Source organism: Vibrio sp. OPT41, from assembly GCF_015163595.1.
In the GTDB taxonomy this organism is placed as follows: domain Bacteria; phylum Pseudomonadota; class Gammaproteobacteria; order Enterobacterales; family Vibrionaceae; genus Vibrio; species Vibrio alginolyticus.
Genome location: NZ_JADDYH010000016.1, coordinates 1 through 57671, shown reverse-complemented (window position 1 = coordinate 57671; position 57671 = coordinate 1). Strand labels below are relative to the sequence as shown.

The following is a 57671-nucleotide window of genomic DNA, read 5'->3' as shown; positions in this document are numbered from 1 at the left end:
GTAGTTCAGAATGACGGTGAGTTTGACAGCCTCTAAATCAAAAGAGTTCGTCATTCTAGCGAGCCTTAGCGAGACTAAGGATCTGGTAACAGCAAACTCCTACTCTTTCACACTCAGCTTAGCCACTGCTCAACCGGATGATAGATTCTGAATCACCTCGTTCCTCGCTGTTCAGAATGACGGTGGCTTTAATAGCCTCTACATCAAAAGAGTTCGTCATGCTAGCGAGCCTCAGCGAGACTAAGAATCTAGTAACAGCAAGCTCCTATTCTTTTCCGCTCAGCTTAAACACTGCTCAAGCGGACGATAGATTCTGAATCACGCTCGTCCCTCGCAGTTCAGAATGACGGTGAGTTTAACAGCCTCTAAATCAAAAGAATTCGTCATTCTAGCGAGCCTCAGCGAGACCAAGAATCTACTTTCAGCACGCACGATACTTGAGGCGATTACTCCGGCTCAGGGCCATATTGGTTTGGTCCTGATGTTCCCTTTAAGAAACCACATTCAATTAGAATCCATAAACCACAAATCAGAGAAATGGAAGCAACGAACATCTGTGGGGTCGACGGCTCTTGCGCGGCAGGGCTGGTCATTGGCGTGGCAATTCGTCCGATAATCAACGGAATATTCAGTGCTAGCCAATAGATCGATTTGTTGCGGTCGTGCCAACGCTTGGTGGTGATCGCCAAATCAGGGATCAACAGAACCACCAAGAAAATAGGAAGAAGCACATAGGAGAGAGTAGGAAGCAGTTGGCTGATACCGGCACCAAAGCCTAGAATGGACACATAGTAAATGACGTTCCAAATCCAGTAGGTTTTACGGTTTATACGTCCTTGAAAAGAAAACAGTAACTCTTTAGTCGACATCAAATTTTACCCCAAAGTAGAAAGGTTATAGATTAGCCCAGTCGATATAGTTTGGAAAGGACACCGATAGCTTGGGTGCCCACAACGACCTTACAACAAGCAGAGCCAGGCTGAGAATTCGTAACAATAACCCCTCGCTATTCTCGGGCAATCCAGCGCAACCTAGTTCACTACCTTTTGGAAGCTATCTATATCCATGTCTCTGATATTGACCGTTAAACTGTGCACGTGACTGGCTTGCTCTTGAAGTGTCGCCATCAAGGATCGTGACAGTTCTCGCTTTTGTTCTTGGGAGCGACCAGATAACAAATCAAAGTTGATATGGATAAAGTCGAGGCTATCACCCTCCTCTCCTATTAACCAATTGTGGCACCGGAGCGTTCTAGATTTCACTGACGCGAGTTCAAAAAGGCCACTTTCTAACGCCGTTTTATGTAAATCCTCCAGCAACCCCTGAACATTGACGCGTTCCTCCACCGAGTTTGAATACTCTAAAACGAGATTTGGCATTTTGATTCCTTTCTACAACAATTAATTCCAGCGCGTAGTAATACCAATCTAAGCGGCAATTTCCGAGGAATGGACTATCATTCTGTCTACGCGATCACCAATCGATTGCTTTTGACAAAAATAACAGAACAAATGCAGCACCGACCAGATGAAGAAAGCCGAATAAGACATGACGCCAATCATGATCTGTTCACATTATTCTGTTATATTCCTACGTAGATTTTTTACATTAATAGACTATTTACATTAAAAATAAGGGAGATATTCCTATGCGTCGTCCTGTAGTGATGGGTAACTGGAAACTAAACGGTAGCAAAGCAATGGTAACTGAGCTACTAACAGGTATTAACGCTGAGCTTGAAGGCGTTGAAGGTGTAGACGTAGCAGTAGCTCCACCAGCTCTTTACATCGATCTAGCAGAGCGCGTAATCGCTGAAGGCGGTAACAAAGTTATCCTAGGTGCACAAAACACTGATCTAAACAACAGCGGTGCTTTCACTGGCGACATGTCTCCAGAAATGCTGAAAGACTTCGGTGCTTCTCACATCATCATCGGTCACTCAGAGCGTCGTGAATACCACAACGAATCTGACGAGTTTATCGCGAAGAAATTCAACTTCCTAAAAGAAAACGGCCTAACGCCTGTTTTCTGTATCGGTGAATCTGAAGCTCAAAACGAAGCTGGCGAAACTGAAGCAGTATGTGCACGTCAAATCAACGCAGTTATCGACACTTACGGTGTTGAAGCTCTAAACGGCGCAATCATCGCTTACGAACCAATCTGGGCTATCGGTACTGGTAAAGCAGCAACAGCTGAAGATGCACAACGCATCCACGCTTCTATCCGCGCACTAATCGCAGCGAAAGACGAAGCAGTTGCAGCACAAGTAATCATCCAATACGGCGGTTCTGTTAAACCAGAAAACGCAGAAGCTTACTTCTCACAACCTGACATCGACGGTGCTCTAGTTGGCGGCGCTTCTCTAGACGCTAAGAGCTTCGTAGCTATCGCTAAAGCAGCGGCAGCAGCTAAAGCTTAATTTCGCTTTTTACTAAGCAGAAACAAAAAGGGATGCATCACGCATCCCTTTTTGTTTGCTTACGATCTAGTCAGTCTATCATTCCGAGGAGCCCAAGCGACATCAGGAATCTAATTACCACATGTGTAAAACCGAAAGTTAAGTAACGAAAAACGCCTTACATCAAAACAAAGAACCCAATCGCACTTCCGATTATTCCTACTTAATTCCATCCAACCAACGAACTCTATTCACTTACCCTGCCCTCTGGATTTATAGTTACCTATGCTTGTTCAAGGAGGAGCAATCGACATGACAACCCCAATATCAGACATCGCAAGTGTGATTCACCATGGCGGGAAACATACCGTCACTGGCTCTTGTCATGAATTGCAACTGCCACACGGCAGCATCTTGATCGATTGCGGACTCTTCCAAGGCAAAGACATCCATTTTGGCAACCGTAGGGCATCATTGGATATTGAGTTTCCGGTTAAACACATCAAAGCATTAGTCCTCACCCATGCTCATATCGACCATATCGGACGCCTACCTTGGTTACTGGCTGCTGGATTTAAAGGCTCCATCTACTGCACCAAAGCAACAGCCGAACTGGTACCGCTCATGTTAGAAGACGGACTAAAGCTGCAACTGGGTTTGAACTTCCACCAGCGTCAACAAGTCCTCAATGTTATTAAAAAACAGCTAAGACCCCATGACTACCAACAATGGCTGCCACTTGGTAAACAATGTTACCTGCGCTTTCAGCCTGCGGGGCACATTCTTGGTTCCGCTTACGTGGAATTCAAACTCCCCAATCATGAAATCATCGTATTTTCCGGCGATCTAGGTCCGTCCAATACCCCGCTCTTACCCGATCCAAAGCCGCCAAAGCGTGCCGACTATTTGTTCATCGAGTCCACATACGGCAACAAAGAGCATGAAGACATTGCAACTCGAACTGAGCGCTTGAACGCCATTATCGATCACGCACTGCAAGACGGTGGTGTAATTCTGATCCCAGCTTTCAGCGTAGGACGTACGCAGGAACTGTTATTCGATATTGAACAGCTGATTCACCAACGCGACTTGTCGTCTTCTTTGCCAATTATCCTAGACTCACCGCTTGCGAAAAGAGTCACGAAGACCTACCGCCGTTTCAAAAAACTGTGGGGAAAAGAAGCAAAGCACAAGCTCAACAATCATCGTCATCCCCTCGCTTTTGAACAATGCATTACTGTAGAAAACCATCGAGAACATCAAGCATTAGTGAATCGACTAGCCTCCACCGATGAGCCTGCAATTGTCGTCGCGGCATCCGGTATGTGCGAAGGAGGAAGAATCGTCAATTACTTAAAAGCACTCTTGCCAGACGGAAGAAATGATGTGTTGTTTGCGGGCTATCAAGCGCAAGGAACCTTAGGTCAAGAAATCCAATCAGGCAGCCACACGGTGGATATCGATAACCAACCAATCGAAGCCAACGCGCAGATCCATACCATCTCTGGATATTCTGCACATGCAGACCAAAGCGATTTATTGAAGTTTGTTACTGGGATTCCAACACAACCAAAAGCCGTGCATTTGATACATGGAGAGAAAGAAGCAAAAAAAGAGTTAGGAGAGAAGTTGGAAGCAGAAGGAATTGAGGTGGTTTATTAAACTAATATCAGCCGACATTAGAACGATACAACCTAGTTCTTACTTATTGTTAATCAGTAAAAACAGCATAAGAATTTGAATATCAACGTGCTTTAACTAAGCTTTGTACGTCAGAAAGCCATGTTAAAGCACATTGGTAGCGAGCCTGAACAACTATACTGGTTCAGCAACCTTTACGGTTGGTGTTTTAGCAAGCTCAGCACTAGACGCTTTTTTGTATAGGTTCTCGTAGCAGTAGTTTGTCGCCTCGATGTAACCTTCTACACTGCCGCAGTCAAAACGCTGACCTTTAAATTTGTAAGCAATCACACAACCAGATTGCGCTTGTTGCATCAATGCGTCAGTGATTTGGATTTCTCCACCTTTGCCTGGTTCTGTATTTTCGATAAGCTCAAAAATATCTGGCGTTAAGATATAGCGACCAATAATTGCTAAATTACTTGGTGCTGTGCCTGGTTCTGGCTTTTCTACCATATTGTCGATTCGGAAGATGTCATCTTTGATCATCTCACCTGCGATCACACCGTATTTATGGGTTTCAATTTCTGGTACTTCTTGAACCGCAACAATTGAGCAACGGAACTGCTTGTACAGCTCAACCATCTGCGCTAATACGCCCTGCTCTTCATTCACACAGAGGTCATCTGCTAGTACAACAGCAAATGATTCATCACCCACCAACTCACGACCAGTCAAGATAGCATGCCCAAGACCTTTCATCTCACGTTGACGGATATATGTGTAACTCGCTGAATCAATCAAAGAACGGATATCGTCCAACAGTGCTTCTTTGCTTGTTCCTGAAATTTGATGTTCCAACTCATAGTTTTTATCGAAGTGGTCCATCAAAGAGTGTTTGCCACGACCAGTGACAATGCACATGCCATTCATGCCAGCTTCAATCGCTTCTTCAACACCATATTCAATCAATGGCTTGTTAACTACCGGCATCATTTCTTTCGGCATAGATTTTGTTGCAGGTAGAAAACGAGTACCGTAACCCGCTGCAGGGAAAAGACATTTTTTAATCATTGTGATTTATACCTAGCTAGACATAAAAACGAGGCTTTCGCCTCGTTTTGTATTACTTGTTATAGAATTCTTTATACCAAGAAACAAACTCTGCAACGCCTTCTTTAACTGTTACTCTTGGTTTGTAACCAGTAGCGGTAAATAGATCTTCTGTATCAGCATAAGTTTGATAAACATCCCCAGGCTGCATTTCGCGGAAGTTTTTCTTCGCTTCTATACCAAGCTCATCTTCAATCGCTTTAACGAAGTCCATCAAGTTGATAGGAGAGCCATGACCAATGTTATAAACCGAATATGGAGCAGAACTGCTTGCTGGAGTTCCAGATTCTACAGTCCAGCTTTCATTTCGAGTTGGTAAGACGTCTGCAATACGAACTACACCTTCAACAATATCATCTACATGGGTGAAGTCTCTCCACATATCACCATTATTATTGATATCGATAGTATCGCCATCAAGAATTTTCTTAGTGAAAATAAATGGGGCCATGTCCGGACGCCCCCAAGAACCATACACTGTGAAAAAGCGCAATCCTGTTGTTGGGATGTCATACAGATGAGAATAGCTATGAGCCATTAACTCGTTAGACTTTTTCGTTGCTGCATAAAGTGATACTGGATGGTCAACACTATCTGAAGTAGCAAAAGGAACTTTTGCATTAAGCCCATACACTGAGCTCGAAGACGCATATACCAGATGGCTTACTTTGTTTTGACGGCATCCCTCAAGAATATTGAGATGCCCAACTAAGTTTGAGTCCGCATAAGCATGTGGGTTTTCTAGTGAATAACGTACTCCAGCTTGGGCAGCCAAATGGATAACGCGATCAAACTTCTCAGTCGCAAACAGCCTCTCCATCGCGTCACGATCTGCAATATCCACACTTACAAATTTGAACAGTGGATTTTCAATACGAGCGAGTCGAGCATGTTTCAAATTCACATCGTAGTAATCATTTAGATTATCGATACCCACTACTTCATGCCCTGCAGCATTTAGCTTCTCTGCTGTTGCACTACCAATAAAACCAGCAGCACCAGTTACTAAGTATTTCATAATTAACCGATTCCTAAAGAAACAAAAGCCAGTCAAACAAGACTGGCTTAACTTAATCAAGTGTGAGGTTAGTCACTACCAAATAGATCGCGTGTATAAACTTTTTCAGCTACATCTGCTAACTCTTCGACCATACGGTTAGAGATAATCACATCCGAACATTTTTTGAATTCATTCAGATCTTTCACAACACGTGAATGGAAAAACTCAGCTTCTTGAAGCACAGGTTCATAAACGACAACTTCTATACCCTTTGCTTTAATACGCTTCATAATGCCTTGAATTGAAGATGCACGGAAGTTGTCTGAGCCAGCTTTCATGATCAAACGATACACGCCTACTACTTTTGGCTGACGTCTAATGATTGAATCTGCGATAAAGTCTTTTCGCGTACGGTTAGCATCAACGATAGCACCAATAATATTGTTCGGAACTTCTTGATAGTTTGCTAAAAGCTGTTTGGTATCTTTTGGTAAGCAGTAGCCGCCGTAACCGAAAGATGGGTTGTTGTAATGACTACCAATGCGAGGATCTAAACCGACACCTTCAATGATCTGACGAGCATCTAAACCGTGAGCTTCTGCGTAAGAATCCAGCTCATTAAAGTACGCAACACGCATTGCAAGGTAGGTGTTTGAAAACAGTTTTACTGCTTCAGCTTCTGTAGAGTCAGTAAAAAGAACTTGAATATCGTCTTTTACTGCCCCTTCCACTAGCAAGCTAGCAAATTCTTCCGCACGTTCACTGCGTTCACCCACAATGATACGGGATGGGTGAAGGTTATCATAAAGCGCTTTGCCTTCTCGAAGAAACTCTGGAGAAAAAATTACGTTCTCACACCCCAACTCTTCTTTGATTCGAGCTGTATAGCCAACAGGAACAGTTGACTTAATCACCATCACTGCTTCAGGGTTAATTGACATAACATCTTTAATCACCGCTTCAACAGAAGATGTATTAAAGTAATTAGTTTGCGGATCATAATCTGTAGGGGTTGCGATAACAACGTATTCTGCATTTTGGTAAGCTTTCTGCTTATCCGTTGTTGCAACAAAATTTAGCTCTTTATGCGCTAAAAAGTGTTCAATTTCGGTATCAACAATCGGTGACTTACGTTGGTTCAGTAAATCAACCTTCTTAGAAATGATATCTAAAGCGACCACCTCGTGATTTTGAGCTAACAACATGGCATTAGACAGCCCAACATAGCCGGTCCCAGCAACTGCAATTTTCATGGATTAATCCTTCATTTATTTTTGTGCCGGATAATATCAAACCCACAACCATTACGCTATTGTTCTAGCCCCCCCATAAGAGCGACGAGCCAATAACAATATTTAGTTTTTCTACATTACAACTTTTTCCAAGCTAGAAGTTGGGCTAAAATCACTCGATTATACACAATAAAGTTGGCTTTTTATGTTCTTAGAACTCAGTTTCGTTTTTTTCTCATCATTTGCGACGCTATTCCTTATGCGTAAAGTAGCAAAAAGAGTTGGATTAGTAGACAAACCCAACTCAAGAAAACTGCATAATGGTGCCGTTCCACTCGTTGGAGGCATATCAATATGCTTGGTTTTAGCACAATACCTAACTTTTAAGCCTGAAATTATCGAATACAGCTGGTTGTATTTGTTATCTATCTCTGCTTTAACTGTAGTAGGTGCAATTGATGACAAGTTCGATCTTAACTTTAAGATCCGTATGGGGGTTCAAGCAGTTTTATCTGTGGTTATGATGAAAGTTGCTGGACTAGAGCTACATAGTCTTGGCGACATGTTTGGACTAGGACCAATTTCACTTGGTTGGCTTGGCAGTTTCGTTACAATCGCAGCCGTAATTGGGGCGATTAATGCATTTAATATGGTCGATGGGATTGATGGGTTATTGGGTGGGCTATCTATAGTTACCTTAGGTGCTCTAGCTTATTTACTACAGGTTGATAGTCAGCACGGCGCAGCGTATTTATGCGTAGTTATTATTGTCGCTATGTTACCTTATATTTTCATGAATCTTGGTATTTTAGGACGAGAACGAAAGATATTTATGGGGGATGCTGGAAGCATGATGATTGGCTTTACAGTTATCTGGCTACTTCTTGGCGTCAGTCAGACTGACCAGTCAACCCCCTTGATGCGACCAGTAACAGCACTTTGGCTAATTGCTCTTCCGTTAATGGACATGACCGCAATAATGATTCGCAGAATCAGGCGAGGCGACTCCCCTTTCAAACCAGACAGAGAACACTTGCATCATATTTTTCAACGTCTTGGCTTAAGTTCTCGACAAACATTAGTTGCAATATGCACGATAGCAATTATATTTGCTGCTTTTGGTATTTATGGGGAAAGCGCCAATATTCCTGAGTCAACTATGTTTGGTTTATTTATAGGTTGCTTTGCTACTTATGCCCTGATTCTCTCTTACATATGGAGAATAACAAGGTTATTAAGAAATAAATTAGGAAAGACAGGTCAGAATAAAGAACATGAACTATTATGATGCTAGAGATAATATCCTTTATATAAATAAAGCAACAAATTTTTAAGTTGAGGCAAATTTAAATAGCCATCTCTTACGAAGGTGGCTATTTAAAAATAATCTTATGATAAAGTATATAAATTCGCTCACATTGACTGACAGGATAAAAAACAGTCTTCGACAGCTTTTAAGTACTGTTCAACCACAATCTTTTCATCAAATTCTTTAGACATTTTATCTCTACTAGCCCGCCCCATCAAAAGCCTTTCTTCATGGGTTTTATTAATTATTTTCTCCAGTGAATTTACTAAACTTTCAGTAGATCTAGGCATACAAATATACCCATTTATACCATTATCGACTGTTTCTCGACAACCAACATTATCAGTTGTGACTATAGGTTTTCCCATTGCGCCAGCTTCAAGTAATGACTTAGGTACACCTTCTCTGTAAAATGAAGGTAAAACCATACAATCTACTTTAGATATTTCGGTTTCAACATTATCAGATGTTCCAAGGTACTTAACAACTCCTTCATTAACCCATGAATCCATCTCCTCTTTGGAAACAGCAGAAGGATTACTCACGTCTAAAAAACCTAATAAGCAAAATTCCACGGAATCTCCATAAATAAGCTTTAACTGACGTGCTGCCTCCACATAATGCTCGATACCTTTATCATAAAGCATTCTAGCTATAAGCAGAAAACGTATAACTCCGTCATTTTCTGATGGGGAATATTTAAAACGAGACAAATCAACTCCAGAACCAGGAAGTCGCTCGGTGACAGAAGCCTTTGCGTAATTATTATCCAAGAATAACTTTCTATCTTCCTCATTTTGGAAAAATATTTTAGATGCTTTTCTTTGACTAATTTTATATAAAAGTCTTGCAATTTTAGATGGTAATGTTTCGTTAATAAACAACACTCCAAGTCCTGCAATATTATTTATACTTGGCACATTCAAAAAAGACGCAGAAAAAGTACTATAAATATTATTCTTCGGAGTAAAGTTAAGTACGCAATCAATACTATTTGCTTGATAGATATAATAAAACTGGAAGAGAGTTTTTAAATCCCTGAATGGATTAGTACCACCTTGATCTATATCTATATTAACAAATTTACACCCAAGCTCGGAAAGCTTTGAAGAATAAGAATCTTCTGGAGCAACAGCGACTACATTATACCCGTTTTCTAACAATGCCAGAATCGTGTTTTTCCGAAAATTATAAAGATACCAACTAGTATTAGCAGTAATTGCAACATTAAACATTTGATAACCATTAGAATGCAAACATAAAGAAAATAGAAAGATAAAACAATTAATACTCAAATGTGTTTTACGACATATTTAAATCCATTCAAAAATGCACTTTTTGAGAAGTTTGATTTTATATAATCAACCCTCAACCCTCTCTGTTCAATGAAATTATCCCTATTGTCTGCATATAAACAAATTGCATTTGAGAAATCTTTTTCACAATAACCATGAGTAATGGTACCAAGTTCTGAGTTTGTTATAATATCCTCAACACCATCGACTAAAGTACTGATAACATAACAACCATGAGATAACCCTTCAATTAAAGTTCTAGGTAAACCTTCGGAAAAGGATGTCATAGCGACAACGTCAAATTGTTTATAATAACTTCCTACATCATTTTGATGACCGACGAATTCAAATTGTTCTTCTAAAGAGTACTTCTTGACTAAGTCTTTAACACTTAATTCATACTCTTTTTCATCATTTTTCGATGCGCCTACTACAATTACTTTAACCTTATTTCGATAAATAACAGGTAAACAATTAATAGATGCAATTAACAACTCGATATTTTTTCTTTTTGAAAGAACACCAACAAAACCAATCAATATTTTTTTCTTTTTTTCAAAAAAAATATTCTTAGGAATAGAAAATCCAGTATGAACAATACTCGTTTTGTGTTTATACTTAGTCAACTCTTCATTCGTAAAGATATCATAACAAGATGATGATATTAAAATAATCTTTTTTGAAAGCCTTATCGCTAAAGGTGTTACAAAATTAACTCGGTCATTAATACGCACATACCAAACTAAACGATTCCGACTCAAAAGACTAATAGGAAGGAAAAATAAAAAACAACGAATATCGTTAAAACATACAATGTGATTTTTTATTTTAGGATAAATAATCAAACATTTAACCCAGGTCAACATCAATGACAATAAATAAAGAAATAAGAATTTTATGTTTTTCTTTTGATTACCTCTTCTTACTAAAAGGGGAGAAGGCACTCCGATACAATTGAAGTCAATATTATTTTTTTCTGACAAATCCGCTAAAGAACCTTTATTTGAAGATATTATGCCAACAGAGTCACCTTCATTCTTTAAAAGGGTCGCAAGATCTAACATGCTTCTAGGAGCACCTCCTGAAGCATCAGAATAAGAGTCAAAAAACAGTATTTTTTTACTACACATAACGATTAATCACTATAGAATTTCTTTTTTGAATATAAATACAATTTTCATCAATATCTTTAGTTACAATAGATCCGGCAGCTATAACAGAGTTATCACCGATAGAAACACCTTTAAGTATAATGACATTCGAACCCAGCCAAACATTTTTCCCAATATTAACAGGCTTAGTTTTGAAGCCTTGATTACGAATTAATAAAGATGGATCCGAAATTGAATGGTCATGGTCATATATTTTCACCCCTTCACCTAATAACGAATTGTCACCTATATTTATCATTTCACGACAATTAATGGAAACATCGTTATTAAAAAACACATTTTTACCTAAAGTTAGGCTTCCACCATCAATTGATATATTCACATTTCTTTTATTTCTAAACCCATTACTAACAAAAAAGCTACCACTTTTTATCGATATGAATCCATGAAGGTAAGATTTAAAAGGATTAACTTTTAATTTTCTAAAATAGACAATTTTATAAAAAATAGTTAATAATATTTTCATGAATTTTCGATAGGCAAGTAAAATCATTTAAAACCTCTTTTCATGCTCATTATCTTCCTTTTGAAATTCACTAAAGATTTTTTATTTACAGGAAAAGTCGAGATAAGAATCATAACAAAGCCTTTAAGTGAAACTTTCCTTGAAAAGGAGCGACAAGCGTACTTAAAGCAGTTAAGGCGATCATTACCTAAAAATCCTTTGGATAAGATAAAAAAAAGTGCCGAATCAAACTCATTTTCATATTTCTTTAATTTTGGACTTATAATTAGAGCTTTATTTTTAAATTCCGTAAATGAATGCTCAACTATCTTGGGGTCAAAATTATTTCGCCCACTATCTTCATGGACTCTCACACTAAAAAGACACTCTTTTTCGTAGTTAATTCGTAACCCAGAACTTAATAAGGCTAATATTAACAGATGATCTTCTTTATATCTTTGGGTTTCATCAAACCCTCCTACTTTAATAAAGGCATCTCTAGGAATTAACAATCCAGGTGTCAACATTGATATTTTCCCCAAGAAAATCGAGGGAAAAATCTCACTATAATCAAAATCATTAATATGACGGGAAATTAACTTACTATTGTCATCAATCAAAAAACAGTTTGATGTAGAAAAGGATTTTTCATCTATAGATTTAAATTGAGTCTCAAGTTTGTTCAGTTCCCACTCATCATCAGCATCTAAAAAAGCCACATATTTCGTAGTGGCGCTCTTAACTCCTAAGTTCCTTGCAGCAGCTGGTCCTTTATTTTTCTGAGCGATAAGTGTAGTCGTAATTTCACTTGTGTAGGATTCGATAATTTTTCTTGTTTCGTCGGTCGAACCATCATCAACGATGATAATAGAGGAGGGTTTCAAAATCTGATTTTCAATGCTAGCTAGTGCTTTTAATATCCACTTAGCAGCATTAAAGGCAGGTATAATGACGGTAACATCACAAACCAAATATGTGTTGGAATTACTGATATCTAACAAGCAATTTTCTCCTTCAACATCTTGAAATTAATCAAAAACAATAGAACAAATAAAACAAAAGATATTTCATGAATATTAAATATCAACGACATCGGGAAGAATACTACACATACATGAATAATAGGACTTTTTAAAAACTCGATACTTTCTAATTTGTTCCTTGTAATGTATCTCAACCTCAAGATAAATAATAAAAACAAACTGAATACTGTTGATACTATACAAGCCATTACACCATAGTATGGTATGAAAATAAAATTCAAAATAATATTAGATACAGCAGAGATAAGGGTGGTTAATAAAACATGAGAGGCTAATTTCTCTCGCATATATACCCCCCCCATCATAGAAGACAATACTGAATAATATGAGCCGATAAGTAAAATTTGAAGATATTCGGACGCTTTATCATACCTTGAATCGAAAACAATATCGAAACAAAAGTAAAAAACCAAAGATAACATTACCAACGCCGCATTTAACAACGCAACATTCGGCTTCCACCCCGAATTATTACTTCCTGATTGTTTACCAACAACGTAAACATGCCAAATTTGCATAAAAATTCTGTTAAGAGCGGTAATTAATGAGGGGAACTTTGTAGCAACAGCATAAATTGCGACCGATGCAGGTCCCATGAAGTAACCTAATATGAACTTATCTGAAGCATTTAATACCCACCATAAAATGGTGTTTGGCATCATCAATAAACAATAATTTATCTCCACTCTATTAAACTTAATAACATCTAACTTAAAAGTTATGTACTTCCAAACTTGGGAATACATAACTAAAAACAATAAACAAGTCAATGTAGATAATAGTTGATATAAGATTAAAATTTTAAAACCAAATTTATCCCCCCCCATGCTGTATAAAAAAACAAGCGCTAAGAAAGATAAATTCTTTATACACTCCGCCGTAGTAACAACAAAAGCTTTATAATTAGACTTTTCAAGTTGTTTGATTAATTCTATAAGAATGTTTGAAAAAACAAGTAATATTAAATATATTGATAAGCTCCCAAAATAAACTCTTAATACAAAATATGAAATTGGGGCTAGAACAAAAAAACACACCAGACCAAAGAGAGATAGCCTACTAAAAACTATCGACTTATCTTCTTTATCTATACAAAATCGAAATATGCCATCTATTGCACCTCCACATAATAAAGGAAAGAGTAAGTTGATTGAAGTCAATGCTATTTCATAGGTGCCGAATGAATCCAGTGATGTATTTCTTGAAATAATAACAACAGATATAATCAATAGAAATTTCGAAATCAAACCTGCAGCTATCGTTAAAATGTTTCTTGCTTTCATTTATAAAATAGGCCGTAAACTACGGCCTCCTTTACTAGAACTGCGTTAATATTTTATGTTCTAACGCTTGGATTTGACTTAACACACTAGTTTTATCATGGGTGCTTTCTAAGCTATCAATTTCCGATAAAATTGAATTGACAATTGGTGAAACTTTACCGTCTAAACGCCATAAATCATCCCCAACTGAGTCAATGATACGATCAATAATATTTAGCTCTCCAATAACTCCCTTAAACTTTACACTATATGAGAGAGGAATGGCAGGTACACCTACTTGTAAAGCAGAAACACAAGCGTGCATTCTACCTGATACTACACATTTTGATTTAGCGATCAGCGCTCTAGCTTCTACAGGTAATAGTGTTTCTTTAATAAACTTGACCTTAGGAGAGTGTTCAATTCTTTCTTGTATTTTTTCTATAATCTTATTATCGGAAGAAGTATCACTTAAAACATGTGATAAAATGAGAACATTTTCTCCTCGTTCGGTTAAATGATTAATTAAACTCAAATAAGAATTAACATATGAATCAAGATCGCTCGTATAAGACTTCCATAGCCCTGATGGAACGATAACAAAGTAATCTTTAAAACTACCTAGTTTATGTTCGGGAAAATTTTCAAAATACGAAGTGTCTTGTTTATACAATGGTAAATAAGCTAAGTCTGCCGCAATTTTAACATTTTCCAGTTGTAACTCTTCTATCAGATACTTAGCACTATTTTCATCTCTTGAATAAATTGAAACCTTATTCAAGAGCTTTTTAATCCACCATTTTCTCCACGAATAAAATGGTCCCATCGTTTGTCCAAGTAGTTGGACTTTGATGTTATTTTTTAAAAGGCTTTCTATTTTTAAAAGCTCAATACATAAGGCTTTTATTGAGTAATACTCAGAAAAATCATCTCCGCCAAGCTGGATAACGCGATCAACACCTATCTCTTTCATCATTCGACCAAAGCTAAGAGAGTATTTACTATACTTTATAAGTTTATTAAAACTATTTTCATTTGAGCAGTCAGGTCTCAATTGAATACCTAGTTCTAGAAAGCTCTCAATTTCTTCTACACCAGAAGATGCTTTAATTCTTTCAACTCCATCAATCTCAACATTATCAACAATAAAGGTGCTTTTCGGGTATTTATTTTTGAATACTCGGATATAATTAGCAACCATCATCAAAGAGCCGTAGTTTTTAGTATTACTTGCTCTCATTATAAGTATTTTCAAGGTGTCTCTCCAAAATGTAGATCAATAGATATGGAATAATTATCGCATTGGCATAGCGATAAGTGTTATGCGAAAGTACTAACGCTAAATTACAAAAAAGAAAATAGAATCCGATTACATTTACTTTATTTTTCCATTTTGAGAATATGAAAACAAATAATCCAGTAAAATTTATTAACACTAATAGCGTTGCTAAGCCTTTTGAATTATAGAATACACTAAAAGCTCTTTTGAAGTTAACAACTACTGTTTCGATATATATAGAAGAGAAAAAGAACTGTATAGCCGGCAAATTTGATACAGCTAGTGTTTCTTTATCATAACTTTTATAAACATCCTCCATTCGCCTTGATATAAAGCTCAGTTTTACAGGTTGACTTATATCTAACGAAAAAAAGTAAATCATTATAGCTGCAGCAATAACATTAATAATTATAAATTTAGCCTTTGAAGTGTTATATACTCGAGAACAAATAAAGGCATATATTATCAATGCTATAGCTTCAGGTCTGGCTAGTACCAATATAAAGCTTGAAATGAATAGTAAGAACTTCTTGTGTTTCTCAATTGAGAGAAGCATTAATGTGATACCTAATACAGTCAAACCTTCCTTCAATATAAAGAAGTTCCAATAGTTACCAAAAATCAATAAAGAGACAATAAACAAACTGACATAATCTATTTTTTTCACCCTATTTAGAACTATAATCATAGCTATATTATAAGATAAAAAATTCAAAGCCCTGAAAAAAGCAGGTCCAGTTACATCAAATAAACTCGAAACAAACTTAGCATATAAAAGAAGGCTAGTTCCATTTATATAAGTACTTTCATCAGGAAAAAGAGGAGTGAATTTTCCACCATTCTTACTCACATGAAAATAGAGTAAAATTACTCCACCATAAAAAAGAACGGCTCCAATACTATAGATTAAAGATATTTTTGTTCTAGAAAAGAAAAATAGGACTGCAAAAAACAGTATTAGTACAAGTATATCAATCACAAACAAACTCAACTAATTGGTCATTGCTTTTCTTTGGAGATGTACAAATTAAAGTGCTATCGTCGTAATAACCAAATGCTATGACAACAGTAACAACCTCTCCTTTTCCAAGTGATAGTAAGCTATTTATTTTTTTATCATTTTTTATATCAACACACCAGTTCAAGAAACAACTACCAATACCAAGTCCATGTAATGAGTTAACAAAATTCATTGAGAAAAGGCCGCTATCAAACCATACTTGCTTTCGTTCTTCTGGTGATATACAGGATGTTAGATCTGCTGTTATAACGGCTAGGTTTAAAATTTGCTCTCTAAAACCGTCGTTACCATTTTGTAACTTTAAAATCTCGTCTATTTTTTCTTTTCTATCTATGACTTTAACTCGCCACGATTGCCTATTACATGCGGATGGAGAATGTCTAGCTATATTAACAGCTTCATTCACATCTATTTGTGATACTTTTTCTTTCCTGAAGCTTCTAACTGTTCTTCTATTTAACACTACATTTTTATATATATTAAAGTCCGAATTAGAAGTGCATATCTCTTCTAATTTTATTTCTTGATATCCACCTTTATCACCCTGAGACCCAAGATTAAACTTTCTCACAAAGTCGATGTACTTTATTAATTTTTGGTCATTATTATGCTCTCTTATATAATGTTCAATCACATGGACAGCACTTATTACGTCTTGATGATTTCTATCATCAATTTTTTCAATAGTATCTATTATATTATCTAAAACTCTGAAGCCAAAGAAAGGTCTTCTTGGTATCATCGTCAGACCTTTTTCTATTTTGTGGAAATCTTTTCTAAGTTTATAAATATATGTCAACTTATCATTGTTAAGATACTTATTAGAAGAAGAAACATATAATATCAAATCATATGTATGAACCCTTATCGACTTTAAAGTATATTTAAAAGCCCTTAAAATCTCTCTCATAACATCTGCTCTTTTTATATTAAGTCAAACCAATTTGTTAAATTACATTTTCTAGTTGTTTATTTTATTAATGTCATCCTTTGCAATTAACAACCTCACAAATATAATACCAAGACCAAGTACAAATCCAATAATTGTTATTAGAATACAGATCAAAGCCCTTTGAGGTGAATCTTTAATTTCTGGCACTACTGCAGGGTCAATTGTTTTAAATATAAATTCTTCTTGTACTTCCGCTAACATTAGAGTTTTAGTCTGTTCTTCTATAAGTTTGTAGAACGTACTTCTCATATCAGCAATAGCAGTTTTTTCTAGCTGAGTATTTAGATATGATAGATTTTGTGTAGTTTCCTTAATCGTTCTCTCACGCATCACCTCATTAATATCTTCAATCAACCAATCTACCCATTGTTTAGCGAGAAAAGGAGAGTAGTATTTTACCGAAATATTAAATAGACCAGTATCTTTGTTTTGGTTTACCACTAATACATTTTTCAAGAACACGTCAAATGCTTCTTGAGAGCTAGGTTTCACTCCCCTTAATCCTTCCGGCTCACGTAACCACTGCTGGGTTTCAGAGTTATATACTCTCTCATCCAATATCAATTTGTTGCTTTTTAAGTTCCAGTCTTTTGCAGCCATTAAAGGTACAAGTAAATCGTGCTTTTTGATAAAAGCATCTACAAATCGACGAGATTGCAAAACTTGAACAGCTAAGTCTGTTTGTGAAGACTCGTTTGCACCTAGGTTTACACCAGCTAAAGCAGCTAACCCTCCAAGTTGCCCTGCCATCTTTGAAAGTCCGCCACTACCGGAACTTTCTGTAGGGGCAAGCAATGCATTAGCTCTATATATATTAGGCAAACTTAGTGAATATAAGACTGCTCCCAAAGCAAAGATAAGTGTCGATAGTAAAATAACCCACTTCCCACTCCAAATAGCCTTCAGTAGCTCATTCAGATTCAACTCACCATTAGTGTTTCCCACACCTTCTGGAGGTATAGTCAATTGAGAATATTCAGTAATTTTTTGGGGTTCCATTGATATTTAAGGTCCTAGAATTCTTGTAGCCAAACTCTAGGCTTTAGGTTTCATTAAAGCCTAGAGTTTGATACTGGATAAGTAACGACATGGTACAGTGGGTTAAGTTACACTTTTCGCAACTTAACTAGCTGCCATAATTTTGAGTTTTATTATCGCGTTGAAACATCCTCTCTACTTCAACGCATTGATCGCTACACCCGTTTGGTAAAGAATCTGTGTTGCAGCCGTCCAAGTACTTAACGCATCGCGGTAGTCTGTATCAATTGGAACAACAATAGTATCGCCCGCTTTTAGCTCTTCATGGTTGTTACCAAACCAGTAACCTGACGTTGGTTTGTAAACCGAGCCGTCTGCACGTACAACGAAGATACGGTCTTCGTCTGCTTGTTTTTTCGCGCCACCAGCTTTGTTCAGGTAATCATCCACATCTAGCTTGTTATCCAGTAGATATGTAATTGGAACTTGAACTTCACCCATGATCGAAACCGTATTGCGGAAGGTTGGTACAAATAAGAAGTCACCATCTTCTAACATAAAGTCCGCAGAACGCTCGTCTTTAAGAATGCGATTAAGCTGTACTACCATACGTCCAAGAGCTTTGCTGCGACTTGCCTCTTCAACAAACTTCAATGTTTTATCTGGGTCTGAGATTACCGACGCCATATTGCTGTCTGCACGGAAGGTTTTCTTCGCTGTTTCTGCTCGCATATCTGCGGCATATTGGTTTAATAGCTTTTGCTCTTTAAGGCGTAAAGCCTCACGAGTAAAGATAGCCCCTTGCGGATGTGCAAATTCGGTTAGACCACCAGCACGTTCAAGTAACTCGCCTAAGGTCTCTCCTTGACGGACAGTATAAGTACCAGGGAAGCGAACTTCGCCTTGCAACGTTACTGTGCTTTGCAGTTTGACATTTGGCTTCTCAAGAATGTTTAGGCGATCACGACCAGCAATAACGACATCGTCAGCAGAGCTACCCTTGATAGCTTGGCGTAAATCAATACGCTCAACATCAATAGAAGCGCGCTCATCTCTACTGTTTATTACTGTACGAGCTAACTCGGCGTTAATGGTGAATGCGTCATAAGTTAGACCACCAGCAGCTTCAATCAAGGTAGAAATCGTCATACGTGGGGTAATTGGGTAACGTCCTGGGTGTTTTACCTCACCGAAGACTTCTGCAATCTGCGGAGCTAAACCCAAACGCGATTGCTGTTGAAGCTGTAGCAGAACAGGAGCAAGTAACGTGCGGCGCGTATTTTGTTTTAATGCTTCAAAATCTTCTTTGGTAATTTCTTTGCCACGGAATATGATTTTCGGCTGTTCTGATTCTTCAGTTGAAGATTGCCCCTTCGACACATTGCCTGTCGCTGAAGATATTGCAACAGAAGAGCTCATAACTTCTTGCTCTTTTTGTTGATCCAGCTCGGCTTTAAATTGTGCTTGCTCAAGCGTTTTCGCTTTCGTGACCGTATCTTGATCTGCAAGGGTATCTAAATCTTCATTGTTGAAACGGTTAAATACCAGCACTCGGTCACGTGAGCTTAGCTTTAGGTTATCTTTGCTGCTCGGAGAAAGAATCGCGTTCGCAAGATTTACTTGATAAACCTCGATGTCACGTTGTGGGTTAACCTCACGAACAACAACGGCATAGTTTACATCTGCAGTAGAATTAAATGAGGTATCAACAGATTGGAATAAATCTGCGATTCGCAGACCGTTCTTCCACTCAATAAAGCCGGGATGGCGAACATCACCTTCAATTTGCACGTAACGAGTTAGTTCTTCACTCTTCTTCAGTACATTAACGGCGTCACCATCTTTGACTTTAGTTTGCTGGTCATGTGACTGGCTAAAGTTCAGTGTTAATACATCGCGAGCACCTTTAGTGGCGTAACGCTTCACTTCGATTTGATCGCTATAAGCGTTAGCCGTAAAACCGCCAGCCATTTGAATCGCTTGCTTATAGGTTTCACCTGGTTTGATTTCGTAGATTGCGGGACGGTTTACTTCACCATCAATCGAAATCGTGTTACCCAATGCACCGATGAAGACGACATCGCCAGGTAACAGTCGAACATCATTGCGCGCGTCGCCTTTCAACAATAGGTCATACATATCAAGCTTGCGAATCACCTGACCATTGCGCTTTAACTGCACGTTACGCAATGCGCCACTCTCACCAAAACCACCACTGTAATAAATGGCTTGAGAGATCGTTGTTAGTGCACTAACAGTGTAAGCTCCTGGCTTGAAGGCATCACCCATAACAAAAACTTGCATGGTGCGCATTTCACCTAGCGAAATGTCACTGCGCACACCAATCATTTGCTCTTTTACTCGCTGGTTTAGAGAATCACGCACATCAGAGAATGTCATGCCGGCCACTTGAACAGGACCAAGGGAAGGGAAGTTGATGATGCCTGCACGATTAACACGAAGACGATGCGTTGTGTTCTCTTTACCAAAAAGTTGGATAACGATTTCATCACCAGCTCCTACCGTGTAGTCAGCAGGCACAGGTACATCACTGATTGGTGCAAACGTCGTCGGTGAACCTGCAAATAAATCTAGACCAAAACGCTTTAAACCTTGTTCACCTTTTTCTGAGTCTTCTGAGTCGTTAGCTTTTGCCTCCATAGCACTACTAGCAGCCGGGCGTTGCTCAATCACTTGAGGGTTTTGATAACTACTTGGCTGAGAAGAAGCGCCGGAAGGAATAGAGATACCATACTTACTCGCTAATGCTTGTTGCTGGTCTGCTGGTAAGTTCTGAAACATCTGAATTTGTTCTGGGGTTGGAGTCTGCGCATTAGTAAGCGGCGCAAATAGGCTTGCTAGAATGCAAGCACCTATCGAGAAATATCCTTTGAGCATGATAATTCGCTATTTAAAGTCAGGAGTTAAAAATCCTAGCAACAAAACTAGGCGCTAGGTCTTTAATTAAAATCGGTGTTGAAAGCCAAGAGTAAGTGCGTTCAAGCGTGCCTGGTCCTCAGATGTGCTATCAACAAACTCAAAGACAACTGCATTCTGCTTGTCCAAAGCATAATGCATACCCAAGCCAAAGCTAAAACCTTGATCTTTATTAGAGCCTACATTTTGTTGGTCGATCTGGACACTAGAATAACCGGCAAGTCCATAAAGTGCTACACGCTCGGAGACAGGCATATTCAACTTAATAAAACCACTCGCAAGACTATCTAGTGCAAGTCCGCTATCTCGTTGTACAGAAGTTCCGTAACGTGCTTCAAAAGCGAGGTAATCATTGAAGAAGTAACCAGCTTGCGCTTGAAGAAGGAAAGGGTTTCCCTCGGTTACTGGAGAAGAGGAATGATGAAATTCAGCGTTAGAGTAACTTACTAACGCACCAGCATAAAAATCTGCTGAGGCAGAAAATGAGCACAAGCCTAAGCTGATTGCACTCAACGCCCCTAGCCATGGTCGTTTATTAATCACGTAAGTGTTCCTTGGGTGTCGACTGACCGCTGCACATTATGAACGACGCGCGCAGTGAATGTCTGTTAACTTTTGTCAATTTCGCTTGTGCGTTTACACGCTACCGCCCGGCGGCATTACGCGTTAGCCACTGTTCGCTGATTCCCGATCCATTCGGTTTATTGATATAAATATTCTTTTTAAGCCTCACTTTTGCGACTAACCGTTCAAAAAACAATCTTTTATAAACGCAACACAAAAGCTGGCAAATTATGCATGTATTAGCGCAAAACGGCAAGGGGGCAAAAACGTCTCAGATTTCCGTTTATGGTTCGTAAATTCTCACGAATGAGAAAAACACTGGCTGCCAGCCGCTTAAAACAGAACACCACTACGGATGCATTGAATAAAAAATGTGAACGTTTGCGTAAATTCAGAGGTGACCGGAAATAACGCAGTCGAAGGCGCATTTTGATTCAGTACAACTATCAAACCTAAGCAATTCTCTATTCTCAGTCTTGCAACAACTTTTCTTTAACGTTAGGCAAATTCACATAGGAAACTGTTTACATGCTGATTGTTTTTTAACTAAAATGAACGATGGTATGTTCTAAACAGACCAAACATCGATGTTTTAAAATCTGAAATACAAGGATTAATAATGAAGAACACAGCTCTAGCTATTCTTATGGCTCTAAGCGCATCAACTGCATTTGCAGCGACTGAAGCTGGTACTACTGGTACAGCAGCAGCATCTGCAACTGGTACAACTGCAGTAGCAGTAGGTGCAGCAGCAGCAGTAACTGTAGTAGCAGTTGCAGCGTCAGACAGCGATTCAACGTCTACTTCTACTTCTACTTCTACTTCTACTTCAGTAACTAAATAATTTTTTAGTGTTGTAGATATTGAAACAATCGCCCTGATCTATTCAGGGCGATTTTATTTGTAATGAGGGAATGATGAACACTCTTCTATCGCAAAAATGGATGCGCTTACTTATTGCCCTACCATTACTGAGCTCAATCTTTGGCTGTACACAAAAATTCAATGACGTATCCGCTACCGTCCAAGAAGCTTATGGTAACTACATCGATGTTGAACTAACGCCAGAAGAGATTGAAGCGGTACCTTATGCCAGTGCTTACTTAAAAATTGGTGACCAAAAACAGGTCTTCGTAGTGTTGGCCTTTGCTGAGCAAAACCCATTAACTGGTAATACCCAATTAAAGTGGGTAAGCGCAGACAAGGCAATGGTAGTAACAGAGAACGGTCATATCGTTAAAACTATTGGTTTGCAAACCACCAATTTAGCAGGTATTTATGGCAACGTTCCTGCCTACTCAGCGCCCTCTGTGCAATATTCTCTTTCTTACGATTGGGCTGACAAATACCGTTATGGGTTCCCGGCTAAAGTCCAACGTTCTCGTCAAGGTAAAGAAACCGTCATAACCCCTATTTCTTCTACCTCTACTGATGTTTATACCGAGGTTGTAACGTTTACCAGCTTAGAAAAAACTGTAGAGAACCAATACTGGGTAAACGGTAAAGGAGAAGTAGTGAAAACACGTCAACACTTAGGTCCAAACATGGTGCCTGTTGAATTGACGATTCTGAAAGGGTACAGAAAATCATGAATAAGCGACTGCTATCTTTATTAAGCCTAAGTTTAACGGCAACGATTCTGGCGACACCGACTACCGTTCAAGCTCAAAATCACACCTTACCACCGCTCAATATAGAACTTGTCGGAACGGACAAAACATTGCAGTTCCAACAAGCGGCACGTTTAGAGAGCGTACTTAAGCATGCACAAGAACAACAAATCGCCCTGCAATACCCTTTAGCTGTGACTCTATTTGATAATTCCGAATCAGCAGTGCAAAGAAGTACTGCCTTAAAGAATTCGGTGTTAAACCAAATGATTCAACATAATTTAGTTGCGCACCCATTTTACAAGTTTATCCAACGAAGCCAGTTTGCACCTCGCGTGCTGTCGGCCATTGATGTTGATCGCATCCGTCTAGATAAATTTGATAACCCTCTTTTACAAGGTCAACTTGCGTTAAGTGCACCAAAACGTGAAGAAAAAGTGTTGTATGTGGGTAACTTGGAAAAAGTCTACGCGGTAGAAAACCAAGCGGGTATCGCTCTGCATGAACAGGTCGATAATCTACGTTCAGGTGATATTGGTGAGCTCGCCTATCCGCCAATTCTAATTTACCCGGATGGCAAGGTTATTCATCCTCACCATGGCAGTTGGTTAACCACTCAATATTACTTGCCGCCACTTACCATTGTGTATATCCCATTTGATGAGTTCGAAAAATCACAAATGGATAAAGACATTGTCGCTCTGCTTGCACAACGTAAACCAACCTCATCGAAGAACTAAACATGAACCTGATCAGAACCAGTTTATCCCTTTCTTTAATGGGTCCAGCGTTGGTGTGGGCTCAAGACATACCTTTTGAAGTGCCGCCATTGCAACCATCACAAATGGACTTTGGTGGTGTCGGCTTAATGCAGATGCCTACAGGTCGTATGGCACCTGAAGGCGAGTTTAACTTTGCTATTACCGGTAGCGACGAGTACCTATTTTACAATGTGACTTTGCAAGTGATGCCATGGCTAGAAACGACCATTCGTTACACCATGGTGAACGATCTTTTCTACAGTAACGATCCGAGCTTTTCGGGTGATACCAAGTACACCGACAAGGGAATCGACTTTAAAGTTCGCTTGTTAGAAGAATCCGAGTACCTGCCAGAGCTTTCGATTGGTGTGCGTGACTTTGCAGGCACCGGTCTTTTTGATGGTGAGTTTGTTGCTGCGACAAAACGTTATTCTAACCCAAACCTTGGTACCTTTGATTTCACTTTAGGTATGGGCTGGGGCTACTTAGGTACGCGCGACAACATCAGCAACCCAGCTTGTAAGCTGTCCGATAGTTTCTGTGAGCGCCCTTCTGATTACAAAGGTAATGGTGGTAGTGTGGATTTTGAACGTTGGTTCAAAGGTTCTGCTGCACTCTTTGGTGGTGTCGAGTACCAAACTTTGCACGCGCCACTGCGATTTAAGCTTGAATACGACAGCAACGATTACAGCGAAGATTTCCCTGTGGTACGTGGTGGTGTAGACATGACACCTCATACGCCTTGGAACTTTGGTGTTCTATATCGTTTAGGACATATGGCAGATTTGCGCTTGAGCTACGAGCGCGGAGATACGTTAGTTGCTGGCGTGAGTCTTTACACTAACTTCAATGATATGCCATCTTTCTGGCGTGATACACCAACACCAGAAGTTGAAGACAAGCAACCAGAGCAACTGTCTGATGTAGATTGGGAACGTGTTACCGAGGAGCTGGATAAAATTGCTGGCTACCAAAATACCCAACTCTATGTTAAAGACAATACCATTTCGGTTGTCGGCGAGCAGAAAAAGTATCGTGATCGCAATGAAGCTCATGAAAAAGCGGCGGCAGTCCTTTATAACGAAATGCCAGACAACATTGATACCTTTACTATCAATGAACGCAGTCGTGGTCTGATCGGCGATCAAACGGTTATCTCCAAAGAGAAATACCGTGACTTTGCAGAAGTTAACTACATCAATCCAAATATCGAAGATGCAACATCAACCTCAAGTGATAAACCGCAAGGCAAACCTGCTTACGATGGTTTTGAGCGCTTTGATTGGGGCTTCTCACCAAAACTGGCTCAGACCTTGGGCAACCCAGAAGAGTTCTACCTGTTCAGTGTTGGTCTAAGTGGCAGCGCCTCTTACTGGCTGACAGATAACCTAGAAATTGGTGGCTCGCTATACTGGGATTGGTACAACAACTACGACAAGTTTAACTACGTAACCCCACCGGATGGCACTTCGATTCCTCGGGTACGTACCATGTTCCGTGCTTATCAAAATGAACATGCTGTAACCATGTCCAACCTGCAGTTAACTTGGTTCCAAGAGTATTCAGATACCATGGACCAGCAGTTCTACGCTGGTTATCTAGAAAGTATGTTCGCGGGTGTGGGTACCGAGTTTCTTTACCGACCACAAGGAGCTAACTGGGCGATTGGCGCTGACGTCAACTTAATTTCTCAACGTGATCCACAAAGTTACTTCGGTGTTTACGATGAGAAATGGCAAAATGTGCCAGAATATGGACGCCCGTTCCAAGTTGTAGATAAAGGCTTTACTGGTTTTGTGTCGGGTTATTACTACCCTCAATGGGATTTCCTACAAGATTTGATGATTCAAGTTGATGTTGGTCAGTTCCTAGCGGGTGATATCGGTACACAAGTGAATGTATCTAAACAGTTCAAGAGTGGTGTCATTGCAGGTGCATTCGCATCAATCAGTGATTTGTCGGCTGACGAATTCGGTGAAGGTAGCTTTACTAAAGGCTTCTACATTTCGATTCCATTCGACATCATGACCGTTAAGCCAAGCAACAACCGTGCGTTCTTTAACTGGCAACCATTGACTCGCGATGGCGGTCAGAAGCTAGGTCGTAAGTACAGCTTGATTGAGCTGACGGATGAGCGTAACCCTTGGTATCAACGCCCAAATACGTCAAATGCTAAATAACTGCCTACTTGAGGGAGCTAAGGCTCCCTTTTTCATATCTAGATACTAAGTCATAGAAGACTCAAACCTATCTTCCTGCTTCCAATAGCGCTACTTTTCGTTTCTTGCTAGAATTCCTGAGAAAATTTTAATCTATGGTGGAAGTTCTATGATCATCGTAACTGGTGGCGCTGGCATGATCGGCAGCAACATTGTTAAAGCACTAAACGAAGCTGGTATTAACGATATCCTGGTTGTCGACAACCTAAAAAATGGCAAAAAGTTTAAGAACTTAGTTGATCTGGACATCACAGATTACATGGATCGTGACGACTTTCTGACCCAAATTATGGCGGGCGATGATTTTGGTCCGATTGAGGCAATTTTCCACGAAGGTGCTTGCTCTGCAACGACTGAGTGGGATGGTAAGTACATGATGCTAAACAATTACGAGTACTCTAAAGAGCTGCTGCATTACTGTTTAGATCGCGAGATTCCATTCCTATACGCTTCTTCAGCAGCCACTTACGGCGATACAGAGACTTTCGTTGAAGAACGCGAATACGAAGGCGCACTGAATGTATACGGTTACTCGAAACAGCAGTTTGATAACTACGTTCGTCGCCTATGGCAAGATGCTGAAGAACATGGTGAGACCCTTTCTCAAATCACCGGCTTCCGCTACTTCAACGTATATGGCCCACGTGAAGACCACAAAGGTAGCATGGCATCAGTTGCATTCCACCTAAACAACCAACTTAACGCAGGTGAAAATCCTAAATTGTTCGCGGGCAGCGAATCATTCAAACGCGACTTCGTTTACGTTGGTGATGTATGTAAAGTAAACCTGTGGTTCTTAGAAAACGGCGTATCAGGCATTTTTAACTGTGGTACTGGCCGTGCTGAATCTTTTGAAGAGGTAGCAAAAGCAGTTATCAAGCATCATGGCAAAGGCCAAATTGAAACCATCCCATTCCCTGAGCACCTAAAAGGCGCTTACCAAGAATTCACACAAGCGGATCTGACCAAACTGCGCACCGCAGGTTGTGATGTTGAATTCAAGACAGTTGCAGAAGGCGTTGCCGAATACTTAACTATCCAAAACAGTTAAGCACCACAAGGTGGTAGAACCATAACCTGCCACCTTTACTCAAGTGCAATAGCCTGTATCATTCCTAACTATCTTTTTCTCATTTAAACCACTTCGCCCGTACACGAATAGGTAACTAGACACGCCATGACAATAAAACGTGATGACTTCGACCCCAAAGCATATAACCCTGAGTTTAAGCGCCACTTTCTGTCGCCTAAGTACTGGGGCACGTGGTTAGGTGTTATCTTATTTTTACCGTTATCATTAATGCCACTGGGTTTACAAAAGTGGTTGGCGAAAACCATAGCCAAAAAACTGTGTAAATCCCACAAAGGTCCAGCTCACCGAGCGAGGGTTAACTTTGAGCTGTGTTTTCCGGAAAAGTCGTTCCAAGAACGTGAAGCTTTGATAGAAAAAACACTCTACACAGCGGCCATGTTCTTTTTTCGCTTCGGGTTACTAAGTTTACGCTCACCAAAATGGCTTCAGAACCGTTGCCAAATTCGCGGCCTAGACATTTTACGACAGCACATTGATAGCAACGAAAATGTAATTTTAATGGTTCCCCACTCTTGGGCTATTGATGTGCCTGCTATCTTGCTCGCTTCAATGGGAATGCCAGTTTCTGCAATGGCGAAGAAGCAAAAGAATGATGTTGCTGACTGGCTGATGCACAAGCAAAGGGTCCAATACGGTGGTCGTGTTTATGAACGCTCAGGTGGCATTAAGCCTTTTCTGAAATCCATTCGAGATGGCTATGTAGGGTATTATCTACCTGATCAAGATCACGGCCCAGAGCATAGTGTGTTTGTGGATTTTTTTGCAACACGTAAAGCAACGCTACCTGGTTTAGGCAAAATTGCGAAACTATCACGCTCAAAAGTACTGCCTCTATTTGCGTCGATGAACACTGAAGATGGTACGTTTGATATTGAGATTTTACCAGCGTTTGAGCTGGATAAAGGCGAAGAGCAAGACGCTCGTACCTGTAATGAAGCCATTGAATATTTTGTCGGTGATAAACCCGAACAATATATGTGGGTACTACAGTTGCTGCACTCTCAAGAAGACGGCAATAACTATTACAATTTGTTTAAACCAAGATATAACAGCGACTGGAAAGTGCAGTGAAAGTATTTGTCGTAAGCTTGGCTCGATCGCTAGATCGCCGAGAACGTATTGAAGAAAAGTTAAAACAACAAGACATTACGTTTGAATTTTTTGATGCAGTAGATGGCTCTGTTGACCGTTTTCTTCATTCAGAAAAAAGTCGTCCTACCATTACTCTACGCCGCAAAGGGTATCAATTAAAAACCAGTGAAGTCGCCTGTTTTGCAAGCCATTACGAGTTGTGGGTTCGCTGTGTTGAGCTTGATGAACCGATCGTCATCTTAGAAGACAACGTCGACCCCGTAGAAGGGCTGAAGCAAGTACTCGAACATACCCTTCCATTGACTTCTAATTATGACTACATCAAGTTGTCTGCCACTCAGAAGCGTGTATTCACCCCAATCGTACCGATTGATGATAATCATATGCTAGGGGGATACTCAGCAGGCACTTGTGGTACCACCGCTTATATCGTTACACCTAAAGCAGCCTCAAAGTTTGTTATGCATGCTCAAGAGTTTATTGAACCAGTCGATGACTACATGGAAAAACCATGGAGACATGGTGTTCAAGTTTACAGCGTGTCTCCAGATCTCTTTACTAGAGCAGAGATTGCTTCGACGATTGGTGGTAAAAGAAAAGATAAATCCAAAATGACTCTTGCGAATAAAATATACGCTGAACTTTTTAGAACTTATGAGTCAATTTTGAAATTCCTATACTGGAAAAACAAAGCATGAAGATTTTAGTCATTGGCCCTGCGTGGGTCGGCGATATGGTAATGTCGCAATCGTTATATATCGTATTAAAGCAACGCCATCCAGATAGCCAAATTGACGTGATCGCTCCAGGATGGTGTAAACCGATTCTTGAGCGTATGCCAGAAATCCACCAAGCGATTGAAATGCCTATCGGTCATGGTGAGTTTAACTTATTAGGCCGCAGGGAAATTGGTAAATCATTACGTGAAAAGCAATATGACCACGCCTATATCTTGCCTAAATCAGCGAAATCAGCACTGATCCCATGGTTTGCCAACATTCCTCTTCGTACTGGCTGGAAAGGAGAAATGCGCTATGGCTTATTGAATGACTTACGCCCTAACATGAAGTCTTTTCAGTACATGGTAGAGCGCTATGTAGCGTTAGCTTATCCAAAAGCAGAAATGGTGGATTCTAACTCTCTTGGCGGGCTTGAAACCTTACCTCGCCCACGCCTCGCAATCAACGAAGTAGAGCAAAAAGCCACGATCCAAAAATTCAACTTAACGCAAGACCAACCAACCATTGGACTGTGCCCAGGAGCAGAGTTTGGTCCTGCCAAAAAATGGCCCGAAACACACTACGCTGAAGTTGCGACGCAAATGGCTCGATCTGGGCATCAAATCTGGTTGTTTGGTTCTCAAAAGGACTTAGAGACTTGTAACAATATCCGCGCACTTGTCCCGACGCAATTCCATAAGAACATTCATGTTCTAGCAGGACAAACCAGCTTAATTGAAGCGGTCGACCTACTTGCTGCATGCAAGACAGTTGTCGCGAATGACTCAGGCTTAATGCATGTGGCAGCTGCGGTTGGTTGTAATGTTGTTGCCGTGTATGGCTCAACTTCACCGAAGTACACCCCCCCACTCGCAGAAAAAGTGGAGATTGTTCATACCGATATTGATTGTCGCCCTTGTTTCCAGCGTGAATGTCAATACAAACACCTTAAGTGCTTGACAGAACTTTCGCCTAAGCAAGTGCTAGATAGCATCCAAAAACTTGACGCCATTACGATAAGCTCATGTTAGTTCGTATTGTTTATACCTTACTACTCGCCCTAGCGTCACCGCTGCTTTTATTTGGTTTGTACAAGAGCAAACCAAATAAGCCTAAGTTCGGCTCTCGCTGGAAAGAGCACTTTGGCATAACCCCCAAGCTAAAAAGCAACGACAAACCTATTTGGATACATGCCGTATCTGTTGGTGAAAGCATAGCAGCAACACCTTTAATCAAAGCCCTTAAGGAACAAAACCCCGAACAATCTATTCTAGTTACAACAACAACAAGTACCGGAGCTGAACAGATTGCTAAGTTGGGTGATTTAATTGAACACCGCTATATGCCAATTGACTTTGGGTTTGCTATCAAAGGTTTTCTTAAAGCAGTGCAACCAAAACAGATGTTGATCATTGAGACTGAGCTGTGGCCAAACACGCTTCACAATGTTCACAAAGCGGGTGTCCCTATAACTGTCGTAAATGCGCGCCTATCTGAAAAATCGTGTCAGAACTACGCCAAAATACAGCGGCTTTTTAACCAGCTTCATCCATGCCTAACTCAAGTACTCTGCCAAACGGATTCAGATGCAGAGCGCTTCGAACGCTTAGGCGTTGAGAAAAAGAAACTATCCGTTACTGGCTCGATTAAGTTCGATATTCAAATATCAGAGCAAGTGAAACAGCAAGGACAGCAGCTTCGAGCCCAACTTGGAAACGATCGTCCGATTTGGATTGCAGCTAGCACCCACAAAGGCGAGGACGAACAGGTATTAGATGCACATAGACAAGTTTTAAAATCTCATCCAAATGCATTACTTATTTTGGTTCCTCGCCATCCGGAACGATTTGATGATGTGTTTGCGCTTTGCCAAAATTCCGGCTTTAATAGCACCAGAAGAACCAATGCTGCAATAGTTAACGCCGATACACAGGTATACCTTGCTGATACTATGGGTGAAATGCTGATTCTCCTTGGTGCCAGTGATGTTTGCTTTATGGCTGGGAGTTTGCTTGGGGATAAAGTTGGTGGACATAATGTGCTTGAACCAGTCGCACTCAACGTTCCAGTGATATCAGGTCCTAGTTACTTCAACTTCAAAGCGATTGTAGAAGACATGATTGCTCTGAATATTATAGACATTACCGATAAAACTCAGCTAGCGAGTAAAGTACTAGAGCGCTTTCAACATAGTAACTCTCAGCAAATGAGTGATTTTATTCAAGGCTATTTAAACTCGACTCAAAAAACAATTGAAGCAATTAAATAATGTCACAGACCCATTCAGCCTACTTTGTCATTACCGTTTTTGTGATTGCAATAATTGCCCTTGTCACAAGGTATCAAAACAAACCTGAAAAGGTTTTTGGAGTAGTTTTGCTTGTTTTATATAGCAGCAGATCCGTATCGACAGAGCAACTCATTAGCAGTATTGCCAATCCTGGCGTACTTACGCTGGTACTACTTATCATCTGCTCGCTAGCTTTAGAAAAGACCTCACTACTTCGTAGAATCTCGCAATTAGTCATCAAACCTAGCTATAAATCTACCTGGGTTCGACTGTTCTCGATAACCACATTGTCTTCAGCATTTCTAAACAACACAGCGGTGGTCTCTACCATGATCGCCCCAATACGTGCCAATGCCCTTCACCCAGCCAGCAAACTGCTACTTCCCCTATCTTTTGCTGCCATCCTTGGCGGAACACTAACGCTGATCGGCACTTCGACGAATTTAATCGTCAATAGTATGGTGCTCGATGCTGGGCTACCTAGTCTCTCCTTTTTTGATTTTTCACTTGTTGGCAGCATTGTTGTACTTGGGTGCGGGCTCACCCTGTTTTTACTTAGCCATTGGCTACCTAGCAACATTGAACGAGCAGATACTCAAGCTCAATACTTCATTGACGCTGAGGTAGAACCAAACTCCCCACTTATCGGTAAAACTATTCAGCGCAACGGGCTGAGAAATCTAAACTCTCTGTTTTTAGTCGAGATTCATCGCCAAGGAAGAACTATTTCACCAGTATCACCACATGAGTTAATAGAGGAAAATGATCGCCTATTATTCTGTGGAGAGATTAGAAAAGTAACTCAACTGAATCACTTCCCGGGCTTATCACTCTTTGCTCATAAAGGCGAAAGACTAAGTCATGATCTCAAAGAGGTCGTATTACGCCCTGAAAGTGCTTTAGTAAATAAGACCTTAAAACAAATTGGCTTTCGCGCTATGTTCAACGCTGCAGTTGTCGCGATCCGACGCGATGGCCACACGGTTTCCGGAAAGCTCGGTGAAGTTACCTTAAAAGCTGGTGACTATCTGGTACTCGCTGTAGGTGATGACTATCACCAGAGAAATAACATCGCTAAAAACTTTATCCAGCTCCAAGCGCTAAAAGCCGATAGGCTGCTCAAAGGACCACAAGAAATTGTCGCTGTTCTTGGCTTTTTTAGTGCTATCGCCCTCGCAGCTATGGAGATAGCTCCACTGCTGCACAACCTGATCTTGTTGCTTGGTGTTCTACTATTAACTGGAGCACTGAAAACGAATGAAATTATACGAAGGCTACCAGTCCAGATATGGCTAGTAATTTCATCTGCACTTTTGCTGTCTCAGGCATTAGATAATAGTACAGCAGTCGACCTCCTGCGGAGCGCAATGACAGAACAAGCTGAATTTATGAGCCCATTGTCAGGGCTTATCATGGTTTACTTGGTCACTTTATTGCTAACGGAGTTGGTCACCAACAATGCGGCGGCGGCCTTAGTCTTCCCCGTTGCTTATGCCCTCGCGACGAGTCTAGATGCAAATCTTCACAGCTATATTTTAGCTGTCGCGTTCGGCGCAAGTGCAAGCTTTATTAGCCCATATGGATACCAAACCAACTTAATGGTTTACAATGCAGGTCAGTACTGTATCAAGGATTATATAAAGATTGGGGTGCCGATGAGTATTACGTATAGCGGTTTAGTATTAACGGCTATCACAACTATCTATGGCGTTTAACTCCCTCATCGAATCAAAGAGAGACCGGAATGAAACTTTCTCCACAACGAATGACTCACCTTAAGCAGCTTGAGGCAGAATCTATCCATATTATGCGTGAGGTAGCTGCCGAGTTTGATAACCCAGTGATGCTTTACTCTGTTGGTAAAGACTCTTCAGTGATGCTACACCTTGCGCAGAAAGCCTTTGCGCCTGGCATTCCCCCGTTTCCACTTATGCATGTTGATACCACATGGAAATTCAAAGAAATGATTGAGTTTCGTGACTACATGGCGAAAAAGCTTGGTATGAAGCTGATTGTGCACCAAAATCCAGAAGGGCTTGCGATGAACATCAGCCCATTTGTGCATGGCAGCTCAAAACATACTGATATCATGAAGACACAAGGCCTAAAACAAGCCTTAGATAATCATGGCTTTGATGCTGCTTTTGGTGGTGCTCGTCGTGACGAAGAAAAGTCTCGCGCGAAAGAGCGTGTTTACTCTTTCCGTGATGAACATCACCGCTGGGATCCTAAAAATCAACGCCCTGAGCTTTGGAATATCTACAACGGCAAAGTAAACCAAGGCGAGAGCATTCGCGTATTCCCTCTTTCTAACTGGACTGAGCTGGATATCTGGCAATATATCTACCTAGAGAGCATCGAGATTCCAAGCCTGTACTTTGCAAAAGAGCGTCCCGTCGTTGAGCGTGACGGTATGTTGATCATGAAAGATGATGATCGCATGGAGCTTCGTGAAGGGGAGACGGTAGAACAACGCATGGTTCGCTTCCGTACACTAGGCTGCTACCCATTAACGGGAGCGGTTGAATCTCAAGCAACAACGCTACCAGAGATCATTCAAGAGATGCTGCTTACAACCACTTCTGAGCGCCAAGGCCGTGCCATTGACCATGATAGCTCTGGCTCCATGGAGAAAAAGAAACGTGAGGGTTACTTCTAACTATGACCTCGCCGTATCAAAAGAAGCACAATGAGTCTGTGAGTGACGATGTGGTTTGGCATAACACCAGCGTAACTCATGAAGATCGTGTTGCGCTTAAGCAGCAAAAGCCTGTTGTACTTTGGTTTACCGGACTTAGTGGCTCAGGAAAATCGACCGTCGCTAACGCGGTAGAAAGCAAGCTATTAGCGTTAGGTAAACATAGTTACCTTCTTGATGGTGACAATGTGCGCCACGGTCTAAACAAAGATCTTGGCTTTAGTGATCTAGACCGTATTGAGAACATTCGCCGCATTGGCGAGGTGGCTAAACTATTTGTCGATGCCGGGAACATTGTTCTGACCGCGTTTATTTCGCCATTTATCTCAGATAGAGAGCAAGTGCGCCAGTTAATGCAGCAAGGCGAGTTTTTAGAGGTGTTTGTTGATACTCCACTCGCAATCTGCGAGCAAAGAGATCCTAAAGGCCTGTATAAAAAGGCACGCGCAGGTGAGATTAAACACTTCACTGGCATCGACTCTGAGTACCAAGCGCCTATATCTCCAGAAATTCACATCAAGACAGCTGAGCTGTCTGTCGAAGCGTGTGCCGACCAAGTGATTCAAGCGCTCACTGAAAAAGAATACATTTAAAAGGAAGTCATTATGTCTCATAGCTCTGAGCTTATCGCTAAAGACATTGAAGCGTACCTAAACGTACATGAAAACAAAGACCTACTTCGTTTCTTAACTTGTGGTAACGTTGATGACGGCAAATCTACACTGATTGGTCGCCTGCTATACGACAGCAAGCTGATTTATGAAGATCAAATGGCTGCGATCGAAAAAGATTCTCAAAAGTTCAATACGACAGATGAAGCGTTCGACTTAGCACTACTAGTCGACGGTCTACAGTCCGAGCGTGAACAAGGCATCACGATTGATGTTGCCTACCGCTACTTCTCAACCGACAAGCGTAAATTCATCATCGCCGACACTCCAGGACATGAACAGTACACTCGTAATATGGTTACGGGTGCTTCTACCTGTGATCTTGCGATTGTAATGGTTGATGCTCGCCACGGTATCCAGACGCAAACACGTCGTCATAGCTATATCTGTAGTCTACTTGGAATTCAGCACGTTATCGTTGCCGTTAACAAAATGGATCTGATGGACTACAGCCAAGAGGTGTATCAGAAAATCAAAGCCGATTACCGAGATATGGCAAAGAACTTCAACATCAAGGATATCCGCTTTGTGCCAATCTCTGCTCTAAAAGGCGACAATGTTGTCACTCCAAGTGAGAACATGGATTGGTACCCTGGCGCTACATTAATGAAGCTGCTTGAAACAGTTAAGATTAACCAAGACATCAACACTGAAGTCATGCGCTTCCCAGTGCAATATGTCAATCGCCCAAACCTAAACTTCCGTGGTTTTTGTGGCACCCTTGCTTCAGGCATTGTACAGGTTGGTGATGAGGTTACTGCTCTTCCATCGAACAAAGTTTCTCGCATCAAATCTATCTTTACCTTCGATGGTGAGCTAAAAGAAGCAATGCCGGGTCAAGCCATCACCCTAACGCTTGAAGATGAAATCGATGTGTCACGCGGCGATATGCTTGTCCATTCCAACAACATTCCGGAGGTTGTAGACGCTTACCAAGCTCATATCGTTTGGATGGATGAATCTCCGATGCAAACGCATAAAGAATACCTATTCAAATTTGCGACTAAAACCTGTACAGGTAAGGTTTCTCAAATTGAGCATAAGGTTGATGTCAATACACTTAAGCAGCATGATCATAAAAATACGCGCCTTGAGTTAAACGAGATTGCACTCGCCTCAATAAAGCTTACCGATAAAGTTGCAATGGATGTTTATCAGCAGCTACCTCAAACTGGCGCTTTTATCATTATTGACCGCATTAGTAACGTGACTGTCGGCGCGGGTATGGTGTCATCGATACAATTAAACCATACTGAAGAACCAGCTCGTGTTTACTCAGAAGCAGAGAAAGAGCTCAATGCTTATGTATGTAAGCACTTCCCAGAGTGGGGCTGTGTAAAAATAAACTAAATAAATAGGTGGGCCATAAACATATCGCTCACCTATTTTATTGGGAAGGGTTAGAGAATATTAGATTTCTGATCCTCTCCTTTATCGCCTTCCTTTGAGATTTTCGCGCTCTCTGTTTATATTTTCTTATTCGATTGTTAAATGACTTTAAGTTCACTCCATCCAAGTCTTGTTTTAGTGACTCCAAACTATTGGCCATTGCTAACAAAAAGTCTCTCTGATTTTCGTGAGAGGACGAGGATATCCTTGTTGAAAAAGAATCTTTTTGATTAATTCTATATACAGACATTGGTTCAGGTAAGTAGACTCCGCCTCCCTTTACAGAAGACATAATCTGCATAAAATAGTCCCCACATGGCATTAATTTAATAGTGCTTGATGAAGCTAGGGATAAAGCAGACTTACGGATAAATAAAGATGCTGTTGGGCAGTAATCACCATCTCCTAGTATAACTTCATCAGTAGAAACGTAATGGGTCCCCTCAAAATGATTTGAGACTAGCTCTCTATTGCCTTCTGGGTCCTCTGAGTATGCTGGGTGAAAGCAAAGGTCTATATTTGGGTTCCCCTCTAAAGCATCAAATTGTTTCTGTAGCTTTGTATTATCTATCCAATAGTCATCACCTTCGCAAAAAGCTAAGTACTCTCCTTTAGCCTTTGGTGATAAGTGTGACAATGCTAGAGTTCGGATGCCTTTAGAGTAAAGATTTTCATCAGTATACATTCGAACTATGTTCGAATGCTTTTCACATATCTCATCAATAATTTCTCTACTATTGTCCGTAGAGAGATCATCATAAACAATAACTTCAAATTCGAAATCACAGGACTGGTTGAGAAAGCTATTAATTGTTTTTTCAATATATTTAGAGTGATTATAACAAACACAAAGAATTGAAACTTTAACAGACATATTATTACCGACCTACAAGTAGTGTTCCAACTTACTCTCTTTAACAAAATCCTCTATACGACTTACAATATCTGCATCAAGGCTATTTTGCCAGCTTATGTCTTTATCCTTGTTTTTGAATACAGAGTAGGTAGTATCAACCTTCTTTTTTGATATAAGAAATGACTTAGTTTGTGAGGTAAGCTCTAGCCCTAGAAAAGCGAATATATCTTCAACTTGTTCTAGAGGGTCTTCTAGCAGCGCACTATAGTGCACAAGTTTAAAGTTATCTGGATACAGCTGAGAAAGTTTTTCAAATAACTTTGTAGTCTCCACCCACTTAGACAGACCAAAATATTCTTCTTTTTTCTCTAAGTTTTTCTTACCTGCATAGATCAACTCTTCTTCCAAAAGCCAGCCTAAATCGGATCTAAATTCTCGCTTTGCATTATACCAACTGCTAATTACAGCTCTCGGGTCTCTAACCAAGCCTAAAACCTTTACATCAGGGCACTTTTTGATCATATTCTCTATGATATGATGGTATCTAACTTCCTTATATACGATAGTACCCAAATGATTGTTCTTTTCGAATATAGGCTTACGACCTTCCTTTCGTTCAGCATCTTGACGAATAAAAGAAGAGTTGGTTTGTGCAATGTTATTAAAAAACGCATCGATATCATCTTTTTTAGAATTTTCATCTAGAAATGATTTAAACTCGTAGGAAAAAAGCGGCTGATATAGATAGTTAACATCAGGAGAGCTATTAATAATCTCACCTAACCAAGATGAACCGGATCTTGGCACAGAATGAATTGCAAATCTTTTCATATTAAATAATCCATCAACTGGGTCTTAGGTACATTAAAAATGATATCAAGTATTGAAAGTCCTGGCTCAAAATCACTTGTCTGAGTATGCGTATATGGTTTTAATGATACATTTAGGAATTCTAGAGTTAAGCCTTGAGATCGAAAGTTCGATTCACTGTATAAATCCCGCCCTCCAGGAGGATTGATATAAGTGTCACCAGCTAATTTAACACAAGTATCTATAACTCTATCTTGTCCTTTAAGATTTTTATTATTCAGACTCGATGAAATTATAATTTCAGTATCAATATCTAAATAAGATTTTATTTTTTCTATAGAGTTTAGAATGAAAAGAAATAGATTATCTTCTTCATCCAACAAAATATCACTAAAAATCTGATATCCTTCATCAAAATTTGGTGACTTTCGATAAGACTCTCTAATCTTATTTAATAGTTTAGTTCTTTCTTTCAAGAATGTTGGAGATATAAAACGCTCTCTAACATCAAGGTAATCAGAGTCTTTCTTAATAGGAATGGTAAAAGTCTCTACTTTCCCTGAAGCACTTAAGTAACGGTTACGATTTATCCACCCTTTCTTGGTGTACTGAATATCATCATAAACAACAAATTTATCTACAGAAGCCAAGAGCTGCCAGTAGCCAATATATGGTAAAAAATAAGGCTGCATAATAGCAATTTTCATACTATAAGAACTCTCACATGGTTAATTTAATATCAATTCTATAACTTTACATACTGCTTCAACATCATTTGAAGACATACTGGCATGTAGCGGTAGACAAATAATTCCTTTTGATATCTTCTGACTTATAGGGCATCCAAAGCTCAGATTATCAGGGTAAGCAACATCTAAAGATGGTGTAAAATATCGTCGATGTTCAATATCATGCTCAGACAAAGCATCAAGTAGTCTTTCCTGCTTGTCTTTATCTCTAACGAAAATTGGCATGTAAGCACCGTTATACGACGCTTCGGGTAGCCAAAGAGGTAATTCAACATAAGGTTCTAAAAGCGTCCGGTACAAACTAAACAGGTTGGATCGATGCTCAATTACCTCTTCAATCTGATCAAGTAGTGTTAATCCTACTGCGCATTGGTACTCATTCAACTTTGCATTAATACCTGGCTCGCCTAATTGTCCATTCGCTTGAAGACCAAAGTTAATGAACTCTTTCGCACGTAAATAATCTTCATGCCGCTTGAATACAATTGCACCACCTTCGACTGTATGGAATATCTTAGTGGCATGAAAACTCAATGTACTAGCATCGCCAAAGTTTAAGAGAGACTCCTGACCAACCTTAACTCCAAATGCATGAGCAGCGTCGTATAGAACTTTGACCTTATATTGCTCTGCAATTTCTTTGAAACTCTCAACTTCACAAGGATTTCCATATACATGTGTTGCAACAACACCATCTACTTGAGAATTTGCTTCAAGAGCTGCTTTCAAAGCATCTGGAGATAAGTTATAAGATTTTGAATCGATATCGCAATAGCTCACATCAATACCTTGCCACATCAACGCTGATGAAGTTGCAACAAAGCTAAATGGTGTAGAGATCGCGGATTCAATTCCTAAAACTTTACATGCCACCTGAAGTGCCAGCGTACCATTAGAAACTAACAATAAGTTTTTAACACCCAAAAACGTTTCAAGTCGTCTAGTAAGCTTTTCATGCAATGGCCCAAAGTTAGTATACCAACCACTCTCATTTACTTGAGATAAATAGTTAGAAAGCTTAGTTAAGTCTGGGGCTAATGGACTGTTAAGTTTAATTGTCATCTTCGCTCACAATGCTTGATAGGTAGATACCATAATTGTTCTTCTTAAGGGCATCAGCTGCCGCCATTAACTTCTGTTTGCTAATCCAACCATTGTTAAAGGCAATTTCTTCCAAACATGCAATCTTATAACCTTGTCGTTTCTCTATCGTCGAAACAAATTGAGCAGCTTCGAGCAAGCTTTCGTAAGTACCTGTGTCTAACCAGGCAAAACCACGCCCTAACATTTCAACATTGAGCTCGTTTGCTGTTAGGTACATTTGATTTAATGTGGTAATTTCCAGCTCACCTCGCTCTGATGGTTCGACTTGCTTAGCTCTACTCACGACTTGGTTGTCAAAGAAGTACAGCCCCGTCACAGCATAGTGGCTCTTTGGCTTAGCTGGTTTTTCTTCAATAGAGATAGCTTTTCTGTCGGCGTCAAACTCAACCACACCAAAGCGCTCAGGGTCTTTCACTTGGTAGCCAAACACCGTAGCCCCATTGCCACTCTCTGCCGTCTCAACCGCTTTCTTTAACTTTGGAGTGAACCCTTGCCCATAAAAGATGTTGTCACCCAGCACCAAACATACTGAGTCATCGCCAATGAATTCTTCACCAATGATGAAGGCTTGAGCTAAGCCGTCTGGACTTGGTTGAATCGCGTATTGCAACTCAATGCCAAACTCTGAGCCATCACCCAATAGGCGCTGAAATCCTTCCTGGTCTTCTGGCGTGGTGATGATCAAGATTTCACGAATGCCCGCAAGCATCAGTACTGACAACGGGTAGTAAATCATTGGTTTGTCATAAACCGGCAGTAACTGCTTAGAGACACCGCGTGTAATAGGGTAAAGGCGAGTGCCCGAGCCACCTGCTAAAATAATGCCTTTCATTATTCGCCCGCTCCTAATCGCTCTAAACTGTATGAACCATCAAGCACGCGTTGCCACCATTGCGGGTTGTTTAGGTACCATTCCACGGTTTTACGAATGCCGCTTTCAAAGGTTTCTTCCGGCGTCCAGTTAAGCTCTTGAGCAATCTTGGTCGCATCAATTGCGTAGCGCACATCATGACCGGGGCGATCTTTGACATAAGTGATCAAAGATTCATAAGACTCAACACCTGCCGGCTTGTCTGGTCGCAGCTCTTCAAGCAAAGCACAAATGGTTTTCACTACTTCGATGTTTGCTTTTTCGTTATGGCCACCGATGTTATAGGTTTCACCGACTTCACCTTCGTTGACTACTTTGTAAAGCGCGCGGGCATGGTCTTCCACAAACAGCCAATCTCGGATTTGCATACCATCACCGTACACAGGCAACGGCTTGCCATCGAGGGCATTTAAAATCATCAGAGGGATCAACTTCTCTGGGAAGTGGTACGGGCCATAGTTGTTGGAGCAATTGGTGACAAGTGTCGGTAAACCATAAGTACGCTGCCAAGCGCGAACTAGGTGATCGCTCGAAGCTTTAGATGCAGAATATGGGCTGCTCGGCGCGTATGAGGTGGTTTCGGTGAACAAATCATCCGTTCCCTCTAGATCGCCATACACTTCATCCGTAGAAATATGATGAAAACGGAATGCCGATTGGCGCGCTTCATCTAAGCCCGACCAATATTGACGGGCCGCTTCGAGCAGATGGTAAGTGCCCATCACGTTGGTCTCAATAAAAGCAGCAGGACCATCAATAGAGCGATCGACATGAGACTCAGCCGCTAAATGCATAACCATATCGGGTTGATGCTCTGAAAACACGCGATCTAGTTCAGCTCGGTCACAGATATCTACTTGCTCAAAGTAGTAACGTTCACTCTCTGAGACATCAACCAGTGATTCTAGATTCCCTGCGTAGGTCAGTTTATCTAAATTGATGACGGTATCTTGGGTGTCACGAATGATATGTCGGACAACAGCTGACCCAATGAAGCCTGCTCCACCGGTTACTAATATTTTCATTACAAATGTTACCTACGTTAATTTTTGTGCCATCAGATACACATGAATACTTTATGATTATTGTAGTTTATAGACTCACTCGAGCATCGTGAGACTCAAGAAGGCTTACTTAGAGCAATCAATATAAAATGATAAAAAACTCAATTAAGATTGAGAAGCATAACCGTCCTGAAAATGTTCAAAATCGGACTCTTGCCAAATAATCTGTCGCTTTAAACGCTCTTTATTAAATGAACGCAGAAGTCTATTTAGATTTTGATGCTTCCAGTCACCAGAAGTTTCAAAACGACACTTATCAAAATCGATAATCCATACCTTATCTTTGTCGTCGATCAAGATATTGTGGATATTCAAATCAGTATGGTTAACGCCAACCTGATGCATCTTGGCAATTTCTTGCCCTATTTTCTGATACATTTCTACCGATAAAGACTGTTCTTGCAAGATACTAACCAGATCTCTGGCGTTTGGGATTCGCTCACTTAATAAATCAGCTTGATAGAAGAGTCCTGACTTTACGGCTCTTGCTGCAATAGGACGAGGAACGTGCACCCCAGCCTCAATTAGCGCCAACAAAAGCTGAAACTCTTGCGCACAACGGGTGTTATCCCAGCCAGAGAACCAATAATGATCGTTAACTAACTTCCCAAACAAACCGCCACGACGGTAATGACGTAGTGCCGCTTGCATGTTCTCTAGTTGGATAAACCATGTCGTGCCTCGCCCCGTCGCACTGCCAACCACCTTGTCGGAGGACTGCCAGTATTCCGCATCAAATATCGGTTGGCTAGGGTCTGTAATGATCTCGTCATCAAACCAGATCACTTGGTTGTTGTTTTTATACTGTTGAGTCATACGCTCACCCTCTAGCCTAAATACCGGCTGGCTAATATATACAACCAAGTAAATGCAGCAAACGCCAAAGCAACCATAACGGCAGCAGAGCCTATATCTTTAGCTCGACCACTGAGTTCATGCCGTTCAATACCGATACGATCCACTACCGCCTCAATCGCTGAGTTTACAAGCTCTACAATCAAGACTAATACCACGACCCCGATCATTAAGATACGCTCAACCATGCCGACATCCACTAGCCAAGCCAAAATCACGGCGATACTCAACAGAGCCAACTCTTGTCGAATGGCAGCTTCATGCTTAAAAGCCGCTTTTAATCCTTGGATCGAATAACCCGTCGCTTTAACGATGCGCTTTAGTCCGGTATTACCCGGCTTGCCAGATTCTTGCGATTGATGTGGTGTTGTCTTTGACATTGCAGAACACTTATCAGTACTTAGCTATATTCGAGCCGTGTATTTTACATTTATTGGGGATGTCTGCATAATTTACCTGCCTCTATTCATCGAATCAGACAATAATTATGTTCACTTCTGCCCCATCGTCACTATGCGTCTTGCGTTTGTCCGCTATCGGAGACGTTTGCAATACTATCGCCAGCATTCAAGCTATTCAGAAACACTGGCCTTCGACCCAGATTACTTGGATAACGGGTAAACTTGAAGCCCAGTTATTAGCCGCCATCGATGGTGTAGAAGTGATTGTTTTTGATAAAAAAGCGGGACTTGATGGCTACAAATCACTTTGGCGACAGCTGAAAGGCAGAGAGTTTGATGCGCTATTGCATATGCAGTACGCGATTCGAGCGAGTGTCGCAACGTTGGGCATTAAAGCAAAATACAAACTTGGTTTCTCTTCTGATAGAAGCCAGGACTTTCAAACACTATTTACCAATGTCAAAGTGCCTTCCCCGCAATCTCTGCATGTCGCAGATGGCTTAATGGCCTTTGCCCATCAAATTGGGGTACCAAAGGCAGGACTAGACTGGGTACTTTCTTATTCAGACCACGACCAAGCTTGGGCAGAGTCTCATATTTCTCGTAGTAAACCTAACCTGCTGATTGTGCCTGGTGCGAGCAAAGCTTATAAAAACTGGAACGCGGAAGGTTATGTGGATGTGATTCATCACGCCAGAGCAAAAGGCTGGAACGTGATTCTGGCAGGCAGCCCTGCTCAGGTAGAATTGGATCTGGCAGAAGCCATTCAATCTGGCTTGGAAGAACCGTGTCTAAATTTAGTTGGACAAAGTTCAATTCTGCAAATGCTTGCGTTAATAGATAAGGTTGAAATGGTCATCGCCCCCGATACCGGACCAGCACACATGGCGAATGCCATGAAAACGCCAATCATCGGGCTCTATGCACACCATAATCCGCTGCGAGTGGGACCTTACCGTTATCTAAAATACGTTGTCTCAGTGTATGAAGAAACGATCTTTGCGGAAACAGGTAAAAACAGTCACGAGTTAAGCTGGCGAACTCGCGCTAAAGATGAAACGGCAATGAACCGCATTACCAGCACTCAAGTAATGAGCATGTTCGATCAAGTCTTAGAAGATTTGTATCCTCAATACCAGTAAACTTACTGTCTTGATTTGTTAAGAAGGAAATGACCTTGTCCAAACCAACCTTAGCCGTTGCCTTAATTGTAAAAAATGAAGAGAAGCACTTACAAGCTTGTCTAGACACAGTAAAAGATTGGGTCGATGAGATTGTCCTTCTAGACTCGGGCAGCACTGATCGCACTGAAGAAATCGCCCGACAATACACAGATAAGTTTTACACCAACCTAGATTGGCCAGGATTCGGTAAACAGCGCCAACTGGCGCAGCAATACGTTACGGCAGACTACGTTTTGTGGCTTGATGCGGACGAACAAGTCACTCCAGAGCTAAAAGAAAGTATCTTACACGCGGTATCAGCCAATAAGCCGAACGTTTTATACAAACTTAATCGACTAAGCTCAGCGTTTGGTAAGTTCATCTACCATTCTGGTTGGTCTCCAGACTGGATTGTGCGCTTATATCGCACCGAATATACACAATATAATGATTCGCTCGTTCATGAAAAAGTTGATGAGAAAAACTATCAAACTGAAAAACTGGATGGTCGACTGCATCACTACACTTACGAGCACCTTCATCATTACATCAATAAAACCACTGGCTACCTTAAGGCCTGGACGGATGAACGTGAAGGTAAAAAGAAAGCGGGTTTAACGACCGCTATCGTTCACGCTCTTGCTAGCTTTTTGAAGATGTATGTTCTCAAACGAGGCTTCCTTGATGGCAAGCATGGCTTCATTCTAGCTTGGCTAAGCATGCACTCTACTTTTGTAAAATATATCGATCTCTACTTACGTGAACAGGCAAAAAAATCATGAAAACGACTTTAATTATCACCACTTACAACTGGAAAGAAGCATTAAAAGCGGTGTTAGAAAGCGTGAAACGTCAAACCGTTTTGCCTGACGAAGTAATTGTTGCAGATGATGGCTCTCGAGAAGACACCAAAGCAATGGTTGACCAAATGCGTGAAGGTTTTCCGGTTCCACTGATTCATAGTTGGCACGAGGATAATGGCTTTCAGCTTTCAATGAGCCGCAACCGTGCGATCGCCAAAGCATCAGGTGACTACCTCATCATGATTGATGGCGACATGGTGCTGTCCCAAACGTTTATTGAATCACATAAGCAAGTCGCAAAGCCAAATTGGTTTGTGCAGGGTGGACGTGTGTTAACGGATGAAAACTGCAGCAAGGCCATCATGGAAAACGGCTTAGTACCTTCTATCTTCAGCAAAGGCATTCGCAATCGTAAAAACTGCATCACCAACGCTTTGCTATCGAAATGGTTCTCTTACGAGCGCAATAACGATAAAGCCACTCGCGGTTGCAACATGGCGTTTTGGCGACAAGATGTCATCGAGGTGAATGGCTTCAACCAAGATTTTGTTGGATGGGGACGCGAAGACAGCGAGTTTGTTCATCGCATGTTGAATGCGGGTAAGTCACGTCTTTACCTAAAATTCGCAGGTGTAGGCTACCACTTGTACCACGTAGAAAACTCGCGCGCGTCACTCGGACAAAATGACGAGATTTTAGAGAACACCATTAAAAACAAGCTTAAACGCTGTGAGAATGGTGTTGATCAATTTCTAGAAGCTTAAGATGATAAAAAAGGGGCGTTTCGCCCCTTTTTTATTGTTGCTGAGATAAAGCGAAGTACTTATCGGCAACCATCAATGAGATCAAACGCTCTTTACGCTTATCTTTGAACTGCTCAACCCACTGGTGCGCATTTTCAATGATCGCTAATGCTTCTTGCTCATTCGCTAGGTAATAATCCATCTTTTCGGGCAAATCCGAATAGTCATCCTTCACTTCAACATAGTGGACGCCTGCCTCTAACTTACCTTCCATAAACCAAGTCTCATATTTTGGCTTTGACATAATAACCAAGGAGTTAGACGACATAGCCCACTTAAGGTTGGTGGCCACATCATTGCCTTCTATACAGAGCAAAAACTTATACTGCAGTTGCTCTTCAATACTCATAAAGCCCTTTTCCCATGGTTTCCCTTCTACCGGGCGGGTCTGGCCAATATTGCATTGCGGATGGTTGTAAAACGCATGAATCACCTTTTTACGATGCGGCTGAAAACCCACGCCGCGCCACGCTACCATGTCCTTTTTATCTTGATAGCGAACAGGATCGTCAATAAATTTAAAATGACGAACTTGATTAAGTTTCAACACCACTGAATTTTGGTTGTTACCAAAAATAGGGCGGCTTTTTATAAAGCTCGGTACATTGGGGATGTGTGTAACATCGCCGTTGATGTAGTTAAACGCAAAACTGGAAGGGAAATAGCGTACAACTTGGCGAAGATCGAAAAAATACGTCCAGCCTTTCGTTTTTTTGAATGTATCGATGGTCGAGTAACTTTGTTCTCGGCTATCGACTGAAAACGGCGTTTCACACTTATTGTAATAGTTCACCCGCTCAAGACAGCGTTGCAGCTCTGCCTCGGTCAGATTCGAAAGTAAACGCTTGGCTTGTGCTCGATATACAAAGCGAGGGATAAGTATCGAGAGAGCGTTTGAGAAATAATAAGGGAACTTACTGTCTTTCATTCAGTTTTTCCCCAATCGCGATGGCTACTGGCTTGGGAACGAATTGTTCGATACTTCCGCCATGAATCGCTACTTCTCTCACGATAGTCGACGATAAAAACGCAAACTCTTCTTCAGGAGTTAAAAATACGCTCTCGATTCCTGGTAATAGCTTTCGGTACATGTTGGTCAGTCCAAACTCGTATTCAAAGTCTACCGTTGTTCGTAAACCACGAATAAGAACCTTAGCTTTCTCATTTCTCGCGAAATCCACTAATAACCCGGAGAACCCCTTTACCGTCACACCAGGTAAATGCGCTACAACGTCCTGCATCAGTGCAACGCGCTCTTCCAATGAAAACATAGTGTTCTTCGATGGGCTTGCGGCTACGCCAATCACAACCTCATCAAACATTTCGTGAGTACGTTCTATTAGATTGAGGTGACCATTAGTCACTGGATCAAAAGTGCCCGGATAAATGACTTTCATATAATTTACTAAGTTATTCGAAACTGATTGAATTATTGAGGCTCGAACGCAAGATTACAACAACTTAAGCTCGATAATAGCTCGACTTACTTCTGACACTCACTACAAAAGAAGGTATTACGTTGGCCAATCTTTAGCTCTTGAAGTCGTTCGCCGCACTCTGGGCATGGCTCTCCGGCTTTTCCGTAAACCAATAACTCTTGTGCAAAGTAACCCGGCTTTCCATCGGCTTGCGCAAAATCTTTCAGCGTAGTCCCACCTTGCGTAATGGCAATCTCAAGTGTCATTTTGATATTTTCAACAAGTAACCCCCACTCTTGAGAAGTCAACTTAACTGCGGGCCTTGAAGGGTGAATTCGAGATTTAAACAACGACTCATTCGCGTAGATGTTCCCAACACCAACCACGACTTTGTTGTCCATGATGAACTGCTTGACGGCGACACGCTTATTTTTAGCTTTCTCCGCTACATATTCCGCATTGAACTCTTCAGTTAAAGGCTCAGGCCCCATGTTTGCTAGCACAGCATGTGACTCGCCAGGAGCACACCACAGCCATGCCCCAAAACGACGCGGATCGTTATAACGCAGTATTTTTCCACTGCTTAGTTTGAGATCCACATGATCGTGCTTTGCTGGCGGAAAGTCGGCATCTAGGACACGTAAAGACCCAGACATGCCCAAGTGAACAATGGCTGTACCTGTGTTTGTCTCGATCAGTAAGTATTTCGCACGACGGCTAATCGCACGGATCACCTGCCCTTCCAATTTTTTAAGCTCTGTAGGAATATCCCAGCGCAATTTAGGCGTTCGAAAAGTAAACGACTGGATCGTTTGTCCAACCATGTGGGGGCTAATCCCCATACGGCTCACTTCAACTTCTGGCAACTCAGGCATTAGATTCTCCAATTCACCGGCTAATAGTTCTCGCTGCTAGCATAATCGAAAAGAAAAACGATAAATAGGGAAGCTTATTAGGGGTATAGGCGCAAAAAGGCTCTACTCTGGCATAAGGTAGTTTTCATCGACGGAGATAGCGACCCATTTGTCTTGCCAGGTTTTAAATAGCCAAAAATCAGGTAAACGAAAGAAAGTCACCCGCTGCGGCTCTTCGAGATCCTGATACCAAACTTCTACCGTTTCAGGTACCGTCAGGTTAGGTTTTAAATGATCGTACTGTTCTGAGGTGAGCTCGGTCCCTTCCAATGATTGCCAGCGTGATACAAGTTCACTGATCGGTGCATCAACTTTGATGTTGGATTGCCACCGTCCATCATGCAGCTCGAACTCCCAGCCACTATAGTACAAAGACTCCACCGTATAGTCGGAGCGAAGTACATTTGGGTAAGGGTCTGCTTGATCTGTTAATAGGTAAGTTTTGATCCACATCGGCGCATTTAAGATCACTATAAATGCGATAATGCCCAGAATAAGAATATTGTTCCATCGGCGGCGACGAGCCGGACTCACACGCATAACCATCTCTACTCTCTTATCGTTATGAGTAAATTACCAAAGAGTATTGAGCTTGACTAGAACAACGATGTGCAAGTGTGTAGGGAAGTTGTAACTAAGCGGCAGAGGCGATCAATCAAAAATTAGAGTATAGAGTCGGACCAGTAGAATAACTTCAGCAGTGCTTTATAACCCGATGACGTACTGAACCTTTTCTTCAGCACTTTTATTCACGTAATAAAAAACCCAACTCGAAAGTTGGGTTTTTCAATTCATCAAAGAGACTGAAACCAATTATTTGATTTTTGCTTCTTTGTACATAACGTGCTGGCGAACTACTGGATCAAACTTTTTGATCTCAAATTTGCCTGGCATGTTACGCTTGTTCTTATCAGTTGTGTAGAAGTGGCCTGTACCTGCAGAAGATACTAGACGGATTTTCTCACGAACGCCTTTCTTTGCCATTGCTTATTTCCTCTTAAACGTTTTCGCCACGTGCACGCATGTCTGCAAGAACAGTATCAATACCTTTCTTGTCGATGATGCGCATACCTTTAGCAGATAGACGTAGTTTAACAAAACGTTTTTCGCTCTCTACCCAGAAACGATGAGTTTGTAGGTTCGGCAGAAAACGACGCTTAGTAGCATTTCGTGCGTGTGAACGGTTGTTACCCGTTACTGGACGCTTACCAGTTACTTGGCATACTCGTGACATGAATGTCTTCTCCAAAATCGTTTCAGCTCGATATCAACCTTGGTGGCCGAACCTCTCTATCTCTCGAAAAGAAGTTAGAGGTTAAGAACCGCTATGGAAAATCCATACAAGGCTATCAAAGGTCGCGCATTATACTAACTTGATATGCATTGCTCAAGACCCGAACAGATCCTTTTTACAGGTTTTCGTGATCTTTTTTTAGACAGCAGATTTTTTTAGCAGTCCAAGCTGAATTCAGTTAAAAATTTAGTGGCGTGGATGATAGCAGATTTTTAGCAACTAACAACCTAAAAAACGCACAGTTATATCCAGCCTCTTTCAGCAAAAGAGACACTTTCCCCATCTCCGATGACGAAATGGTCCAAAATACGAATATCCACCAATGCTAATGCGTCGATGAGACGCCTTGTAATCCTTCTGTCAGCTTGGCTCGGCTCAGCGACGCCTGAAGGATGATTGTGCGCCAACAAGAATTAATTTTTGTATTTATGAATTCTGAGAGAAGTCAGTAACCTCAATGGATTCACAGCTTCCTCAACAAAAGCCCTTTCTCTAACCAAAACCTGAGAAAACTCTCTCATACTTCTCAACTATCCCATTAATTGGACCAAACCAAATCTCGATGATTGGATACTAGTCAGAGCTCTATAATACGAGAAAGCACTCTTCCTCATCACTACTCCTTTGCTACATACGACATAATCCCGAGTAACAAACTGGAGGACACAGAAATGAGTCAGCGCCAAAAAAAGAGTTATTCTCTTCAGATAAACCGTGCTAATTCAGACCCGATCTGAAAATTACGCACTTTTTTACTCCAAAGTAAGATCGCGTATTTTCCAACCCGCATGTTCTCTTACGCTAACCAACGAAGACGGAAAGTCAGATTTGTCCATTGCTAAACAAAGTAAATGCTCAGGTCTTGTAAGTGCTACATACAACTGTTTCATAAACTTAATTTTACGAGCTCCTCTAGGTTTATTTCTATCCTCATTAAGGATGTACTGAACTAGTGTTGCAATATCTTTCTGATGAAACTTGGTTTCTAAAACTAGTGTAGCTGCGTGTGTTTCTCCCTTTACGGCATGAATCGTTGTGACTTCATTTTCAATCACTCGTCCCGAGACATTTGTATAAACCGTATTTAGACGGTGACCCTGTTCGGTATTGTCTTCCTCTAATCTATCAGAATCAAAGGAAATGAATTCCTCAAGACCAGCGGGGATGGTTAAAGCTAAAATCTCGCAAAAATGTTCAATCGCACTTCTCCAGTTTTGAGCATTAAGGTCATTGGTAATTAACCCCATGGCAACCAGGTTAAAATCGAGAGTATGATTGAACTCCTTCAAATACCTACGAATAGCATTCACAGAGTAGGCAATATTACCTTCTTGGTGCAGCAACTCAGCACCAGCCTTTCGACCGAGCCTAGATATGCCATCTAAAATTAAGCGATATGATACGTGGTAGTCTTTGTGTCGACGTCCTTCGTAGAGGTAATGAATAAGCTTGCTTGGTTTAAAGGCACTTGCCGAGCTAGACTTATCAAAAGAATCAAGATAGTTGCAAATCGTCAATCCCCCCTCCTTTCTAGTCCCAACAGCGCCCACTGTTTTTATTTTGCGTTTACAGTTTTCAGGGACAGCTTGCACACATAATTCAGCAAATTTTTCGAAAACAGCATACCGTGAGTTCTCATCAACTAAAAAGATGGTGTGAAACGTATTTTCTGAAGCATCAGCAGGAGCTTGTAAGTTAATGCGGTTGTAACTGAGGTTTTTTGCCAAAACTGCTACAGAATTAGTAAATCGATGACTATTTTCGACTTTACTTAATTCAATTCGATTGTAAGACTCATTCTCCTCTTGATCACCACTGTAGATCGCTTGATCAGGATCACCAAACCTTTGAAATAAAACGCTTTCAACATCAAATAACTTGTTGAGAAGTTCATCTTGGAATTTTTGCGTATCTTGCATTTCATCTATAAATACATATGGAAAGCGCGACCTTATAGCAGGATATATCGATGGATTGCTTAGTAAATAATGCTCTGCGAATGCATACATCTCATGAAAATAAAAGTAACCTAACTCTAATAGAGTCGCTTTCACCGACTCCAAATTTTTATAACTGCGTGAGGGAGATGCTGAATTAAAACCAGGGACGCCTAGGACTAGTCGCTCATCAACGAGCCTGTATTGCAATTTATCCAAGGAAGATATATGACGTTGCTCAAGGTAACGTTTCGTACCAATATCCAGTAGACTCCAACCTTTGCTGTTACATATATCATCATCGATATGAGTCACTGTAAATCCATTTGAGCGTAGATAAGGTATTGCTAAGAATTTATTCACGAATTCTTGTATTGTTCCGATGAAGTGTGGAAAAAAGAGTAATTTTCGTCCATCAGAACTCGCATTCAGCCGATCAATTATTTCTTCTTTGGCAACATTCGTATGAGTTAATACACATATCCCCTGATGGCCTGATTTCCACTTTTTGGCAAGTATCATTAACTTAGCTGCCACTAAAGTTGTTTTACCACTGCCGGGGCACGCTTGAACATCATCATAGGTGGAGATGATTCGTCTTCTTGTTTCGTCGAAAGTTAAACCGAGAGTGCTTTCAACCGCATTGATGTCTTCATTGCTTATATCAATCATCTTGCGAAAGCTCCTCTTCACTGATGAATGGTTCTGTTACATATTCAATTGCATCGATAATGTAAGGTGGTAGCTTTGCTTTTAGCTCTTCTGCACGCCCTTCATAACGAGATAGCAAGTTAGCCAGCGAGTAACTCACTTCACTTTTCCCGCCCTCTATAAAGCTATATATCTGTACCGCTCTTTCCTGATTATTAGAGCTTAATGCGTCATAACCATCGAGGTTACCTCTGATTGCTTCATATAGTTCCTCGCTGAGCCCATACTTGGCTAGACAAAACTCAAAAGTCCATTCATTAGAAATAAAGGTTTGAACATTTTCTCCATCACATTCGGATTTCTTCGCTTTTTTCCCCTCTATCTGATCATCCGTCAATTCATTAAGCCAATAGTCAAGGTTGCCTCGTTTTCTATCACTAGGCTCCATCTTCTTTTTAAACCCAATACAACCTTCCTCTCCAGTATCTTCAGCTTCACTAGGCCACAAATCCAAATCTGTAATACACGCAACTTTAATTGGTAATGGCTTTGCGCCTTCTATAGAACCAGAACGATAAACTTTTGCGTAACGCTTTCTCGATAAGCCGTTAACACTAACTAGTGATACACCGTAATCCTCTAAAGGTCGACCTAGCAACTTCGCGATTTGAGGGATTAGTACAACTTCAGCAATCCCCTCAACCAAAAGTACACCTGTAGCAAAAAACATATTCGCTTTCGTGGAATCTAAAAACTTTTCTAGAAAAATGTAATCACCCTCCTCAAGAGCTGTGCATCCCTTCCTTAACGGAAACGCTTGTCCTTTTTGCATCAAAATCAAACTCTCCAGTGGAGCCTTGGACGCAAGTACAGGACTATGGGTGGATAAAATGCACTGCAAATTACTATTTTCGGTTCGAAGGTAGTTAATGAACTTCAGTTGTAGTTGGGGGTGAAGGTGAGCTTCTGGTTCCTCAACTAGTAACAGAGAGTAGTGGCTTTCCTCTTGGTTAATCAGCATCAATTCTGCAGCCATAAAAAGTAAACTACTGTATCCAAGACCATGCCTAACACCCGTAGCATCCAGTTCAAGGGATAATTTTTCTAGGATGGTTTTGAGTGCCAAAGCTCTCTCTGAATCGTTCATGTCACCATAGTCTTGGCTTCCTAGAAGGTTCAAAACTGGTGCAAATACATTTGGTCTGAATGTTAAGGAGTTTACTAACTTAGTAATATTCGCCTGAGTAGCCTGAATAGCACTATCTGACTGAATAGCTCTACTTGCTTCGGTCAATAACTGAATAATACGCTCCGTTGCAATAGGGTCACCAGCCACACTAGAACTACCACCAAGAATTTGTGAAAGTCTTGAAGATCTTCCTGCTGATAGTTCAGTTTCCGCATCTCGAAGAGGCTTCAGATAAGTTGCAGCAAGATATTCTCGTATATCTCTATCAATCGTAGGCCCTCCACCATTAAGTCCTGAGCGAAATTCAGTCTTAATAAATCGAGTTTTCTTGAAAGGATTTAGTGCTAGTTTAGCCTTGAGGTTTACAACTAATATTGCTCGGTCATGTCGTGATCCAGTCTCTTCATTAGTTAAATGCTCCAGAAATACTCCCAGCTCGCTCGAAGACAAGTTCTCAAATTTAAGGGTAATGCTTAACTCATCTGTTCCATGATGAAAATCAGTATCTTTCAAGCTTACCCATTCAGCAGACGTCGTATCAAGTGTAAGTCTGATGGCATCGATTACCGAACTCTTACCTGCGTTGTTTTCACCAACAAGCAAGTTTAGCCCCTTGTTAAAGGACAGAGAAAAATCATTGAATTGTCTAAAGTTTTTTATTTTTAACTCTGAAAGATACATATGTTGTCATCCAATTTAATTTAGCTAGGAATAACCTAGGCAGGCGCATCTAGAACAACTCTAGGTAAATCTGTAAATATACCATTTAGTTCATATCTCAATACTTGAATCACGTCACGTGACCACTGTGAATGGTCAACTATCAAATAAACAAGGTTCTAATTGTGTAAAAATCAACATATCGGTGCGTGGTTGATCACTAAATAAACTAGGGCAATCTTATATGGAGTATTGCTTTTAAGTATTGAAGTCGAGTGCTATTTGAAGCTCAAAACATCAGTTGATAGAGAGTACTTTAGATAAGGACTGTGACACGACGAGAAATTAACTATAACTTATCACTCGCAAGTCACTCTAATATAAGGGATTGTGTACAAAGAAGGAAAAGACAACTACTATCCATAATAATGGAAGTATATATAGCGCAGTGTGACATGAACAAAGTAGAAATGATCTTAAAAGAAGAAGGACCTTCCCTTAGCTCTGATTTAAACAAAAAGCTTGTTGAAAGGTTTGGTTTATCTTCCGATGCAGCGAGAAAGCAAGTATCCCGTGGCTGCCCTGATATGCATCGATTGAGCGGGATTAAATTCGCGCGGAATGCGAGGTTCATTTATCTACGAAAAGATTATCGCTCTCCTTTCTACTGGAACGCTTTGTATCGAGCATTTAAAGACACTAATTCAGCTTACTGGTTTGCTATTTCTGCGTTGATACAAAGGGGCGGCCCCATACCTTACAAGCATTTTCTAATTTGTTGTGGTTCTCCTTTAAAGCAGAAAAAACATCTATCCCCAGATGAAGTTTTAAAGAGGTTAGAGTCTATAGGTGTACTTACCCAAAAGCACTTTGATGGTTTGGGGCGCTGTGTCACCTTGCTTGAACATGAAGACCAGAGTTGGCTCGTAGCAGAACAACAAGCTCGTTTATTGGCTGAGAATATTCTTATTAAAGCTATTTCTAACTGGGCAAAGAACATAGGAATGGTCAGTTACAAAAAGCTAGTTGATAGAGATGGTTATGATTTACCGCAAGTTAGCACTATCGCGTGGGATATAGCAGGGCCTTCCTATGTGTCAGGTTTAACTGATTTTAAGAGAGGTTCTAATTCCGAGATAAATCCGGGATTTTTTACATGTGATGTGTACCTAGGAGGTAAAGTCGGACTTAGTGGAATAGAGCCGTTTATCAGAAAGTGTAAGGCTCTAAGAGGATTAAAACGGGTGGGTAGAACGCTACATTTTTTTGTAGCTGATGACTTTCAATCTGATGCATTCCAAGCGGCGAAAGAAGCTGGAGTTATGCCTTCAACGGTGGAAAATTTGTTTGGGAAAGAAATTGCCAAGGGGTTAAAGAACCTAATTAAAACGTTGGATGAAGCAGCTAAAACAGCTACTTTAGAGCCTGAAAAGTTTAACGTTTTGTTTGACTCTCTAGGTAAGATAGAAGGTGCTGCTGGGAATTTACGGGGAGCACTGTTTGAGTACTTCACCGCAACACTCATCCCAAAAATTCAACAATCTCATCGAATAAGAATCAATGAAAAGTGTAAAACCGACTCTGGCTCCGCTGAAGCTGATGTCATATCTGAAGGAAATGGTGAGATTTTTTTTATTGAGTGTAAAGGACACCGCGCAGGCGGTGTCGTTGAGCATGAGGAAGTAAAAAAGTGGCTCCAACAGAGGGTACCAATCCTAAACAAATATGCAAAGGCACATAGTGATTGGAAGGGTAAAAAACTACGCTTTGAGATATGGACAACAGGCCGCTTCAGTGATGAGTCAATAGCTTTATTGAATAATGCTAAATGCACTCTAAACAAGTATGAGATTGATTTTCTTGATGCTATGCGGGTTAAGGCTGAGGTTGATAAGTGTGATGATAAGGAGCTTCGCAATACATACCTCAAATGCTTTTATGATCATCCCTTGCGGAAAGTTGGGGAGCTATGATTTGTATTAGTCTGAATGCAATCTGCCAGTTTCGTTTCCACGATGTGATTAGATCTGACTGGCTACCCTTAATAGATTCTGCCCCATTTCAATTTATAACCATCACCCAAAGCTGGACATTTCTTCTTTTCATAACACATGCAAAATATGTGTTAAGTTGACTATCAACCTGAAAGTGGCATGATTAATCTCATTATGACGACATGATCCACATTTATCTAAGTCCTTCTAGTATTTAATCGTTAAACCAGATAGTTACATTAGATGTATCCATATTTGACCTTGGAAAAATACGGACATTGTCGTCTGAAAAAACACTGTTAACACTCAAAGGAGCCATGCACCTTGGATGTAGAATTTTGGAAATTGATAGGTAACGGATTCATTGAACTCGTCAAGGTATCCGGGCCATACTTTGTAGCAGTTTTAGGAGCTATATTTGGTTACTTGGGAAATAAGAATGCTAAGGAAATATCAATAAAAGTAGCTGAATTACAGAGCGACAAAGACTTAAGCCTACAGCGAGAGACTCATCGTTTTGAAGATGGAAAGCGGGTTGCTGAAATTAAAAAGGATATTATCGATCGAGTAGTCAAAGAGCTAGAGCCAATCTACAGCAATACGTTATCGCTTATAAAAGCGTACTACTCAATGTGCAGCTCTGGCGATTCATTCAATAAAAAACTATTCGACCAGATGATACGCGATAGATTCTTTGCGGATGTAAAGCTTCAGGTTGAAGCTGACTCTGCCCTAGCTAGGGTGTCAGCATATGTAAGTATTTTAGCCGACGCTAATATGTCAATGGAGCTAATCAAACTACAAACTGCATTTCAGAATGTACAGGTGTTGTTGAATAGGACGATACTAATTGGGGCGATAAGCATTCTGAAAAAGTGAGAAAATTGATAGAAGAAATTCAGTTTACTTACATGGCATTATTCATAAAGCTTGGTAAATCAATCCAATGAGTGTTAACAAGCGCAAGCACTCGGAACAAATTTTCGCTGCGCTTCAATTTGTCCGGTGTTGCGGGCGTTCTGCACTAATGGGTTCAAATCAAATAGGTTGTACTGAATGGCGAATATAAAAGATGTAAATAACTTCAAATGTAGGTTTTTTGAACCTGAGACAGCTGAATCGTCGCACAGAGAACTTAAAGGGATGCTGAGACAACTCTACGAATACTACCCCAAGATCGTATCATCTAATGGGACCCGCAATCCCTATGATGTAAATAGCGATTACTCAAAACAGTAGTTTCAGTGCTACAACCATTTGCTCATGTTGATAGATATGCGTAAACAAGAAAGGAAATTTAATATTTCAATTTGGCTTTCAATCTTGGCTTTGGCAGTATCAATTATAGGAACTATTATTCGTTTATCAGTAACTAATTGATCGTGCATAACAAACCATTAAGGAATCAACATACTTTTCCTAATCTGATAGAAACATTGTAGGGTATTAATTCTAAATCGTTTATACCCAGAACCTTCACAGTTGGCACTTCGTAACTCAGAAGTGCCCCAAATCCTTTCTAGCACAAGAATCAGGACTCATTTCTTTTGTCATAAATTGGCCTATTTTGGGTAATGCTAAAAGTGGCTACGATACTGGTGACTATTCAGATTGCTCTATGACAAGGGCTACCTACCCAATTAATGAGTTTTTTATCAGATAAGAAAAAGTGATCAGAGTTATAAGTCACTAAATTTTAATGCTTTACTGATAATGTGCATTTTACATAGACAAAATGGTCTAATCTATTGACAGTTCTTATCTAGGGCTCTATATTGACCTTGTTCTAGACAAAAACGTCTTAAAATCTGCAAGCAATAACGCTTTGCTGATTAGCAGGTACAGAGTATGAGCAACGAAAACATCAACAAACAACTTATAGAATTCCTCATTGGTTCTAGAACTGAAGCAGGTCTTTCTCAGGAAGATGTTGCAGCACGTTCTGATATCTATGGTATGGGAAGAACTCTTGA

At 40.6% G+C, this 57671-nt stretch carries 53 protein-coding genes and 1 pseudogene; 21 read left to right on the top strand and 33 right to left on the bottom strand.

Annotated elements, in window-relative coordinates; translation table 11 throughout:
- Positions 1-446 precede the first annotated feature (446 nt).
- Both IQP38_RS09045 and IQP38_RS09040 read right to left on the bottom strand, forming a co-directional pair.
- Entirely contained in the window at positions 447-869 is a 423-nt protein-coding gene (locus IQP38_RS09045) for a DUF805 domain-containing protein (RefSeq protein WP_005384868.1), read from the bottom strand.
- Between the two features lie 162 nt (positions 870-1031).
- Positions 1032-1379, bottom strand: coding sequence for a 5-carboxymethyl-2-hydroxymuconate Delta-isomerase (locus tag IQP38_RS09040; protein ID WP_053303354.1), 348 nt, complete (start codon positions 1377-1379; stop codon positions 1032-1034).
- 269 nt (positions 1380-1648) lie between these two features.
- On the opposite strand from IQP38_RS09040, the gene tpiA reads away from it, so the two are divergent.
- Positions 1649-2419 (top strand): triose-phosphate isomerase, encoded by a 771-nt coding sequence (gene tpiA, locus IQP38_RS09035; RefSeq protein WP_005428123.1) that lies wholly within the window; start codon positions 1649-1651, stop codon positions 2417-2419.
- A 291-nt stretch (positions 2420-2710) separates the two neighbouring features.
- Positions 2711-4060: an MBL fold metallo-hydrolase RNA specificity domain-containing protein gene (locus tag IQP38_RS09030; RefSeq protein ID WP_193837527.1), complete on the top strand. Its 1350-nt coding sequence runs from the start codon at positions 2711-2713 to the stop codon at positions 4058-4060.
- Between the two features lie 153 nt (positions 4061-4213).
- Here IQP38_RS09030 and galU read toward each other — a convergent pair whose 3' ends face one another.
- From galU to IQP38_RS09015, 3 genes are all read right to left on the bottom strand, one after another.
- Positions 4214-5092, bottom strand: a complete 879-nt coding sequence (galU, locus tag IQP38_RS09025) for a UTP--glucose-1-phosphate uridylyltransferase GalU (protein WP_193837526.1) — start codon at positions 5090-5092, stop codon at positions 4214-4216.
- Positions 5093-5144: 52 nt separating this feature from the next.
- The gene (locus tag IQP38_RS09020; RefSeq protein ID WP_193837525.1) at positions 5145-6149 is read right to left on the bottom strand and encodes an NAD-dependent epimerase; all 1005 of its coding nucleotides are present in this window, start codon (positions 6147-6149) and stop codon (positions 5145-5147) included.
- A 68-nt stretch (positions 6150-6217) separates the two neighbouring features.
- Positions 6218-7384: a nucleotide sugar dehydrogenase gene (locus tag IQP38_RS09015; protein WP_193837524.1), complete on the bottom strand. Its 1167-nt coding sequence runs from the start codon at positions 7382-7384 to the stop codon at positions 6218-6220.
- A 184-nt stretch (positions 7385-7568) separates the two neighbouring features.
- Between IQP38_RS09015 and wecA the strand changes: the two genes are divergently transcribed.
- On the top strand, positions 7569-8651 hold the full coding sequence (gene wecA / locus IQP38_RS09010; RefSeq protein ID WP_193837523.1) for a UDP-N-acetylglucosamine--undecaprenyl-phosphate N-acetylglucosaminephosphotransferase: 1083 nt from the start codon (positions 7569-7571) through the stop codon (positions 8649-8651).
- Between the two features lie 125 nt (positions 8652-8776).
- Here the strand turns inward: wecA and IQP38_RS09005 are convergent, their stop codons facing one another.
- The 11 genes from IQP38_RS09005 to IQP38_RS08955 all read right to left on the bottom strand — a co-directional run bounded on the left by IQP38_RS09005 (position 8777) and on the right by IQP38_RS08955 (position 21599).
- The gene (locus tag IQP38_RS09005; protein ID WP_193837522.1) at positions 8777-9907 is read right to left on the bottom strand and encodes a glycosyltransferase family 4 protein; all 1131 of its coding nucleotides are present in this window, start codon (positions 9905-9907) and stop codon (positions 8777-8779) included.
- A 56-nt stretch (positions 9908-9963) separates the two neighbouring features.
- On the bottom strand, positions 9964-11097 hold the full coding sequence (locus tag IQP38_RS09000; RefSeq protein ID WP_193837521.1) for a glycosyltransferase family 4 protein: 1134 nt from the start codon (positions 11095-11097) through the stop codon (positions 9964-9966).
- The gene (locus IQP38_RS08995; RefSeq protein ID WP_193837520.1) at positions 11090-11632 is read right to left on the bottom strand and encodes an acyltransferase; all 543 of its coding nucleotides are present in this window, start codon (positions 11630-11632) and stop codon (positions 11090-11092) included. The genes IQP38_RS09000 and IQP38_RS08995 overlap by 8 nt, the downstream gene beginning before the upstream one ends.
- Positions 11629-12585, bottom strand: coding sequence for a glycosyltransferase family 2 protein (locus tag IQP38_RS08990; protein WP_193837519.1), 957 nt, complete (start codon positions 12583-12585; stop codon positions 11629-11631). Before IQP38_RS08990 ends, IQP38_RS08995 begins: the two co-directional genes overlap by 4 nt.
- Positions 12579-13910 (bottom strand): lipopolysaccharide biosynthesis protein, encoded by a 1332-nt coding sequence (locus tag IQP38_RS08985; protein WP_193837518.1) that lies wholly within the window; start codon positions 13908-13910, stop codon positions 12579-12581. The genes IQP38_RS08990 and IQP38_RS08985 overlap by 7 nt, the downstream gene beginning before the upstream one ends.
- 34 nt (positions 13911-13944) lie before the next feature.
- Positions 13945-15144, bottom strand: a complete 1200-nt coding sequence (locus IQP38_RS08980; protein ID WP_193837517.1) for a polysaccharide pyruvyl transferase family protein — start codon at positions 15142-15144, stop codon at positions 13945-13947.
- Positions 15116-16147, bottom strand: a complete 1032-nt coding sequence (locus tag IQP38_RS08975; protein ID WP_193837516.1) for a hypothetical protein — start codon at positions 16145-16147, stop codon at positions 15116-15118. The genes IQP38_RS08980 and IQP38_RS08975 overlap by 29 nt, the downstream gene beginning before the upstream one ends.
- Complete coding sequence (locus tag IQP38_RS08970) at positions 16140-17099, bottom strand: nitroreductase family protein (protein ID WP_193837515.1); 960 nt, start codon at positions 17097-17099, stop codon at positions 16140-16142. The genes IQP38_RS08975 and IQP38_RS08970 overlap by 8 nt, the downstream gene beginning before the upstream one ends.
- Before the next feature lie 51 nt (positions 17100-17150).
- Positions 17151-18140 (bottom strand): Wzz/FepE/Etk N-terminal domain-containing protein, encoded by a 990-nt coding sequence (locus IQP38_RS08965; protein WP_193837514.1) that lies wholly within the window; start codon positions 18138-18140, stop codon positions 17151-17153.
- Between the two features lie 174 nt (positions 18141-18314).
- A complete protein-coding gene (locus IQP38_RS08960; RefSeq protein WP_193837513.1) occupies positions 18315-21017 on the bottom strand; it encodes an SLBB domain-containing protein in 2703 nt (900 codons plus the stop codon).
- Positions 21018-21083: 66 nt separating this feature from the next.
- On the bottom strand, positions 21084-21599 hold the full coding sequence (locus tag IQP38_RS08955; RefSeq protein WP_017634964.1) for a porin family protein: 516 nt from the start codon (positions 21597-21599) through the stop codon (positions 21084-21086).
- Positions 21600-22239: 640 nt separating this feature from the next.
- Between IQP38_RS08955 and IQP38_RS08950 the strand changes: the two genes are divergently transcribed.
- The 13 genes from IQP38_RS08950 to cysN all read left to right on the top strand — a co-directional run bounded on the left by IQP38_RS08950 (position 22240) and on the right by cysN (position 36123).
- Positions 22240-22464, top strand: a complete 225-nt coding sequence (locus IQP38_RS08950; protein WP_020904330.1) for a hypothetical protein — start codon at positions 22240-22242, stop codon at positions 22462-22464.
- A 73-nt stretch (positions 22465-22537) separates the two neighbouring features.
- Positions 22538-23212 carry a YjbF family lipoprotein gene (locus tag IQP38_RS08945; RefSeq protein WP_193837512.1) on the top strand — a complete coding sequence of 225 codons (675 nt, stop codon included), beginning with the start codon at positions 22538-22540 and terminating at the stop codon, positions 23210-23212.
- A complete protein-coding gene (locus IQP38_RS08940) occupies positions 23209-23970 on the top strand; it encodes a capsule biosynthesis GfcC family protein (RefSeq protein ID WP_193837511.1) in 762 nt (253 codons plus the stop codon). The genes IQP38_RS08945 and IQP38_RS08940 overlap by 4 nt, the downstream gene beginning before the upstream one ends.
- A 2-nt stretch (positions 23971-23972) precedes the next feature.
- Positions 23973-26171: a YjbH domain-containing protein gene (locus IQP38_RS08935; protein WP_193837510.1), complete on the top strand. Its 2199-nt coding sequence runs from the start codon at positions 23973-23975 to the stop codon at positions 26169-26171.
- Positions 26172-26319: 148 nt separating this feature from the next.
- Complete coding sequence (rfaD, locus tag IQP38_RS08930; RefSeq protein WP_005379462.1) at positions 26320-27261, top strand: ADP-glyceromanno-heptose 6-epimerase; 942 nt, start codon at positions 26320-26322, stop codon at positions 27259-27261.
- Between the two features lie 126 nt (positions 27262-27387).
- Entirely contained in the window at positions 27388-28374 is a 987-nt protein-coding gene (gene lpxM / locus IQP38_RS08925; protein ID WP_193837509.1) for a lauroyl-Kdo(2)-lipid IV(A) myristoyltransferase, read from the top strand.
- Positions 28371-29093 carry a glycosyltransferase family 25 protein gene (locus IQP38_RS08920; protein WP_005379459.1) on the top strand — a complete coding sequence of 241 codons (723 nt, stop codon included), beginning with the start codon at positions 28371-28373 and terminating at the stop codon, positions 29091-29093. Before lpxM ends, IQP38_RS08920 begins: the two co-directional genes overlap by 4 nt.
- Entirely contained in the window at positions 29090-30145 is a 1056-nt protein-coding gene (gene waaF / locus IQP38_RS08915; protein ID WP_017820719.1) for a lipopolysaccharide heptosyltransferase II, read from the top strand. The genes IQP38_RS08920 and waaF overlap by 4 nt, the downstream gene beginning before the upstream one ends.
- Positions 30139-31383, top strand: coding sequence for a lipid IV(A) 3-deoxy-D-manno-octulosonic acid transferase (gene waaA / locus IQP38_RS08910; protein WP_054576850.1), 1245 nt, complete (start codon positions 30139-30141; stop codon positions 31381-31383). Before waaF ends, waaA begins: the two co-directional genes overlap by 7 nt.
- Positions 31383-33119 (top strand): SLC13 family permease, encoded by a 1737-nt coding sequence (locus tag IQP38_RS08905; protein WP_054576849.1) that lies wholly within the window; start codon positions 31383-31385, stop codon positions 33117-33119. Before waaA ends, IQP38_RS08905 begins: the two co-directional genes overlap by 1 nt.
- A 29-nt stretch (positions 33120-33148) precedes the next feature.
- Positions 33149-34063, top strand: a complete 915-nt coding sequence (cysD, locus tag IQP38_RS08900) for a sulfate adenylyltransferase subunit CysD (RefSeq protein ID WP_049534422.1) — start codon at positions 33149-33151, stop codon at positions 34061-34063.
- Between the two features lie 2 nt (positions 34064-34065).
- Positions 34066-34695 carry an adenylyl-sulfate kinase gene (gene cysC / locus IQP38_RS08895; RefSeq protein WP_054576848.1) on the top strand — a complete coding sequence of 210 codons (630 nt, stop codon included), beginning with the start codon at positions 34066-34068 and terminating at the stop codon, positions 34693-34695.
- A 12-nt stretch (positions 34696-34707) separates the two neighbouring features.
- Positions 34708-36123, top strand: coding sequence for a sulfate adenylyltransferase subunit CysN (gene cysN, locus IQP38_RS08890; protein WP_054576847.1), 1416 nt, complete (start codon positions 34708-34710; stop codon positions 36121-36123).
- Positions 36124-36160: 37 nt separating this feature from the next.
- On the opposite strand, the gene IQP38_RS08885 is transcribed toward cysN, so the two are convergent.
- The 8 genes from IQP38_RS08885 to IQP38_RS08850 all read right to left on the bottom strand — a co-directional run bounded on the left by IQP38_RS08885 (position 36161) and on the right by IQP38_RS08850 (position 42851).
- On the bottom strand, positions 36161-37036 hold the full coding sequence (locus tag IQP38_RS08885; RefSeq protein WP_054576846.1) for a glycosyltransferase family 2 protein: 876 nt from the start codon (positions 37034-37036) through the stop codon (positions 36161-36163).
- A 12-nt stretch (positions 37037-37048) separates the two neighbouring features.
- Complete coding sequence (locus tag IQP38_RS08880; RefSeq protein WP_054576845.1) at positions 37049-37849, bottom strand: sulfotransferase family protein; 801 nt, start codon at positions 37847-37849, stop codon at positions 37049-37051.
- Positions 37846-38535, bottom strand: coding sequence for a WbqC family protein (locus tag IQP38_RS08875; RefSeq protein WP_193837508.1), 690 nt, complete (start codon positions 38533-38535; stop codon positions 37846-37848). Before IQP38_RS08875 ends, IQP38_RS08880 begins: the two co-directional genes overlap by 4 nt.
- 21 nt (positions 38536-38556) lie before the next feature.
- The gene (locus IQP38_RS08870) at positions 38557-39639 is read right to left on the bottom strand and encodes a DegT/DnrJ/EryC1/StrS family aminotransferase (protein WP_054576843.1); all 1083 of its coding nucleotides are present in this window, start codon (positions 39637-39639) and stop codon (positions 38557-38559) included.
- Entirely contained in the window at positions 39629-40513 is an 885-nt protein-coding gene (rfbA, locus tag IQP38_RS08865; RefSeq protein WP_054576842.1) for a glucose-1-phosphate thymidylyltransferase RfbA, read from the bottom strand. Before rfbA ends, IQP38_RS08870 begins: the two co-directional genes overlap by 11 nt.
- Positions 40513-41577, bottom strand: a complete 1065-nt coding sequence (gene rfbB / locus IQP38_RS08860; RefSeq protein WP_017634983.1) for a dTDP-glucose 4,6-dehydratase — start codon at positions 41575-41577, stop codon at positions 40513-40515. Before rfbB ends, rfbA begins: the two co-directional genes overlap by 1 nt.
- 144 nt (positions 41578-41721) lie before the next feature.
- On the bottom strand, positions 41722-42432 hold the full coding sequence (locus tag IQP38_RS08855; protein ID WP_005379425.1) for a 3-deoxy-D-manno-octulosonic acid kinase: 711 nt from the start codon (positions 42430-42432) through the stop codon (positions 41722-41724).
- 11 nt (positions 42433-42443) lie between these two features.
- On the bottom strand, positions 42444-42851 hold the full coding sequence (locus IQP38_RS08850; RefSeq protein WP_005395798.1) for a diacylglycerol kinase: 408 nt from the start codon (positions 42849-42851) through the stop codon (positions 42444-42446).
- A gap of 107 nt (positions 42852-42958) precedes the next feature.
- Here IQP38_RS08850 and IQP38_RS08845 point away from each other — a divergent pair, with 107 nt between their 5' ends.
- From IQP38_RS08845 to IQP38_RS08835, 3 genes are read left to right on the top strand one after another with little or no spacing between them, the layout of a single operon-like run.
- The gene (locus tag IQP38_RS08845; protein WP_025768324.1) at positions 42959-44014 is read left to right on the top strand and encodes a glycosyltransferase family 9 protein; all 1056 of its coding nucleotides are present in this window, start codon (positions 42959-42961) and stop codon (positions 44012-44014) included.
- A 35-nt stretch (positions 44015-44049) separates the two neighbouring features.
- On the top strand, positions 44050-44817 hold the full coding sequence (locus tag IQP38_RS08840; protein ID WP_005395793.1) for a glycosyltransferase family 2 protein: 768 nt from the start codon (positions 44050-44052) through the stop codon (positions 44815-44817).
- A complete protein-coding gene (locus IQP38_RS08835; RefSeq protein ID WP_054701158.1) occupies positions 44814-45602 on the top strand; it encodes a glycosyltransferase family 2 protein in 789 nt (262 codons plus the stop codon). The genes IQP38_RS08840 and IQP38_RS08835 overlap by 4 nt, the downstream gene beginning before the upstream one ends.
- A gap of 31 nt (positions 45603-45633) precedes the next feature.
- Here the strand turns inward: IQP38_RS08835 and IQP38_RS08830 are convergent, their stop codons facing one another.
- From IQP38_RS08830 to IQP38_RS08790, 9 genes and pseudogenes are all read right to left on the bottom strand, one after another.
- Positions 45634-46569, bottom strand: coding sequence for a glycosyl transferase family 90 (locus IQP38_RS08830; protein ID WP_017820710.1), 936 nt, complete (start codon positions 46567-46569; stop codon positions 45634-45636).
- Entirely contained in the window at positions 46556-47038 is a 483-nt protein-coding gene (gene coaD / locus IQP38_RS08825) for a pantetheine-phosphate adenylyltransferase (RefSeq protein WP_017820709.1), read from the bottom strand. The genes IQP38_RS08830 and coaD overlap by 14 nt, the downstream gene beginning before the upstream one ends.
- An 86-nt stretch (positions 47039-47124) precedes the next feature.
- Complete coding sequence (gene mutM, locus IQP38_RS08820) at positions 47125-47934, bottom strand: bifunctional DNA-formamidopyrimidine glycosylase/DNA-(apurinic or apyrimidinic site) lyase (protein ID WP_064368909.1); 810 nt, start codon at positions 47932-47934, stop codon at positions 47125-47127.
- Between the two features lie 102 nt (positions 47935-48036).
- Positions 48037-48513 (bottom strand): hypothetical protein, encoded by a 477-nt coding sequence (locus tag IQP38_RS08815; RefSeq protein WP_031777180.1) that lies wholly within the window; start codon positions 48511-48513, stop codon positions 48037-48039.
- A 273-nt stretch (positions 48514-48786) separates the two neighbouring features.
- Positions 48787-48957, bottom strand: coding sequence for a 50S ribosomal protein L33 (gene rpmG / locus IQP38_RS08810; protein ID WP_004410866.1), 171 nt, complete (start codon positions 48955-48957; stop codon positions 48787-48789).
- Positions 48958-48970: 13 nt separating this feature from the next.
- On the bottom strand, positions 48971-49207 hold the full coding sequence (gene rpmB / locus IQP38_RS08805) for a 50S ribosomal protein L28 (protein ID WP_005384783.1): 237 nt from the start codon (positions 49205-49207) through the stop codon (positions 48971-48973).
- A 302-nt stretch (positions 49208-49509) separates the two neighbouring features.
- A pseudogene (locus IQP38_RS08800) lies at positions 49510-49677 on the bottom strand (JAB domain-containing protein); the annotation flags it as partial.
- A gap of 342 nt (positions 49678-50019) precedes the next feature.
- Entirely contained in the window at positions 50020-51876 is a 1857-nt protein-coding gene (locus IQP38_RS08795; RefSeq protein WP_193837507.1) for a UvrD-helicase domain-containing protein, read from the bottom strand.
- Entirely contained in the window at positions 51869-53725 is a 1857-nt protein-coding gene (locus IQP38_RS08790) for an ATP-dependent nuclease (protein ID WP_193837506.1), read from the bottom strand. The genes IQP38_RS08795 and IQP38_RS08790 overlap by 8 nt, the downstream gene beginning before the upstream one ends.
- A 434-nt stretch (positions 53726-54159) precedes the next feature.
- On the opposite strand from IQP38_RS08790, the gene IQP38_RS08785 reads away from it, so the two are divergent.
- Together IQP38_RS08785 and IQP38_RS08780 are read left to right on the top strand one after the other, a co-directional pair.
- A complete protein-coding gene (locus tag IQP38_RS08785; protein WP_228010031.1) occupies positions 54160-55677 on the top strand; it encodes a hypothetical protein in 1518 nt (505 codons plus the stop codon).
- A gap of 345 nt (positions 55678-56022) precedes the next feature.
- Complete coding sequence (locus IQP38_RS08780; protein WP_193837504.1) at positions 56023-56577, top strand: hypothetical protein; 555 nt, start codon at positions 56023-56025, stop codon at positions 56575-56577.
- The last annotated feature ends 1094 nt before the right edge of the window (positions 56578-57671 follow it).

What these genes read in the sequence shown, in the direction of transcription:
- IQP38_RS09045 (WP_005384868.1), bottom strand. Translation starts at nt 869, where the DNA reads ATGTCGACTAAAGAGTTACTGTTTTCTTTTCAAGGACGTATAAACCGT.
- IQP38_RS09040 (WP_053303354.1), bottom strand. Translation starts at nt 1,379, where the DNA reads ATGCCAAATCTCGTTTTAGAGTATTCAAACTCGGTGGAGGAACGCGTC.
- tpiA (WP_005428123.1), top strand. Translation starts at nt 1,649, where the DNA reads ATGCGTCGTCCTGTAGTGATGGGTAACTGGAAACTAAACGGTAGCAAA.
- IQP38_RS09030 (WP_193837527.1), top strand. Translation starts at nt 2,711, where the DNA reads ATGACAACCCCAATATCAGACATCGCAAGTGTGATTCACCATGGCGGG.
- galU (WP_193837526.1), bottom strand. Translation starts at nt 5,092, where the DNA reads ATGATTAAAAAATGTCTTTTCCCTGCAGCGGGTTACGGTACTCGTTTT.
- IQP38_RS09020 (WP_193837525.1), bottom strand. Translation starts at nt 6,149, where the DNA reads ATGAAATACTTAGTAACTGGTGCTGCTGGTTTTATTGGTAGTGCAACA.
- IQP38_RS09015 (WP_193837524.1), bottom strand. Translation starts at nt 7,384, where the DNA reads ATGAAAATTGCAGTTGCTGGGACCGGCTATGTTGGGCTGTCTAATGCC.
- wecA (WP_193837523.1), top strand. Translation starts at nt 7,569, where the DNA reads ATGTTCTTAGAACTCAGTTTCGTTTTTTTCTCATCATTTGCGACGCTA.
- IQP38_RS09005 (WP_193837522.1), bottom strand. Translation starts at nt 9,907, where the DNA reads ATGTTTAATGTTGCAATTACTGCTAATACTAGTTGGTATCTTTATAAT.
- IQP38_RS09000 (WP_193837521.1), bottom strand. Translation starts at nt 11,097, where the DNA reads ATGTGTAGTAAAAAAATACTGTTTTTTGACTCTTATTCTGATGCTTCA.
- IQP38_RS08995 (WP_193837520.1), bottom strand. Translation starts at nt 11,632, where the DNA reads ATGATTTTACTTGCCTATCGAAAATTCATGAAAATATTATTAACTATT.
- IQP38_RS08985 (WP_193837518.1), bottom strand. Translation starts at nt 13,910, where the DNA reads ATGAAAGCAAGAAACATTTTAACGATAGCTGCAGGTTTGATTTCGAAA.
- IQP38_RS08970 (WP_193837515.1), bottom strand. Translation starts at nt 17,099, where the DNA reads ATGAGAGAGATTTTAAGGGCTTTTAAATATACTTTAAAGTCGATAAGG.
- IQP38_RS08965 (WP_193837514.1), bottom strand. Translation starts at nt 18,140, where the DNA reads ATGGAACCCCAAAAAATTACTGAATATTCTCAATTGACTATACCTCCA.
- IQP38_RS08960 (WP_193837513.1), bottom strand. Translation starts at nt 21,017, where the DNA reads ATGCTCAAAGGATATTTCTCGATAGGTGCTTGCATTCTAGCAAGCCTA.
- IQP38_RS08950 (WP_020904330.1), top strand. Translation starts at nt 22,240, where the DNA reads ATGAAGAACACAGCTCTAGCTATTCTTATGGCTCTAAGCGCATCAACT.
- IQP38_RS08945 (WP_193837512.1), top strand. Translation starts at nt 22,538, where the DNA reads ATGAACACTCTTCTATCGCAAAAATGGATGCGCTTACTTATTGCCCTA.
- IQP38_RS08940 (WP_193837511.1), top strand. Translation starts at nt 23,209, where the DNA reads ATGAATAAGCGACTGCTATCTTTATTAAGCCTAAGTTTAACGGCAACG.
- IQP38_RS08935 (WP_193837510.1), top strand. Translation starts at nt 23,973, where the DNA reads ATGAACCTGATCAGAACCAGTTTATCCCTTTCTTTAATGGGTCCAGCG.
- rfaD (WP_005379462.1), top strand. Translation starts at nt 26,320, where the DNA reads ATGATCATCGTAACTGGTGGCGCTGGCATGATCGGCAGCAACATTGTT.
- lpxM (WP_193837509.1), top strand. Translation starts at nt 27,388, where the DNA reads ATGACAATAAAACGTGATGACTTCGACCCCAAAGCATATAACCCTGAG.
- waaF (WP_017820719.1), top strand. Translation starts at nt 29,090, where the DNA reads ATGAAGATTTTAGTCATTGGCCCTGCGTGGGTCGGCGATATGGTAATG.
- waaA (WP_054576850.1), top strand. Translation starts at nt 30,139, where the DNA reads ATGTTAGTTCGTATTGTTTATACCTTACTACTCGCCCTAGCGTCACCG.
- IQP38_RS08905 (WP_054576849.1), top strand. Translation starts at nt 31,383, where the DNA reads ATGTCACAGACCCATTCAGCCTACTTTGTCATTACCGTTTTTGTGATT.
- cysD (WP_049534422.1), top strand. Translation starts at nt 33,149, where the DNA reads ATGAAACTTTCTCCACAACGAATGACTCACCTTAAGCAGCTTGAGGCA.
- cysC (WP_054576848.1), top strand. Translation starts at nt 34,066, where the DNA reads ATGACCTCGCCGTATCAAAAGAAGCACAATGAGTCTGTGAGTGACGAT.
- cysN (WP_054576847.1), top strand. Translation starts at nt 34,708, where the DNA reads ATGTCTCATAGCTCTGAGCTTATCGCTAAAGACATTGAAGCGTACCTA.
- IQP38_RS08885 (WP_054576846.1), bottom strand. Translation starts at nt 37,036, where the DNA reads ATGTCTGTTAAAGTTTCAATTCTTTGTGTTTGTTATAATCACTCTAAA.
- IQP38_RS08880 (WP_054576845.1), bottom strand. Translation starts at nt 37,849, where the DNA reads ATGAAAAGATTTGCAATTCATTCTGTGCCAAGATCCGGTTCATCTTGG.
- IQP38_RS08875 (WP_193837508.1), bottom strand. Translation starts at nt 38,535, where the DNA reads ATGAAAATTGCTATTATGCAGCCTTATTTTTTACCATATATTGGCTAC.
- IQP38_RS08870 (WP_054576843.1), bottom strand. Translation starts at nt 39,639, where the DNA reads ATGACAATTAAACTTAACAGTCCATTAGCCCCAGACTTAACTAAGCTT.
- rfbA (WP_054576842.1), bottom strand. Translation starts at nt 40,513, where the DNA reads ATGAAAGGCATTATTTTAGCAGGTGGCTCGGGCACTCGCCTTTACCCT.
- rfbB (WP_017634983.1), bottom strand. Translation starts at nt 41,577, where the DNA reads ATGAAAATATTAGTAACCGGTGGAGCAGGCTTCATTGGGTCAGCTGTT.
- IQP38_RS08855 (WP_005379425.1), bottom strand. Translation starts at nt 42,432, where the DNA reads ATGACTCAACAGTATAAAAACAACAACCAAGTGATCTGGTTTGATGAC.
- IQP38_RS08850 (WP_005395798.1), bottom strand. Translation starts at nt 42,851, where the DNA reads ATGTCAAAGACAACACCACATCAATCGCAAGAATCTGGCAAGCCGGGT.
- IQP38_RS08845 (WP_025768324.1), top strand. Translation starts at nt 42,959, where the DNA reads ATGTTCACTTCTGCCCCATCGTCACTATGCGTCTTGCGTTTGTCCGCT.
- IQP38_RS08835 (WP_054701158.1), top strand. Translation starts at nt 44,814, where the DNA reads ATGAAAACGACTTTAATTATCACCACTTACAACTGGAAAGAAGCATTA.
- IQP38_RS08830 (WP_017820710.1), bottom strand. Translation starts at nt 46,569, where the DNA reads ATGAAAGACAGTAAGTTCCCTTATTATTTCTCAAACGCTCTCTCGATA.
- coaD (WP_017820709.1), bottom strand. Translation starts at nt 47,038, where the DNA reads ATGAAAGTCATTTATCCGGGCACTTTTGATCCAGTGACTAATGGTCAC.
- mutM (WP_064368909.1), bottom strand. Translation starts at nt 47,934, where the DNA reads ATGCCTGAGTTGCCAGAAGTTGAAGTGAGCCGTATGGGGATTAGCCCC.
- IQP38_RS08815 (WP_031777180.1), bottom strand. Translation starts at nt 48,513, where the DNA reads ATGCGTGTGAGTCCGGCTCGTCGCCGCCGATGGAACAATATTCTTATT.
- rpmG (WP_004410866.1), bottom strand. Translation starts at nt 48,957, where the DNA reads ATGGCAAAGAAAGGCGTTCGTGAGAAAATCCGTCTAGTATCTTCTGCA.
- rpmB (WP_005384783.1), bottom strand. Translation starts at nt 49,207, where the DNA reads ATGTCACGAGTATGCCAAGTAACTGGTAAGCGTCCAGTAACGGGTAAC.
- IQP38_RS08795 (WP_193837507.1), bottom strand. Translation starts at nt 51,876, where the DNA reads ATGATTGATATAAGCAATGAAGACATCAATGCGGTTGAAAGCACTCTC.
- IQP38_RS08790 (WP_193837506.1), bottom strand. Translation starts at nt 53,725, where the DNA reads ATGTATCTTTCAGAGTTAAAAATAAAAAACTTTAGACAATTCAATGAT.
- IQP38_RS08785 (WP_228010031.1), top strand. Translation starts at nt 54,160, where the DNA reads ATGAACAAAGTAGAAATGATCTTAAAAGAAGAAGGACCTTCCCTTAGC.